This window comes from Prevotella herbatica (assembly GCF_017347605.1).
Lineage (GTDB): Bacteria > Bacteroidota > Bacteroidia > Bacteroidales > Bacteroidaceae > Prevotella > Prevotella herbatica.
Genome location: NZ_AP024484.1, coordinates 288358 through 346028 on the forward strand (window position 1 = coordinate 288358; position 57671 = coordinate 346028).

Genomic DNA, 57671 nt, shown 5'->3' on the forward strand with positions numbered 1-57671 from the left:
TTTAATGCAAAACAATGTATCAAGACTTACAAGACTGTTAAGACAGATTCTTGAAATAAGAAAATCACAAGCAGGACAACTAAAATTGCTGGTAAGCAAGAATGATATTGCGGCATTCATAAGAGACATCTGTGAAAGTATTAGACCTATGTCTTCAATTCACCACAATAATATGATTGTGGATATTCCACAAAATGAGATATTCGCATGGTTTGATACTGATAAAATAGACAAGATTCTATTTAATCTGCTTTCCAACGCTTTTAAATACAATCGCGAGGGAGGAAACGTAACTGTTGCACTAGAAGTAACAGACGGAAAGGCTATATTGAGAGTTACTGATGAAGGAATAGGTATTTCACCAGATAAACTCAAACACCTTTATACACGATTCTTGGATGGAGACTATCGCAAGATGAAGACTCTTGGTACAGGTATTGGACTATCACTAACCCATGATTTGGTCAAACTGCATCATGGCAATATCAGCTGCCAAAGCAAATCAGGAATAGGAACGACTTTCACAATAAACATTCCTATAAGAAAAGAAGACTATAGTGAAAATGAAATATGCATTGAAAAAGAAAATATAGAAAAGGCGCAGACAAAATATAATCACGAAAGTGAAGTGAAGCTGATAGAGACTCAGCACACTAGAGAACTACAACCTGGAGACGGATATAAGATTCTGTTGGTTGAAGACAATGAACAACTGCTGAATATAATGAAGCGTCTACTTGGCAGAAAATATCATGTAGCAACAGCTAAAAACGGAGTACAAGCTCTTAACATTATTAATAAGGAGGAACTTGACGTTGTTGTTACCGACGTGATGATGCCTGTTATGGACGGAATAGAACTTACAAAGAAAATAAAGGGCAGCAAAGACTTCGCACAGCTACCTGTTATAATGCTTACAGCAAAGACCAGTGATACTGACGAGAATATGGGATATGAAACAGGAGCAGACGACTATATCACAAAACCTTTCAAACTCGAGAATCTCCAATTGCGCATAGACAACATTATTGCCAACAGGATGAGGATACGTGAAAGATTTAGACAACAAACGGAAATAAATCGAATTGATGACATGCACTACAGTAATCCCGACAAAACATTCGTGGAAAAGGCTATGCAATGTGTGAGTCAACATATCACAGACACAGAATATGACAGAGAGGCTTTTGCTAGTGACATGATGATGAGTTCTTCTACCCTATACAATAAACTAAGAGCTTTGACAGGACAAGGTATTATTGAATTTATAAACAGCATACGACTTAAAGAGGCTTGCAATATAATTAAAAGACAACCAGATATACAAATCAATGACATCGCAATGAAGGTTGGATTTAATACACCAAAGTATTTCTCAAAATGCTTTAAGAAAGAATTTGGAATGTCACCGAAAGAATATGCACAAAAGAAATGAATACTTTTTTATAAAAAATAGAATAATCGTCTGCACTTTAGCAGACAGAGGTTTATATAGAGTTATTATGTTAAGCTGTATCACGAAATCTATGACTTGTTATAGCTATAAATATGTCTAATATAAATGATTCTTTCAACGGTGAAAACAATGAAAATAAAATTTCATTTTAATTTTGCATTGTATTAGGTTTACTATATCTTTGCAAAATGATAGATACACGTCTTAATGTATTCCTAAGTGTGGCTCGTAACCTAAGTTTCACGAAAGCATCACAGGAACTGTTCATAAGTCAACCAGCTATAAGTAAGCACATCAAAGAACTGGAGTGTGAATACAATACTTGCCTTTTTGAACGTATGGGTACACGCATACAACTCACGAAAGCTGGAAAGATTCTTCTAGACAATGCTGAAATAATAATTCAGCAATACAAGAAGATGAACTTTGACATGAACAATATCCAGAAAAAATATGGTGGAAGCCTAAGAGTTGGCGCAAGTACCACTATCGCTCAATATTTGCTACCTGAAATGCTGGCTAAATTCATGCAAAAATATCCAGACATAAATATAAACACGATCTCTGACAACTCTAGAAATATAGAGCAAATGCTTAAAGACGGACGTATCGACGTGGGTATGGTAGAAGGCATCAGTAGATTGCCTGAACTAAAATACACCAACATAATGAAAGATGAACTTGTTGCTATTGTTCGCAAAGGTAACAAAATGTCTGAACTAGATGAGATTGACCTTAATACCTTCAAAGATACTCCTATCGTTATTCGTGAACATGGTTCAGGATCACTGCAAGTGATAGAAAATTATTTGCACCAAAACAATTTGCGACTTTCTGATCTTAATATCGTCATGAGTTTTGGAACTACTGAAGGTATTAAGCATTTTGTAGAACATACTGAAACAATGGGAATAATATCTATAATGGCGGTTAGTCATGAACTACTAGAAAATAGATTCAAAATAATAGAACTTAAAGGACTGAAGATGATGCGTGACTTCGCTTATGTTGAAAAGCGAGGAGAAAGTATTGGACTGCAAAAAATATTCAAGCACTTCATAACCGATAGTTATAAGGCATAGTTATAATATATAAACACTCAACGACTTTTTTACTTATCTTTGCATGCGATAAAAACAAATAAAGATAAGTATTATGAAATTATCAGAACAACGCAGCAGCATGCTACACGGAGTACTTCTTATGACTCTTTTCGCATGCGCAGCTTTTTACATCGGTGGCACAGACACAGCTAAGGCTATATCTTTCTCACCAATGATCGTGGGTATCATCCTAGGTATGCTTTATGCAAACAGTCTACGCAACAACCTTCCTGAAACATGGACACCTGGTATTGCATTCTGTTCCAAAAGGATTTTGAGACTTGGAATAATAATGTATGGATTCAAACTTACATTCCAAGATATAACTGCGGTTGGACTCCCAGCTATCTGCATTGACGCAATAATAGTTACCGTAACTATATGCGGAGGAGTATTAATCGGACGATTATTGAAAATGGATCGTGGAATAGCATTGCTCACTTCGGCTGGTAGCGCAATTTGTGGAGCTGCTGCTATACTTGGCATTGAATCGGCTATAAAAGTAAAACCTTATAAGACAGCTGTTGCTGTGTCAACAGTGGTTATATTCGGAACAATATCCATGTTTCTCTACCCTATCCTATTTCGCAGCGGTATATTTGATTTGACTCCAGATCAGATGGGAATAATGACTGGTGCTACAATTCATGAAGTAGCACATGTTGTTGGTGCGGGAAACGCAATGGGCACAACGATATCAAATTCAGCGATTATTGTGAAGATGATACGCGTAATGATGCTTGTTCCTGTGTTGTTGGTGATTAGCTGGAATGTTGCCCGTGAAGCTCGTCGTAATCCTGAAAGTGATGAATTTGGACGTGGAAAGATAAAGATTCCATGGTTTGCAATCTTGTTTCTCTTAGTGATATGTTTCAACAGTTTAGGACTACTTTCAGAATCAATTGTAACATTCCTAAACAATATAGACACATTTTTGCTGACTATTGCAATGACTGCACTTGGAGCGGAAACTAGTATCGATAAATTCAGAAAAGCAGGATTTAAACCATTCCTACTTGCCTCAATATTATATTGCTGGCTAATAGTTGGAGGTTACTGTTTATCTAAATATCTTGTCCCGATGCTTATGTAAACATTGAAACATACGGACATGAAAAAAGGCTGCATATCTGCTTAAACAGACATGTAGCCTTTAATTATTCTCTCTCTTAATCTTATTCTTTTTTTACTTGTTCAAACCACGATTGTTCATTGTGGTGTTGAGAAGAAGAAGATACTTGCGATACTGATTTGTATTCAGAATGTAGTGCATGTACTTAAGATTCTTCTCGATGGCCTTGTCAACCATAGGCTTGCGCTCATCTTTAGAAGCGTTAGCTGCATTCATCATTTCCACACAGAATGTTTTGTGTACATCCTCAACGCTTTCTAGCTGATCCATTGAAAGTCCTAGAGCATCTGCAAGTTTACCATAGTTTACTGTCATGTCATAAACTGCTACTGTGTTTGTTGCCTTTGCATCTTCACCTTCTGCGAATGCGATTGTTGTCATACTCATAAGAGCAACGAATGTCAAAATAATCTTTTTCATAATCTTTTTACCTTTCATCTTTTTGAACCTCTTTTATTACCTATTATCCTGAGGCTCTGTTATACATCTGTTATTATCCTAAATGTCTTTATCTCTGTAAGACATTGCAAAGATATGATGTTTTTATTTATCTCGCAAGCATTTTATCACACTGTTTGCGCAAACAGCAACATTTCTTGACCTAAATCAAAGAATTAGCTTTCATTTCTATAGTAATTTGCCGTTTTGTAGCGAAAAGTATAATAATACATACCTTTATATATAGAAATTGAGGATAAACCTACACGATTTATCCTCAACAAGTATAATATTTGGTCAACAAGCTTTTGTTACCTATATATGTATTGTCTTATTAATAAGGTAATTATCTAAAATTACCATGGCTGCCATAGCCTCGACAATAGGTACTGCTCTTGGAAGCACACATGGATCATGCCGCCCACGAGCTGTTATTGTTGTGGATTCACCATTGATATCCACTGTATTTTGTTTCATTAACAGAGTTGCTACTGGTTTGAAAGCGACACGGAAATATATATCCTGTCCATTGCTTATTCCCCCCTGAACACCTCCGCTATGATTTGATTTCATTGTTATAGTTCCATCAGAACTTGTAAAAACATCGTTCTGTTGGCTGCCACGAGCAGCCACTCCATGGAATCCCTCGCCATACTCAAATCCTTTTACAGCGTTTATTCCCAACATTGCAGATCCCAACTGGGCATGCAACTTACTAAACTCTGGCTCACCTAACCCTACAGGGCATCCCTTAATTACGCATGCGATGACTCCACCAATAGTGTCTCCATCAGCCTTTACGTCAGAAATAAGTTTTTCCATTTGTTTAGCCTTATCTGAATCAGGACAACGCACGATGTTATCCTCAATAGCATTAAGGTCATACTTGGTATAATCTCTATCCAATTCAATAGTTCCGACTTGCGATGTATATGCCTTGATATCAATATTCAATTTACGCAAAGCTAATTTGGCCAAGGCACCCCCGACACAACGTGCTATAGTTATACGCGCAGAAGAACGTCCTCCTCCACGATGATCTCTTATGCCATACTTGCTGAAGTATCCAAAATCAGCATGTGATGGACGAAAAAGACCACGCATGTTGTTATAATCGTTAGAATGCTGATTAGTATTATAAACAGCAAATCCTATTGGCGTACCTGTAGACTTACCCTCAAAGACTCCACTAAAAATCTCGACCTTATCAGGTTCATTTCTACTTGTTGTAATTTTACTCTGTCCAGGACGTCTGCGATTGAGTTCATTCTGTATGAAGTCTAAATCAATATCAACGCCAGCAGGCATACCATCAACCACGCCTCCGACAGCCATTCCATGACTTTCGCCAAACGTAGTAAGAGTAAATATATTGCCGAAACTATTTCTCATAATGGTTAGTTTTAAAAAACAGAAAAGGCGCTCCATAAAAAATGAAGCGCTCTTTATTATTTATTTAATGACAACCACAACAGCCGCCATCTTTCTTATCATCTCCACAACCACCTTCACAATCGCCTTCGCAACCATTACAGCCACCACAGCCATCGTTTCCATTGACCATGTTCATATATTGTCCTATTTCATCATTTGTAGCATCACGATTCTCTTTTATACTGCCGACAAACTTTAGAGCCTTTCCTGCCAAAGGATGATTAAGGTCAACCTTAACCTTATCGTCCGTAATTTCAAGAATATGTCCATTGAAACGATTTCCGTCTTCATTCTGCAAAGGAACGACAGCGTCTACCACAATATGTTCTGAATCAAACTTTCCGTTGATAGAAAATATCTGCTTGTCCAAGTCCAGCACATGCTCTTCGATATGTTCACCATAAGCCTGATCTGGAGTGAGCATAAGCTCAAAATCTTCACCACTTTTTAAATTAACTACAGCCTCTTCAAATGCAGGAAGAGTGAAACCGAAGCCACTTAGGAAATCGAAAGGACGATCTTCGCTAGTCTGCTCAATCAGTTCCTGCTTGCCATCAGTCACGTCATACAACATATATGAAACGGCGATGTACTTGTTTTGGTTATTGTCCATTATTACCTTATTATATAATTTAACTTGTGCAAAGATAATATTTTTAATTGAAAAACCCGATAAGCATCAATATTATTAATCTTTAATTGCACCAATAATCTCGTTTATACTCTTGCAGCCATGTGAGTCTAGCCACTCATTTATACCATTTATTACATTAATGGTTACAGTAGGATCTACGAAGTTGGATGTACCTATTTCTATAGCTGTAGCACCACACATCAAAAATTCTATTGCGTCGCTGGTGTTGCTGATACCACCAAGCCCAACTACGGGTATGTTTACTGCATGAGCAACATCGTAAACCATTCTTAGTGCAACAGGCTTAACAGCAGGACCACTTAATCCACCTGTACGTATGCTAAGCATTGGTTCACGCTTTTCTATATCCACAGCCATTCCCATAAGCGTATTTATCAAGGAAACGGCATCTGCGCCCTCTTCCTCACAGGTGCGGGCGATTGATGTTATGTCTGTGACATTTGGCGATAGCTTTACAATAAGAGTTTTATGATATGCTTTGCGAACTGCCTTGACTACGCTAGCAGCACCATCACAAGTTACACCGAAAGACATTCCTCCATGCTTTACATTTGGACAACTGATATTCAATTCTATAGCTGGGATACTATCTAGGGCATCAATGCGTGCGGCACATTCAGCATAAGATTCAGGATCATTTCCACTTACATTAACTATCATATTCGTATTTATATCCTTAATCTGAGGATATATATGGTCACAAAAATAGTCTACTCCCTTATTCTGCAATCCAACACAATTAAGCATTCCACTAGCGGTTTCTGCCATACGAGGATAATCATTTCCTTCACGCGCATGTAGCGTTGTACCTTTTACTATAATTCCACCCAGTTCATCCAAAGGAACTAAATCAGCAAATTCAATTCCATAACCAAAAGTTCCCGAAGCAGTCATTACAGGATTCTTCAATACAAGGTCATTTATCTTTACATTTAGATCTGCCATAATAGTTTCTTAATATTTAACACTGGACCTTCTTGACATACACATACATGCCCTTCAGTAGTCTTCTCTACACAACACAAACAAGCACCAACACCACATGCCATATTATTTTCAAGTGAAGCCTCACAATCAATGCCATTTGACATCGCATATCTTGCAACACTTACCATCATAGGTTTAGGACCACAAGTACTTATTCGAGAAAACTTTTCATTCTGCAATATTGAATGATTAGTCACAAATCCTTGTTCACCAAGACTTCCATCCTCAGTTGTAACAAAGACACGACCAATCTTTTCAAAATATTCCAATTCAAGCAAATCAGACTTACTTCTTGCTCCCAACAAGAAAGTTGGCTGACCACCCATTCTTCGTATTTCGCAGCCAAAATGTAACAAAGGAGCAATACCAACGCCACCTCCAACAAGCAAAATCTTCTCGCTTTTGTCAACAGGCATAGTAAATCCATTGCCCAAAGGGAAAAGGCAATTTAACTTATCACCAGCATGAAGTTTTCCTAATTGGCGAGTTCCGTCACCAATCATGGCAACAAGCAGCCATAATTCGTTAAGATTATAATCAACTAAGTTTATTGAAATGGGACGGCGAAGATATGTTGACGGCGAATTGTCAACACGAACTTCCACAAATTGTCCCGGTGCCATCTCTGGTAAAGTCTCTTCAGAAGTAAGCTTAATAAGAACATGCTTAGCACTCAGAGCCTCTACAGATTTAACAGTAAGGTCTAGAACGTATTTTTTCATCTTTGCTTTTTGCAATAATGTTTATGCAAAGGTAGTGCAAGCTGAACACAATACAAAATAAAAAAGGTTTTTTTAAATTTTATTGTTTAGGTGCAAACTATATAATAATCGAAAGTAGTGCAAAGCCTAATACGGAATAAAATAGGCTGGCATTAATTAGCCAATGCAACTTATATTATCTGATACAATAAAAGTTGCATTCACCATAGCTATCTAACCTTTTTGAGGAACGAAAGTCTCCCATGTCTTATCATCGTAGAACACTCTTATCTCTGATATCTTTCGCTGTGGTTTGTCAATTATTTTAACTTCAGTTTTAGTCTTATTTATTGGTGTACTATTTACACTCTGCATATTTGGTTGTTCAAAAAGAGATAGAGTAGGACCATTTTGTTGTGAGTCGAAATCAATAATACCATCTTGAGATGGTAAAGACTCATTATTGTCAATAACATCAGATGTCGAAACTTGGTCCATATACATAGGTCCAGTACCTGATAAAAGCCATTCCAAAGATAATGAAGGGATCTTATTTTTTATAGCCTCAACAATCGTGAGGGTAGGTTTGGTTCTACCATTAAAAATACTACTCAGTGAAGCAGGTGACATTTGAATGAACTGAGCGAAGGTCTGCTGAGTCATGTGTTGACTCTCCATGATCATCTTTATTCTATCTTTCATAAGTGTGTATTTATAGAAAAGGGCTAGTTTATGCCTTTTTTCGTTGACTTTACAAAAGTAAAACAAAAAATCGAAACAAACAACATTTGTATAGTATATTTAACATACTAAATGTTAGGTTTTGATTTTAAAACTTCACAAATGAAAATATAAAAACGCAAAAGCCTATAGTTTAGGATTACAAATGCAAATTTAGAGTCGTAAAGTGCCACAAAGCCTTTCTTTAGAAGAAAAAGCTAACTAATTAGTTCTAATATAGTTAATTGTTGATTGTAAAGCGCTGAAAGAGCATATATTCACTTCTGATTTTTAAAATAGTGATATATTAGGATATTTACAAGGGTTATTTTATATATAATGCTGATTTACAGTAAGTTATGAGTTGTATATCAGTAAGGTATATTTATTCGTATAGAATTTAGAACCTAAACATTTACATTTGCATACCTAAACATAGTAATGTGCAAACGTATATCATATAGTAAATTTTGATTCATAAATACAAATACAATTTACTATTATTAATTATCAAAACGTAAACTTTAAAAAAGTAAACCGTAACTAATGTTAATGCTAAATTATCAGAAAGCAAAACAACTAAAAAACAGCAAAATTTTGATTATCTGAACGAGCGCCCGAATATTTAAAAATACGCGAATTTTGAAGGGGGTAAAATCAAGTTAAACGGCTTGTTTATAATGGTTTAGGTACAAAAAAAGTGCCCCTGAAGGGCACTCAATCTAGCTCAAAATTAGCAAAAAATAGACTATTTTTAGTGCAAAATGAAGAAAATAAGCTCTTTCATCAGGTCTCCTGCACTAGTATTAGGGTTATCTAACCCTTTACTTTTGGCATCTATTTCTCTTATCTTAGAAATTATCTGCATCGTTTTCATTCCAGAGTAATTTCTCATACCTGCGACATAGTCTTTGGCGGCCCATCCATTTCTTAATTCCAAGTATTCTGCAACAGCATTTTCGTTCATCTTATTTGGAGAATAATATGCTATCATCAAATTTTCGAAATATGAAAAGAGCAACGGGAGAATTGAGAAGAGTGAACCAGCTTTAGGATTACTGTCAAAATATTTTATTATCTGATTTGCCTTGAAAACATCTCTTCTTACAATCGCATTTCTAAGTTCAAAAGTATTAAACTCTTTACTAACTCCAATTTCTTTTTCAACAACATCTGCTGTTACTCTCCTATCAGAATCTGAAAGTGATATTAGAACTTTGTCTAACTCTGAAGTTAATCTGTTAAGATCTGCTCCAACATGTTCAGCAATTACCTGAGCTGTTTTTGAATCAATTGTAGCGCTATTTTTTTTCAAATATGATTCTATGAAACCAGGAAGTTCACGATCATATAATTTCTTACTTTCAAAAACAACGGCTCCCCCTTCAAGTGCTGCCGGAATAATTTTCTTTCTTTTGTCAATACTGCCATTTTTGTGACAGAATACTAAGATGGTTGATTTTGCGGGATTTTTGAAATACTTTTCTAAAGGTTCTGTATTCTTCAAATTCTGCGACTCTTTAACAATCAACACTCTATATTCAGACATCATCGGAAAACCTTTTGCCGAATCGACAATTTGGGCAGCACTTATATCTGCACCAAACACAATACTTTGATTGAAATCTTTTTCCTCTGGCTTAAGTACATTTTCAGCAATAAATTCAGAAATCTTATCAATGTAATATGATTCTTCTCCCATTAATATATAAATAGGTGAAAACTTACGCGCATTAAGATCACGCATAACCGTTTCATATGACACTCCTGTATTTTTTCTTTCAGGCATCTTTCTATTTAAATTATTTTGTTTATCTTTGCAAAAATAGCAAAATGATTCCATTAAACCTACCAGATTACGAAATAAAGTTATCGGGAACTCCAGATAAGCCTGCGATTTTCGATGTTCTCCGTCGAAAATATGTTTCGCTTACTCCTGAAGAATGGGTTCGCCAACATTTTATACACTTCATGATTGAGCATAAAGGTTATCCCCTTAGCTTACTAGCAAACGAAGTAAACCTAAAAGTTGGTGAGAAAAAACTCAGAGCCGATAGCGTATTATACTCAACAGAGTTGAAACCTAGGATTATTATAGAATATAAGGCACCCAACATAAGCATAACCCAAAAGGTATTTGACCAAATTACAGTATACAATATGTTGCTCCACGTAGACTATCTTATAGTCACTAACGGACTACAACACTATTGCTGCAAAATGGATTATGCAAGTAAAAAATATTTATTTTTAAAGGATATCCCTGACTATAAAAATATCTGACAAAAATCAATTAAAAGATACGCTATAGAAGGAATTATATTCGCTTTATTAATACCATTTAAGGAACCACTTTAGGTTCAGCATTTGTGTTTTTCATGAAAGATAAAATGCCTTCAACAATGAAGAAGATGTTACTTGAATTTGCATCAGGTGTTATGATAGCCGCTTCTATATGAGCAGAATCTTAGAAATTATTAGTGGAATACTTTTAATACTTATATCATCTTTTATGCCTCCTATACGACCATATTTATTAAGCTTTACAACAGGTGATATAATTTATGTGGTTCTTAATAATAAAATCCAGAAGCATCAGAAGATCCGCACAGCAATATGCCAACAATCGGTTTTACCATCATGATGATTCTGGATGCAATATTAATCTAATAGCTTTATTAAAAAATCAAGCAGTGCATTGCTTAATTACAATCTAGTTGGATTATAATCAAGCAATACAACTTCCCCATTCTTCAAAGAGGCTTTGACATCAATAATACGCTGGTTACTGCTTCCACGAAATATCAAGTCTGTATCTCTCAATTTCTGCACAAAAGGTCCATCAACCAAAACGTCTATTTTTTCAAGCAAAGACTTCTGGGCATGATTTTTAATTAAGGTTTCAAACTTAAAACCCGTAAAGCACCATATTGTCTTTGATGTTTCAATACGTATTACATCGGCAAGCTCAGCAAATCCTACAGGCTGAAACATAGGATCACCGCCAGAAAACGTAACATTAGCAAACGGATCTTCTTTTATAACATCCATTATTTCTTTTGTTGTCATCATCTTACCGTTGTTGACATCCCATGACTGAGGATTATGGCAACCAACACAAGCGTTAGGGCAACCAGCACAATAAATTGATGTACGAAAACCTGGCCCGTCAACCATTGTGTCATGAACAATATCCAATATACTAATCATAATCGAAAAAATCCCTCCTCTTATTGAGGAGGGATGCTATAAAGAAAATTATTTGTTTGAATTTACATGTGTTACTCGATCGTTAAGTTCAGCCAACTTGGCATGATTCCAACGATCTGTTGTACCAACAAGATAACCTGTAATTCTTTGCAGCTTATCAATATTAGTACTCCCACACTTAGGGCATACTTCAAGTTCTGAATCTGCATTTTCATAGCCACAATCCATACAACGGTTACGATTATGGTTTACACTGCCATATCCCATATCATACTTATCCATCATATCTACCACACTAGATATTACATCTGGATTATGTGTTGCATCACCGTCTATTTCTACATAGAAGATGTGCCCACCACGTGTAAGATTATGATAAGGAGCCTCTATCTGAGCCTTATGCATTGCAGAACATTTATAATATACAGGTACATGGTTTGAGTTAGTATAGTATTCACGATCTGTTATACCATCAATTACACCAAATTCCTTTCTATCATATTTTGTAAAACGACCAGAAAGACCTTCTGCCGGAGTTGCGAGAATACTGTAATTATGCTGATAATGTTCTGAGTAATCATTCGCGCTATCACGCATGAAAGTAATAATCTTAACTCCTAAGTCCTGAGCCTCATCACTTTCGCCATGATGCTTACCTACAAGAGCTTTCAGACACTCAGCCAAACCAATAAATCCGATACCCAGCGTACCTTGATTTATTACCTTTTCTATTGTATCATCAGGATTCAACTTATCACAATCTATCCAAAGTTTTGTCATCAGCAAAGGGAATTGCTTAACAAAAGCTGTCTTCTGAAACTGAAAACGCTCATCAAGCTGCTTCGCAGTAATATCAAGGATATTTTTCAACTTATCAAAGAATACCTTTATACGCTCATTCTTATCCTCAATACCCATGCATTCTATTGCCAACTTCACGATATTAACAGTAGTGAAACTCAAGTTGCCGCGAGCAATACTAGTCTTAGGTCCGAAGCGGTTTTCAAACACACGTGTACGACATCCCATAGTTGCAATTTCCCATTTATAACGTTCAGGATCATCTGCATTCCACTTATCATTCTGATTAAACGTTGCATCTAAATTCAGAAAATTAGGGAAGAAACGACGTGCGGTAACCTTGCAAGCCAATTTATAAATATCATAATTTCTATCTTCTGGCAGATAGTTTACGCCACGTTTCTTCTTCCAGATCTGTATTGGGAATATAGCTGTCTCGCCATTACCTACTCCCTCGTAAGTAGACTTCAGCAATTCGCGCATTACACAACGACCTTCAGCAGACGTATCTGTTCCATAATTTATTGAAGAAAATACAACCTGATTTCCACCACGGCTGTGAATAGTATTCATATTATGGATAAAAGCTTCCATAGCCTGATGCACACGATTCACAGTTTTATTGATTGCATGCTGGCACAAACGCTCATCCCCCTCAAGACCATCAAGAGTCTTTTCAATGTAATCTTCTACGTCCTTATTATACAATATGGACAAATCTTTGCCAGTAAGTTTTTCTAGATTCTTAACTTCCTCTATAAATGAAGATCTAACATAAGGAGCTAGATAAAAATCAAAAGCAGGAATAGCCTGTCCACCATGCATTTCATTCTGGCATGTTTCAAGAGATATACAAGCAAGTACGGCTGCTGTCTCAATACGCTTTGCGGGACGCGAAGAACCATGACCAGCAACAAATCCATGTTCAAGTATATTATCCAAAGGATGCTGAACACAAGTAAGACTCTTTGTCGGGTAATAATCTTTATCATGAATATGTATGTAATTATGCTTCACGGCATCTCTTACATCCTCAGACAACAAATAATCATCAACAAATGGTTTTGTTGTTTCCGAAGCGAACTTCATCATCATTCCTGCTGGGGTATCCGCATTCATGTTAGCATTTTCACGCGTCACCTCATTATTCTTTATGTTGACAATTTCCATAAAGACATCACGCGTCTTCGCCTTTCTTGCAATACTGCGCTGATTTCGATAAGCGATGTATCTCTGAGCTACATCTTTACGCGCACTCTTCATTAGTTCCATTTCCACAGAATCCTGTATATTCTCAACAGTCATCTGGTCCTTTCCCTTAAAAGAAATGTGATCAGTGATTTTCTGTATTAGTTCATCGTCTTCACCCTTTTCGGTATGAAGCATTGCTTTGCGGATTGCGGCCATAATCTTTTGCTCATTAAAGCCTACGACCCTTCCATCTCTTTTTACTACTGTCTGTATCATTATTAACAAGTGATTAAATCATTTAAAATTCTTCCACAAAGATAGTGTTTATATCATTAAGTTATTCTTTTTTGATAACTTTTTACGAGTTAATAAAAGTTAAGTATATGATAATCAGTTATTTATAAATATTTTTTGGAAACTTCACCAGAATTACAGTTATTACAAATTTTCTTTTATGATAATTTTCATAACTATTTAACATGTAACTATTTACGTTTTTGCACCAACCATTTAACTATTTTTGTGATATCAATGGTAACATTTGTTACCAGTATATCGAAATAATAGTATTACCTTTGCACGCAAAATATATAAGATTAATTAATATTAAATTTAACCCACGCTATTATGAGAACTGAATGGAGAGGTTTTAAAGGTAACAAATGGAAATCTGAAGTTGACGTACGAGATTTTATTCAGAACAACTACACAAGCTATGATGGTGACGAGAATTTTCTTGCTAAGCCAACAAAAGCAACAGAAGAACTCTGGGGCATACTCAAAAATCTACAAAAAGAAGAAAGGGCCAAAGGGGGCGTTCTTGATATGGAAACAGAAATTGTTTCAAGTCTTACCGCTTATGGACCTGGTTACATTGGAGAAAATACTAAAGAATTAGAAAAAATAGTTGGTTTACAAACTGACAAGCCATTAAAGCGCGCATTTATGCCTTATGGAGGTATAAAGATGGCAGAACAAGCCTGCACAACTTATGGATACCAACCAGCAGATAAGCTTCACGAAATATTCACTAAATACGCAAAAACTCACAACGACGGAGTTTTCGACGCTTATACAAACGAAATGAAGGTGGTACGCCACAACCATATCCTAACAGGTCTTCCAGACACATACGGACGTGGTCGTATAGTAGGTGATTATCGTCGCGTAGCACTTTATGGTATTGATTTTCTTATTCAGGAAAAGAAAAATGACCTAGAGAACATGGGCGACCGCGAAATGATCGACGATGTCATTCGTCTTCGCGAAGAAGTTTCGATGCAGATTAAGGCTCTCAAGGGACTTAAGGAAATGGCTGCCAGCTATGGTTTCGACATTTCTATACCAGCAGCAAATGCACGTGAAGCTGTACAGTGGTTGTATTTTGGTTATCTAGGAGCTATAAAGACTCAGAACGGAGCAGCAATGTCTGTTGGTAGAGTTTCTACATTCCTTGATATCTATATGACTCGTGACATTAACGAAGGCAATCTTACTGAAGATGATGCACAAGAACTTATCGACCATTTGGTAATGAAATTCAGAATGGTTAAGTTTGCACGTATCCCTTCATACAACCAATTATTTAGTGGCGACCCAGTTTGGGCTACTCTAGAGGTTGGTGGTATAGGTCAGGACGGTCGTTCTATGGTTACAAAGAATGATTTCCGCTTCTTGCATACTCTTGAGAATATGGGTCCTTCACCAGAACCAAACCTCACCGTATTGTATAGTAAGCGCCTTCCTGATGGATTCAAGAAGTATGCCGCAATGATATCTGTCGCTACTAGTTCTATACAATATGAGAACGATGACATCATGCGTCCTATTTGGGGTGATGACTATTCTATATGCTGTTGCGTAAGTGCAACACAGACTGGTAAAGAAATGCAGCTCTTCGGAGCACGTGCAAATCTTGCTAAAGCACTTCTTTATGCTATTAACGGTGGTGTAGATGCCAAGTCACATGAGCAATGTGGACCAGCATTCCGCCCTATCACTGGCGACGAAGTTACATACGAAGAGTTTGAGCCTCGCTTTGATGCGATGATGGAATGGTTGGCTAGCGTATATGTAAAGACTCTGAATCTAATTCACTACATGCACGACAAGTACTTCTACGAAGCAGAAGAAATGGCTCTTATCGATACAGATGTACGACGTACATTTGCTACAGGTATAGCAGGCTTCAGCCATGTTGTTGATTCTATCTGTGCTATCAAGTACGCTAAAGTTAATATCGTTCGTGACGAGACTGGATTCCCTGTCGAATTTAAAACTATCGGCGACTTCCCACGTTATGGTAACGATGATGAGCGTGCAGACGACATCGCTGTATGGTTGCTCAAGACATTCATGAACAAGATCAAGAAATGTCACACATATCGTAATTCAGAACCTACAACAAGTATCCTTACCATTACTTCAAATGTAGTATATGGTAAATACACTGGTGCTATGCCTGACGGTCGTGCTGCTGGTACACCACTTGCCCCAGGTGCAAATCCTTCATACGGAGCTGAGAAAAACGGTTTATTGGCATCATTAAACTCTGTTGCAAAACTTCCTTATGAATATGCCCTTGACGGTATTTCAAATACACAAACAATAAATCCTGGTGCTCTAGGACATGATGATGAAGAACGTGCCAACACATTGGTTAATGTTATGGATGGCTACTTCAACCAGGGTGCACATCATCTTAATGTCAACGTATTCGGTGTTGATAAACTGAAAGATGCCATGGAGCATCCTGAAAAAGAAGAATATCAGAACTTCACAATTCGTGTCAGCGGATATGCAGTTAAGTTTATTGACCTTACGCGCGAACAGCAATTGGATGTTATCGCACGTCAAGCTCACGAGACTCTTTAAATATGACAAAAGCAAACGTTCACTCTATAGAATCCTTCGGCTCGGTTGACGGGCCGGGGATTCGTTTTATTATCTTTTTGCAGGGATGTCCTATGAGATGCCTGTTCTGCCACAATCCTGATACTTGGGAAATTGGTAAGGGACAGGAATACTCTGCTGACGAACTTCTAGACAAGGCTGAAAGATATAAGTCATATTGGGGTGACGAGGGAGGCATTACAGTAAGTGGCGGAGAAGCATTACTTCAAATAGACTTTCTAATTGAACTTTTCAGCAAAGCCAAACAAAGAGGTATCAACACATGCCTTGACACGTCTGCACAGCCTTTCACAAGAAATGAGCCATATTTCAGCAAGTTTGAGAAGCTGATGAAATACACTGATACGATATTACTTGACATCAAGCACATCAACGACAGCGAGCACCGTAAACTAACTCATCACGGCAACGCCAATATCCTTGACTGCGCTAAATATCTTAGTGATACTGGCAAAAAAGTATGGATTCGCCATGTACTCATTCCTGGAATAACTGACAACAAAGAATATCTGATGCAGTTAAATTCCTTTATCAAGACGTTGAAGAACGTTGAACGTGTTGAGATTCTGCCCTATCATACTCTCGGAACTTTTAAATACGAAAAATTAAACATTGCATACCCATTGAAAGGCGTTGAATCTCCTTCTAAAAAAAGTATAGACAAAGCCAACGCTATTCTGATGAAAGGACTAGAACTATAGTATATGAAGTATTTGTTGATTTCAGACATTCATGGTTCGCTTCCAGCATTAAAGGAAGCTTTGAAACTATTCGATTCACAGCATTGCGATATGATATGCATAATGGGCGATATATTAAATTATGGTCCAAGAAACGAAATACCCGAAGGAATAGACCCGAAAGGCATTGCTGAATGTCTTAATTCTATGGCAGACAAGATTATCGCAGTAAGGGGCAATTGTGATTCAGAAGTAGATCAGATGCTACTCGATTTCCCAATAATGAGCGACTATGCTATGATTGTTGACGAAGGTCATAAATTATTTCTCACACACGGACACATATACAATAAGGAAAACTTACCGAAAGGTAATTTTGACGCTATTATATATGGTCACACACATTTATGGGAACTTTGCAAGATTAGTAGCACTACGATTTGTAATACAGGTTCTGTCACATTCCCCAAAGGTGGCAACCCTCCTACTCTTGCCATATATGAAAATGGAACAATAAAAATATTCCATCTAAATGGCAAGCTTATCAAACAGTTTGCGATCTAAATGGAATATCTAAATTAGCATCAAAGGATAATTATTTACAATTATTATCCTTTTAGAGCTATATTATAATTGTAATATTTTGAATTTCCGGTAATATCCTTTATCACTTTTATAAAAGGAGGAAAATTAACACTTTCCTGTTCAGCAATACCTTTGGTTTCAAGAATCATCAAATTCTTCACAGGCTTGAAATAATTATCAAGCTCAAAATACTGTCCCTTCCAAATGAAACTCTTTCTCACCTTACTTATTGTGCTTCTGTAAGGATCTGCCTGCTGTAACAGTGACACATAAAGGTTATTATTGATAGGACGTTCAGTCTCTAGCTTTTCTGTGTCAGAGATTCGCCTTTTTGTTGTATGCACATAAACATACTTACCCTGCCATCCACGACGGCGCAAACGAACTTCGCATCCAGGTTCAGCAACCAGATAAGTCTGTGTAATCTCACTTTCTATAACACCAGGTATTTCACCAGTCAATTCCACAATATACTTTCTTTCTTCAACAATAGGCTGAGGAATGCCAAGCACATTTGAAATTTCATTCAGCACACGGTGCAGCTTGTTATTGAAATCCTCATGGTTGTTTATCACGCGCAAATGCGGATGTCCTGTCCATGCGTTAATAACCTTTTTATCAAGCTCACGAGCTAACGTAAGCCCTTCTGTGCGCTGTTTGTTATTAGTGGTCGTATAATACTTCTCTGCTCCATCAGCGGCTGAGACCAAATGCAATACCGCATCATAGCGATGATCTCTCAACATACTGGTACTCGTGCCAACAGAAGCGGTTATTTTCTCCCATGTTTCTGGTTTCATATAGGCAGAAATATCCATAGCCCCGCGATCACAAATAATCATGGATGGTTCCGTGCACTGTTCTGCAATAAGCTGGAATTTATCTTCTAGCTCAAGCTGAACTTCCAGAGTAGCTTTTTCGCCCTCGTAAAAGAAATCTTTATTATCCGTAAGATAGTCCATTCCTGACTGACTGAACATTGTAGGCACCTCAGGAATAGTGAATACCTTATATCCTAAACTTGAGAAATGCTCTATAACCTTCACCAGTGCGGTGGTCTTGCCAGCGCAAGGTCCACCTGTAAGAACTATTTTCTTAATATCTTTCATACTTGTTTTATTGAGTACAATTGAGCAAGCAAAGTTACTCTAAAAATCTCGATTACACAAAATTTTTTATGCTGTTTTGCGTTGGTGGCTTTTCACTGCGAGTTCTCTCAATAATTCAGGATGATTTCTGATATATTGCATTTTATATTGACGTGGAGTCATTCCGCGCAAGCGATAAAAAGCCACATAAAAGCTCTGACGATTTGAAAATCCTACCATTTCACTGATATCCTCTACTCTCATTTTTGCATATCTTCGGTCTGTTAGCATTGTCATTGACTCATTAATACGATAATAATTCACCAATTCGCAATAGCTCATATAGAAACGTTCAGCGCATACCGCAGAAATATATCTTACGTTAGTACCTAAATCCTCAGCCAATTTCTTTGCGCTATAATCTTTGTCCTTATACTTTTCCTCAAGGATAATTTTCACACGAATTTTCTCCTGTAATTCATCTTTCACACTAGGATTCATAAAACTACGATAATTTGCTCTTTTCTCCGACTTTTCCTTAATATTGTATTTCGCCATCTCACTTTATATATATATACATTCAAATTGTTATTCTGACATCAACTGCGACTATTCCAGTCACTAAATAAATTTAAAAGCGATGCAAAATTACTAAAAGATTGTCAGACAAAGAAAGATTAAAGACACTATTATTGAAAAAAAACAAAAAAATAGTAAGCCATTATACTCACATACTAATATGCAGCACAAACAGTCTAAAAACCTGTCATGATGATATACAAAAAGAAGCTACGGCATCTCTCGAAAAGCCCATAAACATTAGGCATAACGAAACGTAGTTTGCAGGATTTAGCTACGTCAACTTGTGTCGTTTAATGATGGAATATATTCTACGAGTAAATTTGTCAAAGAACCGTTAGCTGTATCTGAGGAACTGGGGATGTGAAGATAGATACAGTAAACGAGAACAGAATTTTCAAACTTATTTAAATGTTCTGCCGAATTCCACTGAATTCTCGGCAAAGATACTTCAAGATTTTTATTCATGCAATGAAATCACATTTGGGCTGTTAGCCAAAGTTTTTATTACTGGTGCTACACACTATAAATACGCGCACGCACACTCTGGATTTTTCTGAAAAACAAGCGTCAAAGTGTCTATCATTTGAGGATCAACTTGTTAGAACTATTTTTGAGTAGAATTAAGTATCGGTTGTTTGTCGGTAAAATTTAGGTGATAATTTTTATCGTATAGAATTGCCCTTTACAAAGTATCGCGATGCGTTTTACGATGTTTTACGGTGCGTTTTACGAAGGAATGCATTGCGCTTTACGAAGCATTAGGAGGTAAAACTTCGCAAAACGCAATGCGTTTCTATATGGAACTAGTTGCGTTTCTATATAGAAACGCATTCAAAACTCGATATTTTACCATCATACCACCGTCACCTTATATCAATCAAATTGGTCGATAAAATATTGATATTCATTAAGTTGACACGTCGACACTTATATTTTCAAAACTTCTAAGTGCGCGCGTGTATGTACGTACATTATATATACAGAAATAGATAACGTAGCTCATCGAAGCTAAATTGACCTAGCTACGTATTATCAAGCCCTCTGTTTATAGGTTTTGCGAGACTGCCATAGCTCCGTAGCTAAAAAACGCCCAAAAACGCAAAGAAGACAGCCTAAATGTACAAAATTCAAATCGTCAGAGAGAGATCCTAGTTTTAAACTTTTATTTTATAATACATCACATTAAATATTAATCATTTTAAGTAGACACTTTATGATAAATTATATTATAAATATCTTGTCGTTTCAAAAAAGTTATATAACTTTGTCATTTAACAAATAAACAAATACATATATGGCACTATTAGATAATTTAAAATGGAGATATGCAACTAAGGCATATGACTCTACAAAGAAAGTAGATCAAACGGATATCAACAAAATCATAGAAGCTGCACGTCTAGCTCCTACCTCTTCAGGTTTGCAGCAATTTAGAGTAATTGATATTAGCGATCAGGAACTGAAAGAAAAAATAGTTCCCATTGCTATGGATCAACACAATATAGCTCAATGCTCTCATCTTTTGGTTTTTGTTGCCTGGGATAAGTACACTGAAGAAAGGATAGATAATATTTACAATTATATCACAGACCAAAGAGGATTGCCAAGAGGTAGATTTAATTCTTATACCAATAAACTCAAAGCTCTATATCTTAAACAGACTCCTGAAGAGAATTTTGCACACACAGCCAGACAGGCTTACATTGGCTTAGGAATAGCTTTAGCACAGGCAGCTGAATTGAAAGTAGACAGCACTCCGATGGAAGGTTTTGACAATGATGCTTTAGATGAACTCTTGGATTTAAGATCAAAAGGACTAAGAAGTGTTGTATTAATGGCTATTGGCTATAGAGATACCGCAAATGATTGGCTGGCAAGCATGAAGAAAGTCAGAGTACCAAAAGAGAATTTTGATATAGAATGTAAGTAGATTCTTTTTAATATATTTCAAGCATTGTGGTTATTGTAATAAAACAGTGTCACAAATATATTTCTCTTTGATGAGATACATTATTATAGGGATGCGCCATTTCAAGGCACATCCCTATAATCTTTATATCCAATCAATACTTATACAACTGTATTACGAAATGAAATCTGCGAGTATTTATATCAGTTAATTATGATTTCATTAAATTTAAAAGCTACATTCATGTGCGCCTCAATCTTACGATCTCGCACAAATCTCCAATAGCATCTTGAAGGAATAATCAGTGTATCCTTTTATAAATCTGCCCCCACATCCTTGATAGATTAATGTATTATTTGTATTGTAATTGGCAAGAACAGTTAGTATACCTATTTTAAATCGAAAAACTGTTAAAAACATCTAATTATGTAATGATTTTAAATAAGGTATGTGTTTTATATATATCTTTGACTGAAATAGTTTCACTCGAGGCAATAATATGAGTTGCCAGATGCGATGACGGTCAATTTCAAAATTGTTAATAACAATAATATAAATAAATTAGGAGGAATTTTATGTTGAATAAAGAAATTGAAAAAGCTCTTAATGAGCAAGTCAATGTAGAGATGTGGTCAGCTTATTTATACCTATCTATGGCTGCTTATTGTCATTCCATTCGCTACACTGGTATGGGTAGTTGGTTTGAAGTCCAGTTTAAGGAAGAACAGGACCATGCTAAAATTTTGTTCAATTATATTATCCGTCGTGATGGTAGAGTAGAACTAGAAGGTTTGGATGCTGTTCCTAAAGAATGGAAATCTGTACATGAACTCTTTGAGAGTACTTTAAAACACGAGCAGGATATTACAGCTAAAATCAATAATCTCGTATCTTTAGCGAAGGCTAATAATGATTATGCTACAGAAAGCCTTCTACAATGGTTCATTGACGAGCAAGTAGAAGAAGAAGACAATGCACGTGATATTATTGACAAACTGGATATGATTAAAGATAATGGTTTCGGTATTTATATGCTTGATAAAGAACTTGCTACAAGAACCTACACACTAGCTGCTCCATTAGCAAACTCCGTCTTATAGAAATATAAAGCGCTTTTGAAAAATTCAATGATACTTTTCTTTTATTCCAATAAAAGAAGTTAAACAAAATACTAGGTCTTGATTCTAAAAAGAAATGAGGCTTAGCATTTTTTTTTTGTAATACACATTGTGTAATTGATGTTTTCTCTTTTTCGTTGCAACTTTAACTGATGAAATCATCAACATAAAGTCAATTATAAACGCCATAAAAACAAAAAAAGCTAAGTAGTAAAACTACTTAGCTTTCTGGGTGGGCGGTGGGGTTCGAACCCACGACATTCAGAACCACAATCTGACGCTCTAACCAACTGAACTACGTCCACCATTTTAAAAGTACTTCGCTATTGTTGTTTAGCGGGTGCAAAGGTAAGAGAAAAAAATGTTACTGCCAAATTTTTCTCTTACTTTTTTATAAAATTTATTTAGCAGGTCCAACAGGTGCTTTCGGAGCTACAGGAGTCTGCGCACCAGCAGGTGCTGCCTGCTGGCTTGCACCAAAGCCTTGTGTATTTGTTGGATTTGTTGTCTGATTTTGAGTTGCGCTGTTTTCCATAACGCTTTGCTCTGTTGTTGCTTGTGGTGCTACATAAGCGCATGCTACACTAAGTACAACCATTGCAATGGCCAAAGCCCATGTCGCTTTTTCTACAACATCTGTAGTTTTGCGGACACCCATAATGGCATTAGAAGATGAAAAGTTTGATGCCAAACCACCACCTTTAGATTCTTGGATAAGTACTACAAGCACCATGAATATAGCTGCAAGTACTATCAAACTTACGAATAATGTGTAAATCATTTCCTTATTTTTTATTTTTATTATTTATTATCAATTTCTCTAAGAAACGTATTTGGTCTGCAAAGTAAGCATTTTTTTTTGGAATATTCAAATTTAAACGCTTAATTATTTCCAAAGCCTTTTCGTAACGACCTTGTTTTATATAAATTCTTGCTAATGTTTCTGTGAAAAAGCATTCATCGCTATCCCTGTCCTCGTCCTGTTTTTCTGCTTCTTTCTGAGTTGTATTATCAGAAGTTGGCAAGTCATATGTCTGATAACCTTCAGATAGGTTTGTCTCTTCCTTCAGATTAAAACCTCCGTCTTCAATGAAACTATTGATGAGGTCAGTAGTTCTGTCACCATTTGAACAGTCTGCAGCAATAGTCTTTACGTCATTTTCAGCAACAGTTTCCTGTTTATTATCTTCATCTTCTATCTCAAGAAGATATGAAACATAATCAATGGCTGCGTCAGCGAGTGTAGGCTTTCTCTTTTCCTTTGGACTTTCAGAATCTGAATTTTTTGGAATCGAACCCAAGAAGCTATCTATGAGAGTAGTCGTGCGATCACCATTATCTTTCTCGTCTTCTTTTGCTTTAGCCTCAAACCTTTGCTCATTCCTATATTTATAATGTGCAGCCTCAATCATATTGAAAATCACACGGCGGTCACTGATACATATTGCAGTACGTCTCAACTCTTCGTCAAAAGACGGATCATGCAGTATATACAGATTTTGTAATAATAGGATGCGTGCAGTCTGATAGTATGGATGGAGCGCAATAAGACTTCGGAGATCGTAAAGGGTCTCCTTGTCCATATATTCCGGATGTTGTATAAGGCGTTTTAGGTCCATAGATTACCAATTGGCTACTGTTGCATTAAATATCTGATCTGAAAGGTCTTTCACCATTTGAGTTACAAGTTCTTCCTGAACAGAGTTAAGATTTTTTGTTGTTTCGTATGTTGATGTAGCAGTAAACTGCTTTTCAAAATCATTACTATGATTTGCATTATTAGTAAATCTCACGTTTACAGTCATAGATAATTCCGTCTGTGCAGAGTAACCTTGACTAGATACGGATTTGTTTCTTTGGGCGTATTGTGTTATCTCACCTTCTATCTTCATATCACCGTTACGCTTTACTTGAGCAAGATGAGTGTGATTAGCAAATTCGTCTTTTAACGTATTGTTGAACAGTGGTGCCATTGGTCCCCATACATAACTTGAGCGTATAGGGAAATCAGAAATCTGTATTGTTTTAGTCTTTGTGTAGTCTATACTTGCACCGTTAAATTTGTAGCTGATGCTGCATGACGACAATAGCATTACAACAATGCAGAAAGATAGCAACATAGTTATGTGCCATCTTGCAGATACCATATTCTTCAATTTACTATATATAATATTTCTTTTCATTTCTTTCAGCGAATTCACTGTTCCTAATGAGGTTTACAAGTTCGGAATATTATTCCTTCTCAAGTCCGTATTGTTTTATTCTTCTATAAAGTGTGCGATCAGAAATACCTAATTCCTGAGCAGCTTTCTTTCTGTTGCCACCATTACGTTCCAAAGCCTTTTCTACCATTTGGCGTCCAAGATCATTTAGATTGAGGCTTGCTGTATCATTAATTTCTTCAGCAATAGCATCATAGGCGGCAGAAGCACTTTCCAAATTAGGATTCAATATAGAGTATTGTTGTGCATCATCTGGTGCCACTATAGGCTGTCGTTCTGCAGCTACAGGGAATTGTCTTCCTTGGAAGCTTTGAGCACCCGATAAAGCACGCTCTTCATCCAACTGCTTACGCAGACTATTCATATCGCGTCTCAGGTCACTTACGTTTCCACGTAGTTCGTATAGTATCTTATATAGAATCTCACGTTCTGTCTCGTAAGAATGCTCACCAGGCTTGTTTATTGTAGCGAGTTGTGTGCTTTCTGCATCCTGAGGAATAAACTGCAATAGCTGCTCTGCGCTTATCTCACGCTGTTCACTCAATACAGACATCTGCTCTGTGATATTCTTCAGTTGGCGTACGTTTCCCGGCCACTTGTATTTAAGCAATATCTCTTTTGCGTCATCGTCAAGTGTGATCTTAGGCAAATGATATTTGTCTGCCATCTGCATAGCAAAAAGGCGGAAAAGTAGTATGATATCATTACCACGGTCACGCAATGGCGGAACCTGTATTGGAATAGTGTTCAAACGATAGTATAAGTCTTCACGGAAGCGACCTTCACTGATAGCTTTCTGCATATTAACATTAGTAGCAGCAACTATGCGCACATCAGTCTTTATAATCTTTTGTCCGCCTACACGAATATACTCACCTGTTTCGAGCACACGCAACAAGCGTGCCTGTGTTGCAAGTGGCAACTCTCCCACTTCATCAAGAAATATAGTACCCTTATTGGCGGTTCCGAAATAACCGTCACTTTCACCTATAGCACCAGTAAAAGATCCTTTCTCGTGTCCGAATAGTTCGCTGTCAATAGTACCTTCAGGTATAGAACCACAGTTGATCGCGAAATATTTTTCTCTTCGGCGTGGAGAATTGTCGTGGATGACGTGTGGAATGATTTCTTTTCCTACACCACTTTCTCCTACAATGAGCACAGAAAGGTCTGTAGGTGACACCTGAAGGGCGACATCTAAAGCTCTGTTAAGTGCATCACAGTTACCTACGATGTTATAGCGCTGTTTTATTTTTTGCAGTTCTGATGTATTCATATAGATGACAAAATTACATAATATATTCTTAAATACTGCAATTTTGGCAGATTTTTATGAGTCTTTAGGCTTTGTATTATCCAATTTTATCATTAATAGTCCTATACCCGTCCAAATGAGCTCACGCAAGCGTACTAACAAGGCTACGAAGATACCCGCACTTGCAGATATACCAAGTCCTGTTGTTGCCATAAGGAATCCTCCCTCACGTCCCCCCAATTGAAGAGGGATAAAAAACAGAAGATTAGCAAACAAACTTGTAAAAGCTAATATGAGGATACATTGCAAATAACTTACATCAGGTATTAGCACAAGAAGAATAAAATACACCTCTAATGCTGAGAGCACCCTACATGCGAGTTCCAATAATACTGCCGAAACAAAGACCTTTGGATTCTGTTTGTGTAGCGATGCTATTTGCAGATCTATAGTATCGAGTTGTTCCTTATGACTTTCTACAAATTTCTCAGCCCATTTCTTCATAAATGGTATGTGCCGCATAAAATTAACCATACGGTTTGCAAGTCCCTTACGGTAACCAGACATAAAGAACCAAATTCCCAAAAGACAAAGAACACCTATAAGAACTAAAAGCATAGCCATAAAGAGTGTTACACTTTGCGTTAAGACAAATAGGAATATTGAAAGAAACCAAAACCAAAGATGGCTAAATATATGCGTCATCGCATACAATATCACAGATGAAGAAGCTCTCTCTGCTCCAATCTTTGGAGCAAGTGTCATTATTCGATAAGGCTCTCCGCCCATTAGTCCTCCTGGAGTTGCGTAATTTAATGCAAATCCAGAAAGTGTAATTTTATATAGCCAACTAAACCTTATATGTTTATGTTCAGGTTTAGTTTCCTGTGAATTTATTATAATATACCATGCTGACGTGTTGAACAAATAAAGAAACAACCACAGAGCAAGAACAGCTATAAACCAATATCCGGCATGACGCAGTCCATTCCACACTTGGTGGAAATCAAGCTGCGTAACCATTATCAAGAGAACGACAAAACCGAATATAAAAAATATGTTTTGATATTTCTTTTTCATCTGTTTTCTCTTTTCTTTGGAATTGAAAATCTTATTTTATCTCCATCATCATGCTTCTCATGATAAAGCTTCTGAAGCGGATTGTGCATAGGATCATCATAATTCGCACGATTGCGGAATATGTCTATAGCAGTATATATTGAGTTACGGAAAGCAGCCTCGTCAGCTACACCTTTTCCCGCAATGTCAAATTCTGTTCCACAGTCTGGAGTTACAGATACGATCTTTAGTCCTGCATCAAACTTCACAATGCCATCAGTAGATATTGCCTTAAAAGCAGGAATACCCTGATCATAATACATCGCTATAACTCCATCGAAATCTCCATAATATCCATTCCCGAAGAATGTCTCTGAAGAATAAGGACCAAAAGTCTGTATACCAGCTTCTGCAAGCTCGTCTATAGCTGGAATTAAAATTTCATTTTCCTCTTTGCTTAGTTGTCCTGGATTAAGAGATAATATTGCTACACGAGGAGAAGACACATTGAAGTCTCTGCATATTGACTTGAATAGCTTTGTGGCTTTTTCCTTAATAAAATCCTTACTTAAAGATTCAGGCACATCCTTGATAGATACGCCTTCTGTGGCTACAACCATTCGCATCGTGTCATTGAGATATACAGACATTGACTTTTCGCCATCTCCCAAGCATGTCTCAATATATTTGCTTATACCATGGAATTTATAGCCCTCAACATTAATATTGGTATTGTCTACAGGACAGTTTACTAGGACATCGTATGCTCCGTCACGGAAATCCGTCATCGCACGGTCTAGAGCCTTGATAGCAGCAAGACCACTTTCTTCTGTTGGAGTGCCGAGTTCAACCTTGATGTCATCATCATAACATGTCAACAAGTTTACTCGTCCGTCAACAGCTTCGCTGGCATCATTAATGATACTGAAATTAGCTTGAATATCAAGCGCTTTTCTATGATAAGCTGCTATTTTTGGAGAACCGTATATAATTGGAGTGCATAGTTCCAATATTTCCGGCTCTGCAAAGGTTTTAAAAATAAGCTCATATCCGATACCATTGGTATCTCCATGTGTAATAGCCACACGATTTTTTTTATTTTCCATTTTTTTGTTATTTAAAGAACCCAATATAGTCTTCAACTCATTGAGTAGATTTGTCTTATCGTTGATTTAAGGATCCAATATGGAATACTCGCATAGTTATTCCTATTCTTCATTTATTGTATTTCCGTTCTTTTTTGAGGTAGACAACAGACCACAAGCGGCAAATATGTCTTGGCCACGACTGGCACGTATTGTTGTAAACAATCCATGGTTAGTGAGATAATCACGGAATTCTTCCATTTTCTTCTCTTCTGCGCTATGCAACGGGATGTTTGGAATCTTGTGGAATCTAATCAAGTTTATACGGCAGTTAAGTCCCTTCAGCAACTTAACAATTTCACGTGCGTGAGTTGTTGAGTCATTAACACCACCAAAAACGATATACTCAAAAGATAAACGGCGCTGATGACTGAAATCGTAGTTCTTTAAAAGTTCTACTATTTCCTCAATACCCATACCCTTTTGGGCAGGCATCAATTCAGCACGTTGTTCTGGAATAGCAGTATGCAGACTTATAGCCAAATGACATTCGCTTTCCTCTATAAATCTCTGCAACTTGTTTTTCACACCAACACTGCTTACTGTGATTCTCTTTGGACTCCAAGCCCAACCATAATCAGCAGTAAGTATTTCGGTAGCACGCAGCACGTTATCAAGATTATCCATAGGCTCTCCTTGTCCCATGAATACAATATTTGTGAGTTTGTCAGACTCTGGTAGTGAATAAATCTGATTAAGTATATCTTTTACGTCAAGATTGCCTTCAAATCCCTGTTTACCTGTCTGACAGAACATACAGTTCATTTTGCAGCCTACCTGTGACGAGACGCATAATGTAGCTCTGTCATTATCAGGAATGTACACTGACTCAACAAATTTTCCATTATCAGTAGGAAAAAGATATTTTATAGTTCCATCTTTAGAGTGCTGTGCATCAGTAGGTTCAGCACATCCAATAGTATATTTTTCTTCGAGTTTTATACGGTTACCTTTAGATATATTTGTCATCTCGTCAATAGACTTTACATGATGCTCATATATCCATTTTGCCATTTGCCCACCAGTAAAGGCAGGCATACCAAGTTCTTTCGCGACAGCCTTAAGTTCTGTTAAGGTCAAGCCTAGAAGTGATCTCTTTAAAGAATTCATAGTGCAAAGATAGTGTAAACGACTGGAAAAGCAAAATAAAACAAAGTTTTTATTTATTATTCAGATGGCAACCTATCTATCCAAAGATAGACGTTTTTTAAAAAAAACTTATTGAAACAGACCATAAATGTAATATAATTGTTATCTTTGTGGTCAAAATTAATATCATTTATGAGAGGAAAAATAGATTGCTTCCTGCCTTGTGAAGACATAAAAAACATAGATAAAACGCTATCTGTGCTTAGGCAAAGCAAGACCGTACAACATATTAACTTATTGGTTGACAGTAGCTTCAGATTAAACAATGCTCCAGAAGATTGCGCTCTTATCGCAATCGACAATATCGTTTCAACAAAGACTATTTTGGATATTGAGGAGAATACGGATACTGATTATGTAATGCTATATCTAAAAACCACTCCTGTATCTTTCGGACCGTTTGCATTAGACCGAATGTTGCATGTAGCAGCTGATACAGATGCAGCTATGGTTTATAGCGATTATTATTCTGTTGTTGATGGAAAGACCGAGAAACATCCTGTTATTGATTATCAGATTGGTAGCGTGAGAGATGATTTTGATTTCGGTTCTATGCTACTCGTCAAAGCAGACTTATTACATGAATACGCAAACAGTATTTCAGGAAATGAGAAGGCTTACTACAAGTATGCCGGACTTTATGATTTCAGACTGTTTCTGAGTCGTAAAGGAGATCTGTTCCATATCAATGAATTCCTATATACCGAATTAGAACTTGATACACGAAAAAGCGGAGAGAAGCAATTTGATTACGTCAATCCGCGCAATCGTGAGGTACAGATTGAAATGGAAAAGGCTGTAACGGCACATCTTACGGCAATAGGCTCTTTAATTGATACTAATTATTACAGGAAACCCGATTTTAATGAACAGGAATTTGAATTCGAGGCTTCTGTGATTATTCCTGTATTCAACCGTGAAAAAACTATTGCAGATGCTGTAAATAGCGCTTTGGAACAGAAAACCAGTTTCAAGTATAACGTAATTGTTGTAAATAACCATAGCACTGACCGTACCGGAGAGATTCTTGATAGTTTGAAAAATGACAAACTTATAGTCATCGAACCTGACAGAGACGATCTAGGAATAGGTGGATGCTGGAATATGGCAATTAATGATTACAGATGCGGAAAGTTTGCTGTACAGTTGGATAGTGATGATTTATATTCGTCTACTAGCACATTACAGTTGATTATTGAAGCCTTCCACAAGCAGAAAGCTGCGATGATTATTGGTGCTTACCGCATGTGTGACTTTGATTTGAATACACTTCCTCCAGGAATGATTGACCACCGTGAATGGACAGAAGATAACGGATGCAACAATGCGTTAAGAATAAACGGACTAGGTGCACCTAGAGCATTTTTCACTCCTTTAGTAAGACAGATTCAGTTCCCTAACACCAGTTATGGTGAGGACTATGCACTTGGTTTGGCTTTCAGTCGCAGATATCGTATCGGAAGGATATATGATGAACTATATCTATGTCGCCGATGGGGAGGAAACAGTGATGCTGCATTGAGTATTGAAAAGATTAATGCAAACAATTTATATAAAGACCGTTTGCGCACGATGGAAATCAAGGCGCGACAGCAAATGCTTGCAGGAAAGACGGATATCATTGTCGACAGCAGTTTGCAGCGTTTCTTCAGTCGTCAGTTGGAAGTATGGAATGAAGTAAGTACCCGTTATCGCGATCTGCATAATGTACAGCTCAAGCAGATTGGTGACATGAAGGTTCAGTTCAACCCTGCTAGAATTGTAAGTACAGGAGCCAAGATTGATTCAAAGACCTTGGAAAAGCGACCATGCTTTCTTTGTGATTCCAATCGCCCTAAAGAGCAGATGGCTAAGAGCATTGACGATAAGTTCGCATTGCTAGTAAACCCATTCCCTATCCTGCCTACTCATTTCACTATACCTGCAAAGAGACATCAATTGCAGAGCATCAAGAAAAACTATGGTGAAATTTATAAGATATTATCTAGATTTGATGACATCATTGTGTTCTACAATGGTCCTAAATGTGGTGCAAGTGCACCTGACCATCTGCATTTTCAGGCAGGAACAAGCGGCATCATACCGTTGCAGACTGAATGGCAAAGATTGAGCCGAAATATGGAAAAAGTAGTTTCTCTCAATGATGATGAAGGCATATACATTCTGACTGATTTCGTTGTACCGGCAATTGTTATCAAAAGCCGCAACTGTGAAAACGACAGCAACCTGTTCAGACGTGTATATAATGCAATGCCATTGCATGAGGGAGACACTGAGCCAATGATGAATATCATCAGTTGGATAAGTGGCGACGATCATATATCTGTAGTCATACCAAGAGAAAAGCATCGTCCTGATTGCTATTCTATCGAAGGATATGGACAAATGCTTATCAGTCCAGGTGCACTTGATATGGCTGGCTTGCTCATCACTCCACGAGAAGAGGATTTCGTTAAGATTGATGCTCAAAAGGCTTCTGATATCTTGAAGGAATGCGGAGCAAGCGAACAAACGATGAAGGTTATCAAAGATAATCTCAACGTTAGGATGGCAGAAAGCAAGCATGTTGATTATTATCCAAAACAGCCTGACGTAGCAGTAGGAATCGTTAGCGGAGAAAAGATAAAGTTCAAACTCAACAAACCTTATCTGGCTAAGGGTGAAGCTGTAGAGGGCGATCAGGAAGTAGAATTCTCTGAAGGGGGAATCCTATGGAATGGCAATCAATACAGTCAACTGGTTTTCAGTCCACAAAGTCAGGAAGCGTCTTTCTCACTTTTTGATGTTACAATAGGTGTAAACTTCCATTGGGAGCGCAAGGAAACACAGACATTCCTTGGTTCGCTGAAACTCGTTGTAGAAGCAGATAAGATATGCGCTATCAATGAATTGCCTGTAGAAAAGTATTTGGAGAGCGTTATTTCAAGTGAAATGAGTGCTACTTCAAGTCTTGAATTACTAAAGGCTCATGCTGTTATTTCCCGTAGTTGGCTTTTAGCTCAGATGAGAAAACGTATGGAACTTAACGAAGGCGGAAACAACTTCTTCTCTTTCATCAAGAAGGATGATGAACTTATCCGTTGGTATGACCGTGAAGACCATACTATATTCGATGTATGTGCTGATGACCATTGCCAGCGTTATCAAGGTATAACGAAGGAAACAAGTAAGCATGTTGCCGAAGCTATACGCCAGACTAAGGGACAGATTCTTGCCAGCGACGGAGAGATTTGCGATGCCCGCTTTTCTAAATGCTGTGGTGGAGAGACTGAAGAGTTTCAGTATTGCTGGGAAAATATAAAGAAACCTTATCTGTTAGCCGTTAGAGACGATAGTTCTGAAACTTCTCCTGATGATTTGACCGTAGAGGCAAATGCTGTGAAATGGATACGTTCTAATCCTGAAAGTTTCTGTAACACCACCGACAAAAAAATCTTGTCACAGGTGCTTCAAGACTATGATTTGGAGACGGCAGACTTCTATCGTTGGAAAGTTAGCTTCACGCAGCAAGAAATATCTGCACTTATCGAGGACAAGATGAAACTAGGATTGGGCAAGATTATTGATCTTATTCCTTTGGAACGTGGCAAAAGCGGACGTATATCTAAGTTGAAAATTGTTGGTGAAAACAGAACTTTCACTATCGGAAAAGAACTTGAGATACGTCGTACATTAAGCGAAAGTCATTTATACAGTTCTGCTTTTGTTGTAGATAAATATGACACTGACGAAAACGGAGTTCCACAGCGCATAGAACTTATTGGTGCTGGTTGGGGACACGGTGTAGGCTTATGCCAGATTGGTGCAGCTGTAATGGGCGAAAAAGGTTATGATTATAATGACATTCTGCTGCATTATTATAAAGGTGCAGAGATTGAAAAACTATATAAATAGAAAATGAAAGAAAGAAATCCTTGGGCCTGGGTGCCGACACTTTATTTTGCTGAAGGCTTGCCATATATCGCTGTAACGGTATTGGCAATCGAGATATATATGCAACTTGGACTTAGCGACGCAGAGATCACATTCTATACGTCGTGGCTTTACTTGCCATGGGTAATAAAACCATTCTGGAGTCCATTCCTTGATTTATGCAAAACTAAACGTTGGTGGATAACTACAATGCAGTTGCTTTTAGGAGCAGCCTTTGCTGGTGTGGCGTTTACGATTCAGGCAGACTGGTGGTTGCAGGGCAGTATTTGCTTCTTCTGGATGTTAGCATTTTCAAGCGCTACGCATGATGTTGCGGCAGACGGTTTCTATATGATGGGACTTGACCAGCACGAACAGGCATTCTTTGTAGGCATACGAAGCACATTCTATCGATTATCAATGATAGTTGGTAAGGGCGTACTTATCATGTTGGCAGGAGTGTTACAGGTGATGTTCCGCTATCAGATCAAGTTTTCTTGGAGTCTGATATTCTATGGACTCACAGGCTTGTTCATCGCTTTCTATCTATATCATAACTTTATATTGCCACATCCAAAGGAAGATGTAAACCATGAGGAAAAGCAAGATGCTAAAGTCATATTTCATGAATTCCTTATGACTTTCGCTACTTTCTTCAAGAAGAAACAGATATTTACCGCTATTGCGTTTATGTTGCTGTTCCGTCTTCCAGAGGCTCTTCTCACCCCTATTTCGCAGTTGTTCCTGCAAGCACAGTCTAGCAAGGGTGGTCTGGGATTATCACCACAGGAATTTGGTTTGGTTAATGGAACTGTAGGAGTAATAGGACTTCTAGCTGGTGGCATCATCGGCGGAATGCTTGTCAGCAAAGACGGACTGAAGAAATGGTTGTGGCCAATGACATTTGCTATCACGATTCCTAATGTAGCTTACGTATATCTTGCTTATGTGATGCCCGACAGCTTGATAGCAATTAATACATGTGTATTCTTTGAAAACTTCGGTTATGGATTCGGATTCAGCGCTTATATGCTGTTCATGATATATTTCAGTCAGGGAGAACATAAGACATCTCATTATGCACTTTGTACTGGATTCATGGCGCTTTCTATGTTGATTCCAGGACTCTTTGCTGGAGCGCTTGCACAGTTTGTTGGCTACAGAATGTTCTTTGTCATCGTGATGTTGAGCTGCTTGTTGCCATTCGTTGTGGCATCCTTCCTTAAAGTTGATTCTGAATTTGGACGTAGAGAAGAATAGAATATCAATCTTTCTATCCTTAACATATATAACAAAGAGGTTTATTAATCAATAAACCTCTTTGTTATTTCATTATACTCATCAATTCTCCTGTCACGTAAGAATGGCCACCAACGGCGTACCTGCTCACTATGTTCCATATCTATAACAAGAAGTTGGGTGCCTTCTTCGTTATTGCTTGCACGGTATAACATCTCACCTTGTGGACCAGCCACAAAACTGCTTCCCCAGAACTCAATACCGTTTGTCTGTTTACTTGGATCCAGCTCATATCCCACACGATTTACTGCAACTACAGGCAGCCCATTTGCTACAGCATGTCCGCGCATAACCGTTATCCACGCTTCTCGCTGTCGTTCCTGCTCCTCTTTGGCGTCGCTGCTTTCATATCCTATCGCTGTTGGATATATCAGTATTTCTGCTCCGCTAAGTGCCATTAGGCGAGCTGCTTCTGGATACCATTGATCCCAACAAACCAATACGCCTAATTTGCCAACGCTTGTTTGTATTGGGTGAAAGCCAAGATCACCTGGAGTGAAATAAAACTTTTCGTAATAAGCAGGGTCATCCGGAATATGCATCTTACGGTATTTACCTGCTATCGTTCCGTCTTTCTCTATTACTACGGCTGTATTGTGATACAGTCCAGGAGCACGTTTCTCAAACAGAGAGGTTACGATGACAACATTGTTATCTTTTGCCAATTTACCATAGAAATCAGTAGATGGTCCCGGTATAGATTCTGCTAAATCAAAGTTATTGACATCCTCAACTTGACAGAAGTATAGTGAATTATGAAGTTCCTGAAGCACAATAAGTTGTGCTCCTTCATGAGCAAGACTCTCTATGTTTTTAGAAAGTCTGCGCATGTTATCATTTGTGTCAGCAATATTGTGCTGTTGTATAATGCCTATTTTAAGTTCTCTCATATTCTGTATATTATAAACTCTTTGTTTTCAGTGTTCCTTCTGGATATTGCATTGTAAGACAATGTAGCGATCCATGTTGCTTGATTACGACAGAAGCATCTATCCCCACGATATTGTGATTAGGAAATGCGCGTTGCAATACTTCCATAGCGATATTGTCTTTTATCGGTTGCGAGTATGTGGGGCATATTACGCTCTTGTTTGTAATCACGAAATTGGCATAAGTAGCCGGCAATCGTTCCCCTTCATCATATATTGCGTCTGGCATTGGCAGACGTAACAAGTTGTATGGTTGTCCATCTAATGTCTTTAACTGGCGAAGTTGTTCTCCAAGTGAGTTGAAATTATTATATTGTTCATCACGCTCGTCGTCACATCCATTATAAACAATTGTATCGTTTGGAGCCAGACGCACGATGGTGTCTATATGTCCATCGGTATCATCACCTATCAACTGTCCGTAATCAAGCCAAACGATTCTTTTTGCGTGCAGACTCTTCAATAATCGCTCTTCTATTTCTTCACGTGTAAGAGGTTGATTGCGATGTTCAGCCATCAAACAGAATGTCGTTGCAAATATACTGCCTTTGCCGTCACTTTCTATGCTTCCACCTTCAAGCACGAAATCTGTATCACATTCATAACCTGAGTTGAAAGCACCTACATTGTTTAGTTGACTTGTGATGTTATTGTCTTTAGTCCATTCAAACTTATCTCCCCAACCGTTAAATTTAAAGTCAAGGATACATGTTTCTTTATCATCTGCAACCAATGTAAGCGGAGCATGATCACGTGCCCATGTATCATTGGAGTCTATATCATAAAATATTACGTTGTTCAGTTGTGCTGCTGTCAGTTCTTTAGAAAGTTGCTTTCTCACAGTTTCAATCTCCGGAGTTACCACAGCAAGCAATTCTTCATTAGTAATGACTTTCGCCATATTTACGAATACTTTTGTAATATCCTCAAGATATGGTTTCCAGTCAGTGTTGGCATGAGGCCATGTAAGCTGTATTCCGCTTTGAGGTTCCCATTCTGCAGGAAGTCTGAAATTGTTAATGCAATTTTTATTGTTTGCCATATATGATGGTTAGCTTTGTTTTTACCTTTATTAATTGTGCAAATATAGCTATTTTATTTCTAATTGTTTACAGATTAGAATAAAAATAATTATCTTTGCATAAGATATACTGCATTCGGCAGAACAGTCAAGCGAGCTTGATAAATCTGCCATCATTTGCATTATTATAAATGTATAAACACCGTAATTGACTGGTAATGCTTGAAATAAAAAATGGAATATTAAATGGCGTGGAATACCCTGCTACATTGGCTGATATCAATTTTTCGGTTAATGAAGGTGAGCTGTTTTGCATTTATGGAACGCAAGATGATTATGTCACGGCTCTCATTCGCTCAATGCTTGGATTACAGCCCTTGAAATCAGGCTTTATCACTATCGACGGTGATGTTATTGACACATCTTCTGCTGCCTACTTCCGCAACATGTTTTCTTATGTTCCGCATGATTTGGATATGCCTTGGGATAAGATTACGGATGTACTGACATCTCCATTCGAGAAAAAGAATAAGATCACGAAGAAGATGCTGAAAGCAGAATTAGATAGTTTTGGCATTGATGCAGCGTTGCTTGACTCTGATTACAGTAAGCTTCAGAAGCATATCGCACAGCTAATTCTTATTATCGTGGCTGTATTGAGTGATAGACCTTATCTGATAATTGACAAACTATATAGCGAGATTCCAGCAAATCTCTTGATGCCTTATTTAAAGGACTATGCCACCGAAAAGCATTCTGTAGTCATCGTCAGTGATGATGAAGACGTAAAGAGAATGTGCGACAAATCGCTGATATTAGATATAAACGTATAAAAAAAATAAAAGTTATGAACGTATCTTTCCTTGGAATATGTATTGTGATATTATTACTTTGCATTCCGGCTTATATTATATTTACCTACAAGTTAAACCTGCTCAACAAGTTTGCGATGTCAGTAGTGAAGATGTTTGCATATATGGTATTAACCGGTGTTTTTCTATATTACATTTCCTTATGGAATAGCGTCCTCATCAACGTTCTCTGGATGATGCTTATGGCTGTTATTGCTGCCATTATTTCCGTCAGCAAGGCGCGACTAAGCATGAACAAATTGTTTTTTCCATCTTTCGTAGGAGCCTTGTCGGTGATTCTCGTGATGGGACTAGCCATCTTATTCGCCGTTTTCTCGTTTAAGAATATGTTCGATGCCCGATACATGATTCCTGTCGCTGGCTTTTTAGCTGGTTCTATGATAGAGAGTAATTCCAAGTCGCTTGAAACTTACTACTCAGGATTAAAGAATCATAATGCAATATATTATTATCTTTTAGGCAACGGAGCTACACACGGTCAGGCTGTAAACTATTTCGTGAAGCGTGCTTTAGAAAAGAACATGATTCCTATGTTGGGTAAGATGGCTTATATATTGTTAGGTGTTACCCCAATGATCTTGTGGAGTATGATATTGTCAGGAACAGGTGTTGTTGATGCCGTATTCATGCAGATACTGATGCTCTCGGCAATGCTTGCCGCAGCACCAGTATCATTGTTGATAACATTGGCTGTCGCTCGTGCTTATTCTTTCGATGCTTATGGCCAACTGAAGAATATGGATAAAATTGCTTGATGTATATCAAAACCCGATATTGACATGTGTCAAGTTGATTGATTCAAGTCAAAAATAACGCTTTTTGAAACTAATTTGCGCCCTTATCATTGTTTGCTAATGATAAGGGCGTTAACTTTGCACTTGTAAAAAGGATAAAATTACAGAGTAATAAAAAGATAAAGATATTAGCTTTTTTAAGGTAGAAAGATTTATAAAGGATAACAATTATGAAAAAGATGACAAAGGTTGTGGTATTAATAAAGAGTACCGTAAATAGAGAGAAGGTTGTTCACTATATGGTTAATGTACTCAACTCATACAACTACGGAAGAGTGAACTTGTCTTAGATAATATTTAGGCTTCATAGCAAACGGGATATATTTCTTAATGGAATGTGTCCCGTTTACGGTTTATTATTCACTGTATGACAACATCTATAATGTAAAAGATGTTAAACAAACAACACCTACACCACTATAATATAGAAATTTAACTATCTTTGCAATCTAATTTTATGCAACGCATGAAAATAAAGGAAGTAATTGGTGCCCTTGAACAATTCGCGCCTCTGCCTCTGCAAGCTGATTTTGATAATGCTGGCTTGCAGATTGGATTAACAGAAGTGGAAGTCTCAGGGGCTTTATTGTGTCTTGACGTGACCCCTAAAATCGTCGACGAAGCTGTTGCCTGTGGCTGCAATCTGATTGTTTCACATCATCCGCTGATATTCCATAAGTTGGCTCATATCACTGATGAAGATGAAGTTCAGCTAACTATACGCAAGGCTATCGAAAATCATGTCACAGTGGTGTCTATGCATACAAACATGGACAGTGCACAGGGAGGTGTGAATCATAAGATCGCCGAGAAACTGGGATTGCATGATTTGCGTTTCTTTGGTAAGCAGAATACTGTTGACGGTGTCCAGGGCGGTGATGGAGTTATCGGTGAACTGAATGAACCAATTGCTGCCGATGATCTGATAATAATGTTGAAACGAAACTTTGACGTGGAATGTGTCATGGCAAACGAGTTATTGAGACGTCCTATTTCAAAGATAGCAATATGTGGTGGTGCTGGCTCGTTTATGCTAGATGATGCAATAACTGCTGGTGCTGACGCCTTTATCACTGGAGAAATGCACTATCATGAGTATTTCGGCAGAGACCAACAGATACAGATTGCAGTGATTGGACATTATCAGAGTGAGCAGTATACAAACGAAATTTTCAAATCAATAATAGAGGATAAGTGTCCTGGTGTAGAGTGCAAACTCACAAAGATAAACACGAATCCAATAATTTATCTATAACAATTATGGCAAAGAAAGATCCTACAGACTTGTCAGTTGAAGAGAAGTTGAAAACTCTTTATCAACTGCAAACTACATTGAGTAGCATTGATGACAAAAAGGCTCTTCGCGGTGAACTTCCACTTGAGGTTCAAGACTTGGAGGATGAAATCGAAGGTCTGAATATCCGTATCGAGAAAATCCAGAATGAGATTTCAGAGTTCCAGAATGCAGTAACTCAGAAGAAGCACGATATTACTGATGCTCAGATTAGTGTTGATCGTTACAAGACCCAGCTTGAGGATGTTAAGAATAATCGTGAATATGATACTCTTACAAAGGAAATAGAGTTCCAGACTTTGGAAATCGAACTTTGTACAAAGAAGATCAAAGAAGCTGCGATTAAGATTGAAGAATGCAATCAAGATCTGGCAAAGGCTCAGGAAACAATGGCTGACCGTCAGGCTGATCATGATGAAAAGAGAAATGAACTTGACGAGATCATGCAGGAAACTCGTGAGGAAGAGGAAAAGCTGAAGGAAAAGGCTAAGGAATTAGAAACAAAGATTGAGCCTCGTTTGCTTACAAGTTTCAAGCGTATTCGCAAGAATGCCCGTAACGGTTTGGGTATCGTTTACGTTCAGCGTGATGCTTGTGGTGGTTGTTTCAACAAGATTCCACCTCAGCGCCAACTAGATATCAAGATTCACAAAAAGATTATCGTTTGTGAGTATTGCGGTAGAATCATGATTGATCCAGAACTTGCTGGTGTAAAGACTGACAAGCCTGCTGATGAGAAGCCAAAGCGCGCTAAACGCACAATTCGTAAGACTACTAAGAAGGTAGAAGAAGAAAAAACAGAAGAAGAAGCATAATTCTTATTTCTATAAAGAATAATATTAGGGCAGTGTACGCAAGTCGTACACTGCCCTACTCGTTTTATAATCATTGATCATGAGAACTATTTAAATAGCGTTATTTGGTTTTGTTCCATACTACAAAATTAGTGATATAAATTCACTTATTCCCAAAATATGCAAAAAAATCAATGCATCATATTGATCTAACAAAAAAAACATTTCACACAGTAAAGCTGTACGTATTCCTTCCAACTACAAAAATAACAAGACCACTCTCCCACTAATTACCCTAATTGTCTTTTCTCTGCGGGAATCTGCGTTATCTGCGAGAGAACATGTAGTTTAGGCTATTACAGTTCGTCTGCGGGAAAACATGTTATTCAATCTGCGAGGAACCTAAAAACATAAAAGGGATGTGCACTTCATTCATAGCACATCCCTCTGTTGTTATCCTGCAATCCATACCGTGCAGCTAAGTAGCGCTGTGAGCGCTGCGATTAACCATATTAAGTTGGAATTTCTATATAACTTTATCAAAAGTTAGCACACAATCCTCCACAAATTAAGTTCTTTGCGATAGTAAAATTATGAAACCAATTGAGTCATGAGCATCTAAAATATTTTTTTATTTTTAATTTTCTGATGCCGTTTCCTACATGATTTCACCAAACGCATTGTTATCCAATACGTTAGCTAATGTATATAAGTCCGTTCTTATACATTTTAGGGAGTGATTAGGGCCTAATCACTCTGTTGTCCTACATGCTTTGCAGAGTAATAAGGCCCTTATTACTCAAAGGCGCACCGAAATTGGTGATTTTATTCTCGCTGCGCTTCATGCATTTTGACTATAATAGGAATTAATTATAAACATTTGAAGTTATAAATTCTGAAACACTATACACATTTTTAAGCTGTTACTGATAATCAGTATAGTTGCATGAAATCCTTTACTGAAAAGATTGGCACATCAAAATGCTATATAAATCTGTTTATTTTAAAATTTTATTTACAAATAGATATAAATTTTCTAGCTTTATAATTCGAAAGAAAGGCATTACTGTGATTTGCTTTACTGCCAGAGACACGGCTTAATGGTGGGAGGAAAAAAACGATTCTGGTATTATGCATTGATCAAATCCCATCGTTTTAGGTACAAATACGTGCTAATAATGTAGAAACCATGTAGGAAAGATGTAGGAAAAGGCACTAATATACATGGGTTAATATACTGATTAGTAATTATTTAAGTCAAAAATGTAGGTAGTGTAGGTTATTTTTCTTTTTTTCTGGAATCTTTTTCTATTTAGGGGGTAGTATTCTCCATAAATATCCCTTTATTTTAAGTCATTTCACACTTACTCTATTAAAAACTAATCTTTTAATTACATTGATTTTATTGACGTTTTTTCCTTATATTTTTATTTCTTCCATGAATATAGGCTGCGCTCGGCATAGCTCAAGCTAGCTTGGCTCTGTTCTCACTTGCAAGATATTTCCGCGAGAAACGCGTGAACGGCCGTTATTGTAGTTCTTTATATTCATCAACATAGTTTTTTACATGTATGAACGGCCATTTCTCTCGCAGATTACGCAGATAATCGCAGACAAACCCCAAAAACTACACTAACCACTAACTGTCTTTCTCTGCGAAATAATGCAGCCTGCTGCATTCCTCTGCATTATCTGCGCTATCAGGTGTAGGCAAGTAATCCATGCTATTGCTGTTTGTCTGCGTGAATCTGCGAGATCTGCGGGAGAATCGGCCGTTCACATATACAAAGAACAAGCAATAAAACAAAAAGAAAAAAATAAAAGGAAAAAAAACAATCGGCGAGCTCTTTTAAAAAAAGAGCCCCCACACTCGCGTGTGAAGGCTCTCCAATACATCCCCACTGGGCTTGTACTCTTCTTAGACTAAATAGCCTTAGAAGAATATGAATAGAACTAACTATTCATTAATTATTTATAGTGATAATTATTTAGACGTCCTTCGGTTCTCACGAACCTACTCTTCACATGAACTAGCCATGAGGGACATCGTAGAATTGAGTTATATCTTATTTGTCATATTATGCAGTTTTCTGCATATTTGCAAGTTATTCTGCGGTATCACCCGCTACTCTACACTTAACCTGAACAGCATTACCAACATGCGATATCGGTCTTCAAGTTGTGTTATTATAGGCCGTTTATTGTAACTGCTGTTTGCTCTGTATATCAATGACAACATATCCAAATTGATATTCACCATCATTTCGCCTATTGTGTAACGATAGAAACGTGGGAATGATTTAACTCTCTCTACTACCATCCCAAGCATTCTGTATATTGCCTTATATATTGGGAGTTCTTAAATGGATTTCTTTTATGTGCCGACCGCTTTAAGGCGGTATTTAACTCATTCTTCATTTTCTAAAAATTCTAAAATGATAAATAGATTAATATGCTAGGACAGCCCGAACATAACTGCCATAACTACTAGTTTTACTAATTCCATAGTGCAAATGAATAAATGAACTACTAAAATTTACGTGCACTGGATCATTAGCATCTGTTTCCGAAGCAGACCAAAAATAATAGGCACCAGATTGAGGAATAATTCGATCTCCACCAGAATTTAACAGTTTCGTATTCAAATTATCAAAATACGTACCTGACAAACCTGCTATTAGATAATTATCAATACTCAATGTACTTGTTCTAAGACCTTTTATTATTGTTAATTGACTTGCACTCCATGTACCAAGATTTTCAATTATATCCCACAATTCACCTGCACTAAGAAGATACCATCCTGTATTTATAAATGGTGATGTCTTAGTTCTAACAGTTCCATCATTATATGTATAGCAATAATACCATGCATAATTGCTACTTGTATTTACATATGATGGATTATAGTTTAAAACATCATAACCACTACTAACATCATCAAAGCATGTCTTAAAGTTTGTAGCATAAAGATGACCGGTACTTGTATGATCGGTATATGGTGAATTGTTTACACTTGACCAAAGGCAAATATTTCCGCCATTGGCATTCTTCAAAGCCAATACCCTGCCATGACGGCAACCTGCATCATATTGCGCCTGGGTAATCTCGCTCGAATAGATTATACCAACTGTTTTACCAGCCTGAAATGTTGTTCCATTTGTACCATCACTGTAAAGGTAGTTCCCTATAGGAGCATCACCAAGATACATATTATTTCTGCCACTAACAATTGTTGCCTTGTAGGTAACTCTGGCATCTCCACTGCCACCTCCTGTGCCAAGTGTGATACCGCACTGATAATTAAGGTTGCGGTATACATTAAAGTTTGTAAGGTCTGTCGTTGTGGGTGAAGAATTTGTTACACCACCTAAGTATATACGGTATGTTGACGTCCAGCTGTTGCTTTTGGCATACACCAACAGGTAGCTGGCGCTTGCTGATGATGATGTGGGGGCATTGACACTGTTTCTGGATTTCTCGTCTGTGACACTACTGTTGCTGCCGCACAGATTCTCATATACATAATAAGTCTTGGACAAGGATGTCGTCTGGCTCAAACCGCTCACGGCGGTAAAGTTACCATAGCTGCTTGCTCCTGCTGGAGGACCAGCAACATTAGAGGTTGATGCAGGAACATGACTGCCTGTGATATAGCTGCTAAGGGGAACGTTGCAGAGCTGATAGCCCGTGATCGTCACGCCGCTTACAGGAGTTATCGTGAAGCTCACCTTACCGCACTGATGATATAGAGGGATGGCAAACTGATTGGTGCCAGGATCTATTGTCGGTACATCAATATGACCTATCATCATTGCCCCTGTACTACCAGCTGTACTACCGTTGTTCTCTAAATCTGCAGGGCTGCCTATCGTTGTGTACATTGCATTCAGCTTATCTATTGTATTCACACCTGCAAAATAGCTTGATGAGCCTGTATTGGCGATGGCGTAGATTTTACAGTTGCTGGCTGAACGTGTGGTTACAGGGACTGAAACTGAACCTGCTGCCACTGAAGGCTGATACGTGCTGCCAATCAGAGAACCACTTGCATCGAAGATCATTACAGTGATATCGCTCACGATATTCTCATTGGCTGAAGTAATGGCACGTGTCTGGTTGCCGTCACTGATGCAGAAAGTCAGCTTCACTGTTGTTGTGTCTCCGCTATTCTGTGAAGTCGAGGAGAATTCCTCGCCTGCACAGGATGCAAGAATTAGACATAGGGACAGTAGAAATGCTGGGACTGAAAGGGAATATATAGTGTGATATCTGTTCATTTTGCTTATTAACTTAACTATGATGAATGTAGATGATTACAAACATACTTTCATATCTAGTAGAAGATGGTGCCGCTGTTTACATCGCTCCACGGCATCACATTAATATTGACACCCATCTTTCCCACATCAACAACGATTGCTTTGTCGTCTTCGGGTGAAAGGGTTATAGGATCTCCGGAGGAGTCCGTAGTACGCTTGAATATCGGGTTGTCGTTTTTGTAAAGGGTGAAGGTAACCTTCTCACCATTAGCCGTGGGAAGGGCATTGATAATATCCGTAGAGAACACCCCATTGCTGTCGAAGCCTCCATGAGGTTCATAGACCACGCTGTCACCCTTGATACTGCCGTCGAAGGCTAGGGCACTGCGGAAGCCTTCTATCTTTACAGTGTAGTTACCCTCTCCCATCTGGCTGAGAAGGTTGCGGATCACGATATGGATGCGCACGTTCTTGTTCTCCATCGTTAGAGTAGCAAAGCTGGAGTCGCGCAGTGCATCGCCGGGACTGTAGCTGAAATCTCCGTAGCAGATATAGCTCATCGGAGTGACCTCAGTGATGGTGCCTGCAGATCCGCTCACAGATCGGGAGGCACCAGAGTTGCGGAGTCTTGCACAGACACTGCTCAAAGAATCTCCCAAGACAGGAGGAACGAGCTGAACGCTGTCACCACTACCTAATCCCACTGCCACAAGTCGCATTGTCTGGCGGTTGTCGAAGCAGAGATAGTAGCGACCGTCGGGTTCCCTGGATACCTCATGGGAGTAGCGACCGTCTATAAACATATAGGCATGCACGCTACCTGCCACAGAATCAGGCAGTACTTCGCCTGACCTCGTGGCAAGGCGAACGCCCACGTTGTACTGCACACGAAGGCTCTCGTCGTCGTTGATGCAGCTACTTACAAGGGGCGGAAGCATAGCCAGAAGGATGCAGGTGATAAGTATATGCCTAATTTTCATTGAGCTTTAGTTTTATTGTTGCTATTTGATTACTGTTATTCGTATTACTGCTATTCAGAATATACAGTTATTAGTTGAACACATTACTCTGATTAGCGGGTGTAAAAGACTGCACTGTGATGTTTGCCGTTGCGTTCTCAGGGTCTATAGGAACAGTAGGATCAGAAGAACCCTTGCCCTGAATAGTCACGTCGATGATATAGTTCTTGTTTGGATAGATCTGCTTTGCAGTGCCACCGTCAGGTATAGTACCGACTGATGAGTTATAGTTGATGTTGACAGGATAGTAGACTGGAACTTTATTAGCACCTGTACCGTCAGGATCGAAATCACCTCTGATAACAAGGCGGGTTGAGGTTGCTGCACTACTAGGCATGCTATAAAGATAGAGAATATTAGTCACTGACGGGGATACGATTCCCCAGTTATAAGTGCTACCTGTATTCACGCCGCTCAGCGTAGGATTCACTGGAGTGAAGCCTATAGGTGAAGCTGTGCCAAGATACGACTTGAGGTTTAAAGAAACTCCTGATTCTCCTTGCTGAGGGGTTCCCACGGTGGCAAAGGTAGAGTAGCTTGTCATATTAGCGGCGTCTACAGGATAAAAGTCAAGCTTATCAGGAACATTTGACAGGAAAACAGCAGTAGGTTTGAACGTTGCAGCCGAGTAGGCACCAGTGGCACTGAAGTTCACGCTGAGTGATCTGAGGGTAATCTTTGATACCATGTGATATACGTCTACAGAGGCTGAAAAGGTTGGTGATGATCCAGCAATGGTGCTGATACCAAACATGGGAAGATTGTTATTGACAACAATTGTGGCAGAAGGATTTCCGCCTGCAAGGGCATCGTCAATACCAAGCGTTTTGCTCTCAAAGTCTGCCATATCCTTGGCACCAGTAAAGGTTCCAGCTGGAGCATTCACTGCAACAAGGACCTTATCACCTTCAGCAAGCTGACTTGTCGTGATAGAAGGAGCTGTAGGATCTGAGGCATCCTGTATAGTCTTGACCGGATATTTACCATTTGTGTCAAGGTTCTTGTCAAAGATACCTATCGTGACGCGGTTGATTTTATTCTCAGCATCCGTACCAGGATCTGTATAGGCTGCCGCACGAGTGTCGGCAGGTTTCAGATTTATCTTCAGGGTCTGAGTACCCGTTGAAGGCTTCTCTGTGCTCAGGTTTTCATCACCTGCGCATGATGTTAATAAGCCCTGCATGGCAATGGTTGCCAATGCGAAGAAGGCTAGTATTGCTGGTTTTGTTCTCATAACTATAAATCAATTTAATTATTAATATTCTTTTTATTACTTTTATTTCTTATATTCCTTTTCATTCCTTTATTTTATTTCATCTTCATCAGTTCGCTCAAAGCTTTGTCTGCCTGAGTAACTCCGGCTGCCTTTGCCATCTTCAGGTAAACCTCTGCCTTATCGCGGTTGCCCTCGCTAAGATAAAGGAGTCCCATATTGCAGTAGGCTCTTGAATCGGTTTCCCAACGCTTAAGATACTTATGCGCAAGGGTTGCGTCGTTGCGTGTCAGAGCAACACCGGCAGCGTTGATGTTTGCCTCTGGATTATCTGGGAAGAGACGCGCTGTGAGGTCCACGATGTCGTTGTATTCGCGAGAGCCTTTCTTATAGAATCCAGCTGTGGCATAGAGTTCACCCAGTGTCATCGTGGCTGGGTTTGAACCGAGATGCTGCATAGCAGAGTTACTGTCAAATCCATCGTGACGGAAGGTCAGTGTATATTTGATGCGGTAGACTTTTGGAAAGATGAACTTCACCATATACTCATAAGGCATGCCATGACCGATGTTCTGGATTTCACGCTCACGACCGTTGACTACGTCAATGCTCTTGATGATGTCTACAACGGCTTCGCGAAGGTTCATGCCGCTACCTGCTACCAGCGAAGAGATGCTGTCCCAGTCTTCAGCAAGCCAGCCTACAGTGAGGTCGTTGCGGTTGGTGAGCTTCTGCCTCATCAGGTATTTCTTCAAATCAAGGGAACGTTCCATAGCCTCACTCTCGTTGCGGCGGTAGTTGCCGATAGGAGCACCGAAGCCGTTGATGCGAAGACCTACGAGGCTTGTTCCGTAACGCTGGAGCTCACTTTTCACGTCAGTGGCGATGGTATTGAACACGGTGCGGTTGAATCTGCTGCCACTAAGTTTGGCGAGTGACTTGTTGCCGAAAATCTGGATTTCACCGCTGCGATGGAACTTGTCAATATCTGAGCCCTGAGGCTGAAGGAACTGAACATAGTCCATCAGGTTATAATAATGCACATTGGGATCGGGATTATCGTTGCTCATGTCGTGGAGGTAGATGTTCTTCAGCACAAGGTCCTCGTAAACGTGTCCGCGATGACCGGTGCAGTTAAGCTCCTCGCTCTCTACATACATGCGGCAGTCCTGCATCCAGTCCTTATAAGGAACTGTGGTGTCGTAGATGAAGTAGCGCTTGGCAGCATGGCTGTCCTTGACAACGATGGGCATGTTGCGGCGATTATCGGAAAGGACTTCTGTGCGATGAGCATCGCGCTCACGCTCACGACCATTGATGACCACTGAGGAAAGCACGGAAACCGCACTGTCTGTCTTAAGGACAGGAGTGAAGACGAGCGACTCACAGCTTCCCACGACACTGCTGTCATAGCTTACCTTCATGCGTACACGGAGAAGGTCACCCTGACGGGTGAAGTTCTCGGAGTTGACGTAGATCTGTCCGCCGTAGACAGTCTGGGCGGATGCTGCGGATACCGTTCCGCTGAAGGCAAGAAGAAAGAATGCAGATTGTAATAATTTCATTTCTCTATAAATATTATTTCATTGTTATTATCTTATTATTATCACTTGATGATATATACCAGTGATACGGAAAGGGAGACAGGACCGACATAGTCCCTACCCTTTGTATATTCAAGGTAGCCATAGGTTCCCTCACGGTAATGGCGGTAGCGCAGATGAAGGTAGCCCGCAGACAGAGAGGTATCTATGCCCCAGTGAGGAGAGAGTATTCGATGGAAACCGAAGGTGAGTCCGGCACCGTTGAAGTTGCCTTCAGCACGGTGATTGGTAAGGCGGAACACAGGTATGCGGTTTAGGTTGAAACCTCCATGAATACCAAAGAGTCCGATGTAAGGACCACGGAAGGACTTGCGGAACCAATGACGGGCTTCGTACTGGACTGACCAGTTCTTCCATTTACGGTCACTACCGTAGGATATCGGGCAGTAGGTAGAAGAAACGCTCAGGGTAAGGGTACTGTCAAGGCGGACCTCAGTACCCAGGGATGGGATGCATAATGCGTCATAGAGCAGATTGGATTTCAGCGCTACATGCTGCGCATGAAGGCGCAAGGATGGCATAGATACCAATAAAAGCAAAAATGACTTTAATATAATATCACTCATCCTACATTTCGTACTATGAAATTTTAATTTACTCATCCAATTATCTCTTCTATAATTACACGTTCCGTTACTTTACAAGTAACAGAAAGGAACTGAAGACTTTTAGGGTATAAAACTGCACGAAGAGGGCTGGCACGCGTAAATGTTGTTACGTGTGACAGGAGGATATAGATGAGAAAATATTTAAAATATGTTCAAATATGAATATGTTTTGAATGTCTGTGTCCTCATTAATATGTTTTTCCGCGGTTTTTGGTTAATTAATGCAAAATTATATGTAACTCAATAAATTAATCACTACATTTGCCAAATAATATTTATAGCTGTTACTTGTAAAGTAACGGCTGTTTTTATTTGTACCTGAGAGTCTGTGTTATGGGCGTAATCGCCTGTCAAAAAAGACTATTCAATACTTCATTTATTTTCCACGCACCTGCATACTTTTCTGTTGGCAAGCCCTATCTCTTTGGCATTGAAGCCCTTGAGATATATCTGCGTGGTCTTGATGTCGGCATGACCGAGAGCGGAACTGATCACCTCCACAGGAACATGACAGTACAGAGCTGTGGTAGCCCAAGAATGGCGGATGGTGTAGGAAGACACATGAGCCTTGATACCAAGCTTACTGGCAAGACGCGAAAGACTGGCGTTGAACTTGCGAAGCAATGACTGGTAATGGCGATAGCCCTCCTCGGTATTCATGTCAGAAGGGCATACTGCCGCTTTCTCTATAAGAGCAACTGTTTCTTTATTGACAGGAATACTGACACAGACTCCGGTCTTACGGCGGCTGTAGTTCAGAGATCCGTCCTTGACAGAGTCAGCGCCGACATGCTGAAAATCAACGAAGGGAATACCACAGAGACAATACATCAGCCTGGCTATCTGCTGGGCACGGATAAGGGCTGGACTGCTTACCTTGCCAAAAAAGAGTTTATTCAGGTCAACAGGCGACATCGCCTTCTTATGGCTTTTGTCAATGCCCGTAAAAACATCATGAAACAGGTTATAGACATGTTTGGCAAGCCCTGCATACACAGCTTTGTTATATAAGGCACGGAGCATGCGCATATAAGTGGACTGAGTATTGGGGGAATAATGCCGCTCTATAAGATACCTTTTAAACAGATGGAGTGAATTACGGTTTATCTCACTGAAACGGATAACATCGTGACCGAGACATTTACAAAATGAGCGCAGTGAAATGTCATAAAGGTGCGCGGTTGCAAAACGACCCTCTTGACGAAGGTCATAAATACAGGTTTGGGTAAAAGATGAGAATGTTACTGACATAATAATTAAAATAATATTTAAAAAGTGAATTACAAATTTACAAATCAAAGACCAATAAAAAGAACCCACAATCTCATTTTAAATTTAATAACAGACGAATCACTGTTATTTAAGTACAGATTATATATGTCAGTCAAAATAATAGACAAAGGGGGTTCCTTGCAGTTCCCCACTAATACTCTTTACTGTATATATTTGCAGTATCTGCTAAAACAGATGCATATTCCCGCAGATTTCTTTCTCTTTGTATGTAGCTATACTATCTGTAAAACGGCCTATTCTCCCGCAGATCTCACAGATTTACGCAGATAAATGCAAACAGCATGAACTACATTGTCTCTCGCAGATAAAGCAGAGGAATGCAGCAGGCTGCATTATTTCGCAGAGAAAGACAGTTTGCAGTTAGTTTTGTTTTGGGGTTTGTCTGCGTAATCTGCGGGAGATACAGCCGTTTACGTTGACACAACAAATCCGCTGGGAAATACTACGAAAAAGAAACTCTAAGGGAATCAAAAAGAGCCCCACACTCACGTGTGAAGGCTCTCAAAGACATTCCCCGCTGGGATGTACACTTCTTAGACTAAAATAGGTTATCAAATCATGTGGTATCAAATTTATATTTTCTACCAACATGTAGCATTTACATAAAATGCTTAGTGAAAAATCAATAAATTATTAAATAGAGATATCAATAACTAAAAAGCGAGAACAGGCCGAACATAGAAATAAGTGAGGTTCTTAACTGCAGAGGAAATATTGACATTAGACTTGTAGAAGAAAACTACCATAGCGTAGCTCATATCATACTCAGACGCAGACCAATACGCATAGTCTGAAAATGCGTTACCACCAGCTGCTGTTAGCGCATTGTTGATATTGGCTGTTGCTGTAGAACCGAGATAAAGATCATCATTTGAGGAACCCGAATACTGCTTACCGCTAAGATCAACCTTACCTAGGTTGGCGCAAACATCCCACCATTGACCGATACTTGGAAGATACCAACCACTATTGGTGAACTTGGATACATCCACATTGTAATTATTAGCAGCCTGCCATGCTGGAAACTGGTCGTTACTTTTATTATATCCTTTGGTAAATGTGCCGGTATAGCCAGTGTTAATATCGGTAAAATATTGATAAAACTTAGTAACTTTGTTAAGACCGGCATCGTTATAAAGAGGTTCCCAAGAAGTAGTTCCGACTATTGCATCTTTCAATGCTAATGCATATCCATGTGTGTAGCCTGCATTATATTCTGTAGGGCTTAACTGATCGGAGAATACTATACCCACAATTGTCTTACCAACGGTAGTTGTTCCTGTTGTTCCATCATCATAAAGATAATCACCGATATTTGCATCACCAATATATACATTACCACGTGCAGTTTCTGTGAGACAAGCAGAAGCGCCATTGTATTTATATATCTTATATTTAGATGCAGCAGGAGCTGTGCCACTTATTTTCCAGCCCTTAAGCTTGGTTATGTCGCTGATAGTATTCAGATTTTTACCTGTAATAGAAAGAGGCTTAGATGGATTAACCAAAAAGCGGTATTTACCTGCAGCTATATTTAATGGATTGTTAGCTGTATCAAACATAAAACGGTATGTATCTAATCTACTATATGTATAGTGAGCTTGATGAAGGTCCATTTCAATCATTGACATCTGATGAGACATTGTGAAGGAACTGCTACCTGTAGAAACATCAACTGTAGCCATTGAAACCATCAAGTCCTGAGCTGTGTAGTTGGTTTGTGTGCTTTGGTCAGCTGCAGGAGTCCAACCACTTATCAATGGGGCAAAGAATGCCTCGGCTGTTGTTTGTGTTGCATCATATTTATCGCTTGCAAGGTTTGCCTGATAAGGATAGTAAGCGAAATACTTTGCACCATCATAATAGGGTAAGATAGCTGTATTATCGCTGTTTAGCCAAGAAGTGCCGTCATAGGTGTATTTAGCATTGGTTAATGCCAAAGTTCCGTCTGACTTAACAGCGAATATGCCAATAGCATCACCACTACTGAATGTGGTTCCTGTGACATCATCTGTGGCACGTGTCTTTGCACCGTTGTTATCTACGGAAGCAAACATACCATCAGATACATTTATCTTCATACTCTTAGCAGTGGCGCTGCTTTCGCCTGTCAGAGTATCGTCTGAAGAGCAACCGCTTAGCGTCATTAATAATGCACAAGCTAATAGAACTGCATTTAATAATCTACTTTTCATTACTTTGTTTTTTGTAGTGATACTTTAATCATATTAATTACCTTGCAGAACTATTAGTTATCCTCAATCGTTCCGTCTCCAGGTTCTGGTTCCCATGGATTGGTTTGCATAGCATTTACATTGCTACTTGCAATTGGTTGCTGAACATCTGCTTCAATAACGAGGATTGAAGGACGCTGATACTCTTTTCTTTCTGTTTTCATTTGCATTTAATTGAATTATTTATATACTAAATCAAATCATTTATGTCACATTAAAATCGGGACACGTGTGATAAATTATTAATAGTTAAAAAGCCAAGACGGACCTAATAGTATAAGTCCCACTGTACTTACGGGTGTGAGACACGTCGATGTAAGTATTGATAAAGCCAATGATCACAGCATTGAGACCATTATACTCAGAAGCAGAACAATAGTAGTCATTAACCAGTGCTGTACCTCCAGCCGAGGTTATAGCATTGTTGACATTGGTTCTTACTGTTGAACCACTATAAATGTAGCCACCTACAGAACTGGAACTTTGCTGACTAGATAGATCAACCTTACCAAGATTGGCACTTACATCCCACAATTGGCCTATACTTGGAAGATACCAGCCACTGTTAGTGAAATGAGAAACGTCAACATTATAATTATTGGCTACCTGCCATACAGGATAGTCGCCGTTACTTTTATTATATCCTTTGGTAAATGTTCCATAATAACCAGAGTTAATATCATTATAAGAATTTTCTAAAGTGGTAACTTTGGTCAGACCAGCATCAGTTATTGGTCCCCAAGTAGGTCCTGAAGCACTGGCATCTTTTAGGGCAAGAGCATAACCATGAGTATAGCCTGCATTATATTCCGCAGAGTTTATCTCATTGGAGAACACAACACCAACTATAGTCTTACCACTGGTGGTTGTTCCTGTGGTACCGTCATCATAAAGGTAGTCACCAATATTGGCATCACCAAAACAAAAATCTCGTTTTGTTTCAGAAAGAAAAGCAGAAGCACCTTTGTATGTATATACTTTATATTTAGCGGAAGCAGGAGTTGTTCCACTTATTTTCCAACCTTTAGTCTTTGATGCATCAGTACTGCTATACTGATTTTTGCCCGTAACAGAAAGTGCTACCGAAGGATTGACCAACAAGCGATATTTACCAGCAGCAACATTAAATGGCTTGCTAGCTGCGTCAAACGTAAAGCGGTAGGTATCAGATCCGCCGTATGTGTAGTGATATTGAGGGAAATCCATTTCTACCATTGACATCTGATGAGACATAACGAATGAACTGCTACCTGTAGAAGCATCAACTGTAGCCATTGAAACCATCAGGTCCTGAGCTGTGTATTTATCTTGCGTGCTTTGGTCGGCTGCAGGAGTCCAACCACTTATCAATGAAGCAAAGAATATATTGGCTGTTAAATTACTGAAAGTTACGCTTGCGAAATATTTACCATCCATGCTTGCCTGATAAGGATAGTAAGCAAAATACTTTGCACCATTAATATAGGGCAAACGTTCCGTACTGTTAACATTTAGCCATTTAGATGTTCCATCATAGATATATTTGGCATTTGTCAGTACAATGGTTCCATCAGACTTAACAACGAATATGCCTATTGCGTCACCATTACTGAATGTGGTTCCTGTGACATTCTCTATGGCACGTGTCTTTGCACCGTTGTTATCTACTGAAGAAAACATACCATCAGATACATTTATCTTCATACTCTTAGCAGCGGTGCTGCTATCGCCTGTCAGAGTCTCGTCTGAAGAGCAACCGCTTAGCGTCATCAATAATGCGCAGGCTAATAGCCCCGCATTTAATAATTTACTTTTCATTACTTTGCTTTTTGTAGTGATACTTTAATCATATTAATTACCTTGCAGAACTATTAATTATCATCAATAGTTCCGTCTCCAGGTTCAGGTTCCCATGGATTAGTTTGCATAGCATTTACATTGCTACTTGCAATTGGTTGCTGAACATCTGCTTCAATAACAAGGATTGAAGGACGCTGATACTCTTTTCTTTCTGTTTTCATTTGCATTTAATTGAATTATTTTTAAAATCATATCTTTTATGTCACATTAAAATCGGGACACGTGTAAGAAATTATTAAAAAGCAAGAACTGCACGCGCATCATAACCACCAAACACCTTATTCATGTTGTTCAAACATACGTATGAACTACCAAAATAAATTGTTACAGCATCAGTAGTATTGTATTCTGACGCAGTCCAATAATAATAATTTGAAGTCAATCCTGTACCTCCAGCCGATGTTAATGCATTGTTGATATTAGTCAGTAGAGCATAGCCATTATAGAGATTACCTGTACTCGAAATACTAATCTGCATGCTAGCCAAGTCTACTTTGCCTAAATTGGCACAAACATCCCACCATTGACCCATACTTGGGGAATACCAGCCGCTATTAGTAAACTTGGATATGTCAACATCATAATTATTGGCTGACTGCCATGCAGGATAGCTGCTATTACTTTTATTATATCCTTTGGTAAATGTTCCGTAATAGCCCGTGGTGATATCGTTATAATAACCACTAAATGTGGAAACTTGGGGAAGACCAGTATCACCAGTGTTAGGTCCCCAGGAAGTAGTTGCCGATATTGCATCTTGCAATGCCAAAGCATAACCATGTGTGTAGCCAGCATTATATTCAGCGGAACTTAACTGATTTGAGAAAACTATTCCTACTATTGTCTTGCCAAAGGTGCTTGTTCCTGTGGTGCCATCATCATAAAGGTAATCACCGATGTTTGCATCACCAATAAATACATTCTGGCGGGAAGTTTGAATAAGACTTGCAGAGGAATTTTTATATTTAAATACCTTATATTTTGCAGCACTAGGAGCTGTTCCACTTATTTTCCACCCCTTAGCCTTTGTTACGTCTGTACTATTATACTGGTTGTTACCTGTAATGGAAAGTGCAGCAGAGGGATTAACCAATAAGCGATATTTGCCAGCAGCTATATTAAGTGGATTGCTAGTTGCATCAAATGTAAAGCGGTAGGTATTTGCTCCGTTATATGTATAATGAACTTGATTAAAATCCATTTCTATCATTGACATCTGATGAGACATTGTGAAAGAACTGCTACCTGTAGAAACATCAACCGTTGCCATTGAAACCATCAAGTCCTGAGCTGTATATTTAGCGTGTGTGCCTTGATCTGTGGCGGGAGTCCAACTACTTATCAATGAAGCAAAGAAAGTCTCGGCTGTTGTTTGTGTTGCATCATACTTAGTGCTTGCTAGGCTCTCCTGATATGGATAGTAAGCGAAATACTTTGCACCATCATAATAGGGTAATTTATCCGTATTATCGCTGTTTAGCCAATAAGTGCCATCATAAGTATATTTAGCATTGGTCAATGCTAATGTTCCATCAGCCTTAACAGCGAATATGCCGATTGCGTCACCACTGCTGAATATGGTAGCTGTGCCGTCATCATTGGCACGTGTCTTTGCACTGTTGTCGTCTACTGAAGTAAACATACCATCAGATACATTTATCTTCATACTCTTAACGGGTGTATTGCCATCGCCTGCTAGAGTATCGTCTGACGAGCAACCACTCAACGTTATTAATAATGCACAACTAAATAGTCCTGCATTTAATAATTTACTTTTCATTAATTTATTTTTTATCGTGATATGTTAATTAAACTTATTGCTATATAGAACAATTTATTATTCTATATCGTTCCATCTCGAGAGTCTGGCTCCGATGGATTGGTTTGCAATGCATTTAAATTGCTACTTTGCAATTGATTGCTGTACTTCTGCTTCAATAATGAGGATTGAAGGACGTTGATATTCTTTTTTTTCATTTGCATTTAATTGAATTATTTGCTTCTAAGCATATTATTTATTCACTAAATAGCATACTTATTTGATGCAAAATTCCTTTCTATTACTTTGTAAGTAACAGAAAGGAATTGAAGATAAAATGGACGAATAATTGAAAAATAATAGTACACCAACGGAATAACAGCTTCCTTTGGAAATCAATATGCAGATTATATTATCTTTAAAATGTGTTTAAATCTAAATGCATTTTGACCAAATATGTCCTAATAGTTTGTTTTTTTCTTGATAATTAGTTAATAAAAGCAAATTAGTATATGAATTTATAAAATAATGACTATATTTGTCCCATAATAAACTATGTCTGTTACTTACAAAGTAACGGATATTTTTTATTATTTCGTTTAATGTTTGTTTTTATTTCTACACTCAATTTTCTTTGAGGCTGCTTATTTCACAGATAAACATTTGCAAACTTTTTTATTTGCTATTCCAATTTCCCTTGCATCAAAACCCTTCAGATATATTTGTGTTGTTCTGATATCAGAATGACCAAGAGCGGAGCTGATTACCTCAACTGGCACATGATGACGAAGAGCATTCGTAGCCCACGAATGGCGGAAGGTATAAGAAGAAACGTGAATCGTTATGTTCAAAGCCTTAGCTAAGCGCTTAAGTCCTGCATTGAACTTGCGCAGTAGTGATTGATAACTTTTATAACCTGTCTCTGTGCTAAGATCGAAGCTTGGCACACAAAGTTGTGTGATTAGTTTGCAAATTTCTTTATTAACAGGAATATTGACACTAGTACCTGTTTTGTGACGATTATATTTCAAAACACCATCAACAACAGAATTAACGTCTAAATGCTGCAAATCAACAAACGGCATGCCGCAAAGTTTATACATGGCGTTTGCCACTAATTGAACCTTCTTCAAAATAGGGCTTTCCACTTCGCCAGTAAGAAACTCTCGTAACTTTGGTTCATCAAGTGCCTTCTTATGATTTCTGTCAATGCCTGTGAACACATCATGAAATAGATTGAACACATATTTGGCAAGGCCAGCCATAACCGCCTTGTTGTATATGGCACGAAGCATGCGCATATATGTGGAAACAGTGTTGTAAGAATGGGAAGTACGGATAAGGTATTTCTCATAAAGCTTTAAAGCTTGGGGGGTTATGTCACTGAACATA

At 38.4% G+C, this 57671-nt stretch carries 48 protein-coding genes, 1 tRNA gene and 1 pseudogene (2 of these 50 only partly in view); 16 read left to right on the top strand and 34 right to left on the bottom strand.

The features are described 5' to 3' along the window. From prwr041_RS01195 to prwr041_RS01205, 3 genes are all read left to right on the top strand, one after another. Nucleotides 1-1435 carry the 3' end of a hybrid sensor histidine kinase/response regulator transcription factor gene (locus prwr041_RS01195; protein WP_207154513.1) on the top strand. The gene continues 2630 nt to the left of window position 1, outside the view, so the window shows 1435 of its 4065 coding nt (coding positions 2631-4065); the start codon falls outside the window, past its left edge; its stop codon occupies nt 1433-1435. A 209-nt stretch (nt 1436-1644) separates the two neighbouring features. After that, nucleotides 1645-2538, top strand: coding sequence for a LysR family transcriptional regulator (locus prwr041_RS01200; protein WP_207154514.1), 894 nt, complete (start codon nt 1645-1647; stop codon nt 2536-2538). A gap of 73 nt (nt 2539-2611) precedes the next feature. Continuing rightward, a complete protein-coding gene (locus prwr041_RS01205; protein WP_207154515.1) occupies nt 2612-3652 on the top strand; it encodes a YeiH family protein in 1041 nt (346 codons plus the stop codon). 93 nt (nt 3653-3745) lie between these two features. On the opposite strand, the gene prwr041_RS01210 is transcribed toward prwr041_RS01205, so the two are convergent. From prwr041_RS01210 to holA, 7 genes are all read right to left on the bottom strand, one after another. Continuing rightward, nucleotides 3746-4129, bottom strand: a complete 384-nt coding sequence (locus prwr041_RS01210; protein ID WP_018462588.1) for a hypothetical protein — start codon at nt 4127-4129, stop codon at nt 3746-3748. A gap of 315 nt (nt 4130-4444) precedes the next feature. Continuing rightward, complete coding sequence (aroC, locus tag prwr041_RS01215; RefSeq protein WP_207154516.1) at nt 4445-5521, bottom strand: chorismate synthase; 1077 nt, start codon at nt 5519-5521, stop codon at nt 4445-4447. A gap of 64 nt (nt 5522-5585) precedes the next feature. Continuing rightward, nucleotides 5586-6176, bottom strand: coding sequence for an FKBP-type peptidyl-prolyl cis-trans isomerase (locus prwr041_RS01220; protein ID WP_207154517.1), 591 nt, complete (start codon nt 6174-6176; stop codon nt 5586-5588). Between the two features lie 75 nt (nt 6177-6251). Continuing rightward, a complete protein-coding gene (locus prwr041_RS01225) occupies nt 6252-7163 on the bottom strand; it encodes a dihydroorotate dehydrogenase (RefSeq protein ID WP_207154518.1) in 912 nt (303 codons plus the stop codon). Continuing rightward, nucleotides 7151-7927, bottom strand: coding sequence for a dihydroorotate dehydrogenase electron transfer subunit (locus prwr041_RS01230; RefSeq protein ID WP_207154519.1), 777 nt, complete (start codon nt 7925-7927; stop codon nt 7151-7153). The genes prwr041_RS01225 and prwr041_RS01230 overlap by 13 nt, the downstream gene beginning before the upstream one ends. 213 nt (nt 7928-8140) lie before the next feature. Beyond that, nucleotides 8141-8608 (bottom strand): helix-turn-helix domain-containing protein, encoded by a 468-nt coding sequence (locus prwr041_RS01235; protein WP_207154520.1) that lies wholly within the window; start codon nt 8606-8608, stop codon nt 8141-8143. A gap of 772 nt (nt 8609-9380) precedes the next feature. Next, nucleotides 9381-10415: a DNA polymerase III subunit delta gene (holA, locus tag prwr041_RS01240; RefSeq protein WP_207154521.1), complete on the bottom strand. Its 1035-nt coding sequence runs from the start codon at nt 10413-10415 to the stop codon at nt 9381-9383. A gap of 44 nt (nt 10416-10459) precedes the next feature. On the opposite strand from holA, the gene prwr041_RS01245 reads away from it, so the two are divergent. Then, the gene (locus tag prwr041_RS01245) at nt 10460-10909 is read left to right on the top strand and encodes a type I restriction enzyme HsdR N-terminal domain-containing protein (protein WP_207154522.1); all 450 of its coding nucleotides are present in this window, start codon (nt 10460-10462) and stop codon (nt 10907-10909) included. Nucleotides 10910-10933: 24 nt separating this feature from the next. Beyond that, nucleotides 10934-11082, top strand: a pseudogene (locus prwr041_RS13755) (ZIP family metal transporter); the annotation flags it as partial. A gap of 250 nt (nt 11083-11332) precedes the next feature. On the opposite strand, the gene nrdG reads toward prwr041_RS13755, so the two are convergent. Together nrdG and prwr041_RS01255 are read right to left on the bottom strand one after the other, a co-directional pair. Further along, entirely contained in the window at nt 11333-11836 is a 504-nt protein-coding gene (gene nrdG, locus prwr041_RS01250; RefSeq protein ID WP_207154523.1) for an anaerobic ribonucleoside-triphosphate reductase activating protein, read from the bottom strand. Nucleotides 11837-11884: 48 nt separating this feature from the next. Beyond that, nucleotides 11885-14104, bottom strand: coding sequence for an anaerobic ribonucleoside triphosphate reductase (locus tag prwr041_RS01255; RefSeq protein ID WP_207154524.1), 2220 nt, complete (start codon nt 14102-14104; stop codon nt 11885-11887). A gap of 351 nt (nt 14105-14455) precedes the next feature. Between prwr041_RS01255 and pflB the strand changes: the two genes are divergently transcribed. Genes pflB through yfcE form a run of 3 tightly spaced genes read left to right on the top strand, consistent with a single transcriptional unit; the run spans nt 14456 to nt 17985 of the window. Continuing rightward, a complete protein-coding gene (gene pflB, locus prwr041_RS01260) occupies nt 14456-16702 on the top strand; it encodes a formate C-acetyltransferase (RefSeq protein WP_207154525.1) in 2247 nt (748 codons plus the stop codon). Nucleotides 16703-16704: 2 nt separating this feature from the next. After that, the gene (gene pflA / locus prwr041_RS01265; RefSeq protein WP_207154526.1) at nt 16705-17442 is read left to right on the top strand and encodes a pyruvate formate-lyase-activating protein; all 738 of its coding nucleotides are present in this window, start codon (nt 16705-16707) and stop codon (nt 17440-17442) included. 3 nt (nt 17443-17445) lie between these two features. After that, a complete protein-coding gene (gene yfcE / locus prwr041_RS01270) occupies nt 17446-17985 on the top strand; it encodes a phosphodiesterase (RefSeq protein ID WP_207154527.1) in 540 nt (179 codons plus the stop codon). Between the two features lie 44 nt (nt 17986-18029). Here the strand turns inward: yfcE and prwr041_RS01275 are convergent, their stop codons facing one another. Both prwr041_RS01275 and prwr041_RS01280 read right to left on the bottom strand, forming a co-directional pair. Then, nucleotides 18030-19115 (bottom strand): AAA family ATPase, encoded by a 1086-nt coding sequence (locus tag prwr041_RS01275; RefSeq protein ID WP_207154528.1) that lies wholly within the window; start codon nt 19113-19115, stop codon nt 18030-18032. A gap of 66 nt (nt 19116-19181) precedes the next feature. Beyond that, entirely contained in the window at nt 19182-19652 is a 471-nt protein-coding gene (locus prwr041_RS01280) for a helix-turn-helix domain-containing protein (RefSeq protein ID WP_207154529.1), read from the bottom strand. A 1318-nt stretch (nt 19653-20970) separates the two neighbouring features. Between prwr041_RS01280 and prwr041_RS01285 the strand changes: the two genes are divergently transcribed. Both prwr041_RS01285 and prwr041_RS01290 read left to right on the top strand, forming a co-directional pair. Beyond that, on the top strand, nt 20971-21606 hold the full coding sequence (locus prwr041_RS01285) for an NAD(P)H-dependent oxidoreductase (protein WP_207154530.1): 636 nt from the start codon (nt 20971-20973) through the stop codon (nt 21604-21606). Between the two features lie 554 nt (nt 21607-22160). Then, entirely contained in the window at nt 22161-22685 is a 525-nt protein-coding gene (locus tag prwr041_RS01290) for a ferritin (protein ID WP_207154531.1), read from the top strand. A gap of 249 nt (nt 22686-22934) precedes the next feature. On the opposite strand, the gene prwr041_RS01295 is transcribed toward prwr041_RS01290, so the two are convergent. From prwr041_RS01295 to rlmN, 8 genes are all read right to left on the bottom strand, one after another. Then, a tRNA-His gene (locus prwr041_RS01295) sits at nt 22935-23008 on the bottom strand. Between the two features lie 95 nt (nt 23009-23103). After that, the gene (gene secG / locus prwr041_RS01300) at nt 23104-23484 is read right to left on the bottom strand and encodes a preprotein translocase subunit SecG (protein WP_207154532.1); all 381 of its coding nucleotides are present in this window, start codon (nt 23482-23484) and stop codon (nt 23104-23106) included. A gap of 4 nt (nt 23485-23488) precedes the next feature. Then, nucleotides 23489-24322 (bottom strand): tetratricopeptide repeat protein, encoded by an 834-nt coding sequence (locus prwr041_RS01305; protein WP_207154533.1) that lies wholly within the window; start codon nt 24320-24322, stop codon nt 23489-23491. Nucleotides 24323-24325: 3 nt separating this feature from the next. After that, a complete protein-coding gene (locus prwr041_RS01310) occupies nt 24326-24850 on the bottom strand; it encodes an LptE family protein (protein WP_207155546.1) in 525 nt (174 codons plus the stop codon). Between the two features lie 85 nt (nt 24851-24935). Then, a complete protein-coding gene (locus prwr041_RS01315) occupies nt 24936-26201 on the bottom strand; it encodes a sigma-54 interaction domain-containing protein (protein ID WP_207154534.1) in 1266 nt (421 codons plus the stop codon). Between the two features lie 54 nt (nt 26202-26255). Then, nucleotides 26256-27260, bottom strand: a complete 1005-nt coding sequence (locus prwr041_RS01320; RefSeq protein WP_207154535.1) for a lysylphosphatidylglycerol synthase transmembrane domain-containing protein — start codon at nt 27258-27260, stop codon at nt 26256-26258. Further along, nucleotides 27257-28345, bottom strand: coding sequence for a PdxA family dehydrogenase (locus prwr041_RS01325; protein ID WP_207154536.1), 1089 nt, complete (start codon nt 28343-28345; stop codon nt 27257-27259). The genes prwr041_RS01320 and prwr041_RS01325 overlap by 4 nt, the downstream gene beginning before the upstream one ends. A gap of 102 nt (nt 28346-28447) precedes the next feature. Continuing rightward, entirely contained in the window at nt 28448-29494 is a 1047-nt protein-coding gene (gene rlmN, locus prwr041_RS01330) for a 23S rRNA (adenine(2503)-C(2))-methyltransferase RlmN (RefSeq protein WP_207154537.1), read from the bottom strand. Between the two features lie 171 nt (nt 29495-29665). On the opposite strand from rlmN, the gene prwr041_RS01335 reads away from it, so the two are divergent. Continuing rightward, nucleotides 29666-33427 carry a DUF4922 domain-containing protein gene (locus prwr041_RS01335; RefSeq protein ID WP_207154538.1) on the top strand — a complete coding sequence of 1254 codons (3762 nt, stop codon included), beginning with the start codon at nt 29666-29668 and terminating at the stop codon, nt 33425-33427. 3 nt (nt 33428-33430) lie between these two features. Next, nucleotides 33431-34705, top strand: coding sequence for an MFS transporter (locus tag prwr041_RS01340; protein ID WP_207154539.1), 1275 nt, complete (start codon nt 33431-33433; stop codon nt 34703-34705). Between the two features lie 44 nt (nt 34706-34749). Here prwr041_RS01340 and prwr041_RS01345 read toward each other — a convergent pair whose 3' ends face one another. Both prwr041_RS01345 and prwr041_RS01350 read right to left on the bottom strand, forming a co-directional pair. Continuing rightward, entirely contained in the window at nt 34750-35634 is an 885-nt protein-coding gene (locus prwr041_RS01345; RefSeq protein ID WP_207154540.1) for a carbon-nitrogen hydrolase, read from the bottom strand. 10 nt (nt 35635-35644) lie between these two features. Continuing rightward, nucleotides 35645-36715 carry an agmatine deiminase family protein gene (locus prwr041_RS01350; RefSeq protein WP_207154541.1) on the bottom strand — a complete coding sequence of 357 codons (1071 nt, stop codon included), beginning with the start codon at nt 36713-36715 and terminating at the stop codon, nt 35645-35647. A 197-nt stretch (nt 36716-36912) separates the two neighbouring features. On the opposite strand from prwr041_RS01350, the gene prwr041_RS01355 reads away from it, so the two are divergent. The 4 genes from prwr041_RS01355 (at nt 36913) to prwr041_RS01370 (ending at nt 40469) form a co-directional block, all read left to right on the top strand. Further along, nucleotides 36913-37527 (top strand): ATP-binding cassette domain-containing protein, encoded by a 615-nt coding sequence (locus tag prwr041_RS01355; protein ID WP_207154542.1) that lies wholly within the window; start codon nt 36913-36915, stop codon nt 37525-37527. 14 nt (nt 37528-37541) lie between these two features. Then, nucleotides 37542-38321, top strand: coding sequence for an ABC transporter permease (locus tag prwr041_RS01360; protein WP_207154543.1), 780 nt, complete (start codon nt 37542-37544; stop codon nt 38319-38321). Nucleotides 38322-38826: 505 nt separating this feature from the next. Then, entirely contained in the window at nt 38827-39615 is a 789-nt protein-coding gene (locus prwr041_RS01365; protein WP_207154544.1) for a Nif3-like dinuclear metal center hexameric protein, read from the top strand. 5 nt (nt 39616-39620) lie between these two features. Continuing rightward, nucleotides 39621-40469, top strand: coding sequence for a zinc ribbon domain-containing protein (locus prwr041_RS01370; RefSeq protein WP_207154545.1), 849 nt, complete (start codon nt 39621-39623; stop codon nt 40467-40469). A 2104-nt stretch (nt 40470-42573) separates the two neighbouring features. Here prwr041_RS01370 and prwr041_RS01375 read toward each other — a convergent pair. The 13 genes from prwr041_RS01375 to prwr041_RS01435 all read right to left on the bottom strand — a co-directional run. Beyond that, a complete protein-coding gene (locus prwr041_RS01375; RefSeq protein ID WP_207154546.1) occupies nt 42574-42768 on the bottom strand; it encodes a four helix bundle protein in 195 nt (64 codons plus the stop codon). 127 nt (nt 42769-42895) lie between these two features. Next, on the bottom strand, nt 42896-44728 hold the full coding sequence (locus prwr041_RS01380; protein WP_207154547.1) for a DUF4906 domain-containing protein: 1833 nt from the start codon (nt 44726-44728) through the stop codon (nt 42896-42898). A gap of 56 nt (nt 44729-44784) precedes the next feature. Beyond that, nucleotides 44785-45690, bottom strand: a complete 906-nt coding sequence (locus prwr041_RS01385) for a FimB/Mfa2 family fimbrial subunit (protein ID WP_237072273.1) — start codon at nt 45688-45690, stop codon at nt 44785-44787. Between the two features lie 70 nt (nt 45691-45760). After that, nucleotides 45761-46963 (bottom strand): fimbrial protein, encoded by a 1203-nt coding sequence (locus prwr041_RS01390; protein WP_207154548.1) that lies wholly within the window; start codon nt 46961-46963, stop codon nt 45761-45763. A 74-nt stretch (nt 46964-47037) separates the two neighbouring features. After that, nucleotides 47038-48507, bottom strand: coding sequence for a tetratricopeptide repeat protein (locus tag prwr041_RS01395; RefSeq protein ID WP_207154549.1), 1470 nt, complete (start codon nt 48505-48507; stop codon nt 47038-47040). Between the two features lie 41 nt (nt 48508-48548). Continuing rightward, the gene (locus prwr041_RS01400; protein ID WP_207154550.1) at nt 48549-49148 is read right to left on the bottom strand and encodes a DUF3575 domain-containing protein; all 600 of its coding nucleotides are present in this window, start codon (nt 49146-49148) and stop codon (nt 48549-48551) included. Between the two features lie 378 nt (nt 49149-49526). After that, a complete protein-coding gene (locus tag prwr041_RS01405) occupies nt 49527-50405 on the bottom strand; it encodes a tyrosine-type recombinase/integrase (RefSeq protein ID WP_207154551.1) in 879 nt (292 codons plus the stop codon). 695 nt (nt 50406-51100) lie between these two features. Beyond that, the gene (locus prwr041_RS01410) at nt 51101-52642 is read right to left on the bottom strand and encodes a fimbrillin family protein (protein WP_237072274.1); all 1542 of its coding nucleotides are present in this window, start codon (nt 52640-52642) and stop codon (nt 51101-51103) included. A gap of 53 nt (nt 52643-52695) precedes the next feature. Continuing rightward, nucleotides 52696-52845 (bottom strand): hypothetical protein, encoded by a 150-nt coding sequence (locus tag prwr041_RS01415; protein WP_207155707.1) that lies wholly within the window; start codon nt 52843-52845, stop codon nt 52696-52698. An 85-nt stretch (nt 52846-52930) separates the two neighbouring features. Then, the gene (locus prwr041_RS01420) at nt 52931-54478 is read right to left on the bottom strand and encodes a fimbrillin family protein (RefSeq protein WP_237072275.1); all 1548 of its coding nucleotides are present in this window, start codon (nt 54476-54478) and stop codon (nt 52931-52933) included. A gap of 53 nt (nt 54479-54531) precedes the next feature. After that, nucleotides 54532-54681: a hypothetical protein gene (locus prwr041_RS01425; protein ID WP_207155708.1), complete on the bottom strand. Its 150-nt coding sequence runs from the start codon at nt 54679-54681 to the stop codon at nt 54532-54534. 74 nt (nt 54682-54755) lie between these two features. After that, the gene (locus prwr041_RS01430) at nt 54756-56300 is read right to left on the bottom strand and encodes a fimbrillin family protein (protein WP_237072276.1); all 1545 of its coding nucleotides are present in this window, start codon (nt 56298-56300) and stop codon (nt 54756-54758) included. Between the two features lie 623 nt (nt 56301-56923). Beyond that, nucleotides 56924-57671 carry the 3' portion of a tyrosine-type recombinase/integrase gene (locus prwr041_RS01435; protein WP_207154552.1) on the bottom strand. 131 nt of this gene lie beyond the right edge of the window, so the window shows 748 of its 879 coding nt (coding positions 132-879); its start codon lies off the right edge, out of view — the gene reads right to left on this strand; its stop codon occupies nt 56924-56926.

Excerpts from the sequence above, each read along its gene's own strand:
- prwr041_RS01325 (WP_207154536.1), bottom strand. The coding sequence starts at position 28,345 with ATGGAAAATAAAAAAAATCGTGTGGCTATTACACATGGAGATACCAAT.
- prwr041_RS01235 (WP_207154520.1), bottom strand. The coding sequence starts at position 8,608 with ATGAAAGATAGAATAAAGATGATCATGGAGAGTCAACACATGACTCAG.
- prwr041_RS01345 (WP_207154540.1), bottom strand. The coding sequence starts at position 35,634 with ATGAGAGAACTTAAAATAGGCATTATACAACAGCACAATATTGCTGAC.
- prwr041_RS01385 (WP_237072273.1), bottom strand. The coding sequence starts at position 45,690 with ATGAAAATTAGGCATATACTTATCACCTGCATCCTTCTGGCTATGCTT.
- prwr041_RS01365 (WP_207154544.1), top strand. The coding sequence starts at position 38,827 with ATGAAAATAAAGGAAGTAATTGGTGCCCTTGAACAATTCGCGCCTCTG.
- prwr041_RS01395 (WP_207154549.1), bottom strand. The coding sequence starts at position 48,507 with ATGAAATTATTACAATCTGCATTCTTTCTTCTTGCCTTCAGCGGAACG.
- prwr041_RS01350 (WP_207154541.1), bottom strand. The coding sequence starts at position 36,715 with ATGGCAAACAATAAAAATTGCATTAACAATTTCAGACTTCCTGCAGAA.
- rlmN (WP_207154537.1), bottom strand. The coding sequence starts at position 29,494 with ATGAATTCTTTAAAGAGATCACTTCTAGGCTTGACCTTAACAGAACTT.
- yfcE (WP_207154527.1), top strand. The coding sequence starts at position 17,446 with ATGAAGTATTTGTTGATTTCAGACATTCATGGTTCGCTTCCAGCATTA.
- prwr041_RS01320 (WP_207154535.1), bottom strand. The coding sequence starts at position 27,260 with ATGAAAAAGAAATATCAAAACATATTTTTTATATTCGGTTTTGTCGTT.
- prwr041_RS01425 (WP_207155708.1), bottom strand. The coding sequence starts at position 54,681 with ATGAAAACAGAAAGAAAAGAGTATCAGCGTCCTTCAATCCTTGTTATT.
- prwr041_RS01245 (WP_207154522.1), top strand. The coding sequence starts at position 10,460 with ATGATTCCATTAAACCTACCAGATTACGAAATAAAGTTATCGGGAACT.
- prwr041_RS01415 (WP_207155707.1), bottom strand. The coding sequence starts at position 52,845 with ATGAAAACAGAAAGAAAAGAGTATCAGCGTCCTTCAATCCTCGTTATT.
- prwr041_RS01225 (WP_207154518.1), bottom strand. The coding sequence starts at position 7,163 with ATGGCAGATCTAAATGTAAAGATAAATGACCTTGTATTGAAGAATCCT.
- prwr041_RS01355 (WP_207154542.1), top strand. The coding sequence starts at position 36,913 with ATGCTTGAAATAAAAAATGGAATATTAAATGGCGTGGAATACCCTGCT.
- prwr041_RS01420 (WP_237072275.1), bottom strand. The coding sequence starts at position 54,478 with ATGAAAAGTAAATTATTAAATGCGGGGCTATTAGCCTGCGCATTATTG.
- prwr041_RS01200 (WP_207154514.1), top strand. The coding sequence starts at position 1,645 with ATGATAGATACACGTCTTAATGTATTCCTAAGTGTGGCTCGTAACCTA.
- prwr041_RS01255 (WP_207154524.1), bottom strand. The coding sequence starts at position 14,104 with ATGATACAGACAGTAGTAAAAAGAGATGGAAGGGTCGTAGGCTTTAAT.
- prwr041_RS01275 (WP_207154528.1), bottom strand. The coding sequence starts at position 19,115 with ATGAAAGATATTAAGAAAATAGTTCTTACAGGTGGACCTTGCGCTGGC.
- pflA (WP_207154526.1), top strand. The coding sequence starts at position 16,705 with ATGACAAAAGCAAACGTTCACTCTATAGAATCCTTCGGCTCGGTTGAC.
- prwr041_RS01360 (WP_207154543.1), top strand. The coding sequence starts at position 37,542 with ATGAACGTATCTTTCCTTGGAATATGTATTGTGATATTATTACTTTGC.
- prwr041_RS01375 (WP_207154546.1), bottom strand. The coding sequence starts at position 42,768 with ATGGTAGTAGAGAGAGTTAAATCATTCCCACGTTTCTATCGTTACACA.
- aroC (WP_207154516.1), bottom strand. The coding sequence starts at position 5,521 with ATGAGAAATAGTTTCGGCAATATATTTACTCTTACTACGTTTGGCGAA.
- prwr041_RS01315 (WP_207154534.1), bottom strand. The coding sequence starts at position 26,201 with ATGAATACATCAGAACTGCAAAAAATAAAACAGCGCTATAACATCGTA.
- prwr041_RS01210 (WP_018462588.1), bottom strand. The coding sequence starts at position 4,129 with ATGAAAGGTAAAAAGATTATGAAAAAGATTATTTTGACATTCGTTGCT.
- nrdG (WP_207154523.1), bottom strand. The coding sequence starts at position 11,836 with ATGATTAGTATATTGGATATTGTTCATGACACAATGGTTGACGGGCCA.
- prwr041_RS01280 (WP_207154529.1), bottom strand. The coding sequence starts at position 19,652 with ATGGCGAAATACAATATTAAGGAAAAGTCGGAGAAAAGAGCAAATTAT.
- prwr041_RS01310 (WP_207155546.1), bottom strand. The coding sequence starts at position 24,850 with ATGGTATCTGCAAGATGGCACATAACTATGTTGCTATCTTTCTGCATT.
- prwr041_RS01335 (WP_207154538.1), top strand. The coding sequence starts at position 29,666 with ATGAGAGGAAAAATAGATTGCTTCCTGCCTTGTGAAGACATAAAAAAC.
- prwr041_RS01230 (WP_207154519.1), bottom strand. The coding sequence starts at position 7,927 with ATGAAAAAATACGTTCTAGACCTTACTGTTAAATCTGTAGAGGCTCTG.
- prwr041_RS01380 (WP_207154547.1), bottom strand. The coding sequence starts at position 44,728 with ATGAACAGATATCACACTATATATTCCCTTTCAGTCCCAGCATTTCTA.
- pflB (WP_207154525.1), top strand. The coding sequence starts at position 14,456 with ATGAGAACTGAATGGAGAGGTTTTAAAGGTAACAAATGGAAATCTGAA.
- prwr041_RS01390 (WP_207154548.1), bottom strand. The coding sequence starts at position 46,963 with ATGAGAACAAAACCAGCAATACTAGCCTTCTTCGCATTGGCAACCATT.
- secG (WP_207154532.1), bottom strand. The coding sequence starts at position 23,484 with ATGATTTACACATTATTCGTAAGTTTGATAGTACTTGCAGCTATATTC.
- prwr041_RS01405 (WP_207154551.1), bottom strand. The coding sequence starts at position 50,405 with ATGTCAGTAACATTCTCATCTTTTACCCAAACCTGTATTTATGACCTT.
- prwr041_RS01220 (WP_207154517.1), bottom strand. The coding sequence starts at position 6,176 with ATGGACAATAACCAAAACAAGTACATCGCCGTTTCATATATGTTGTAT.
- prwr041_RS01410 (WP_237072274.1), bottom strand. The coding sequence starts at position 52,642 with ATGAAAAGTAGATTATTAAATGCAGTTCTATTAGCTTGTGCATTATTA.
- prwr041_RS01305 (WP_207154533.1), bottom strand. The coding sequence starts at position 24,322 with ATGGACCTAAAACGCCTTATACAACATCCGGAATATATGGACAAGGAG.
- prwr041_RS01290 (WP_207154531.1), top strand. The coding sequence starts at position 22,161 with ATGTTGAATAAAGAAATTGAAAAAGCTCTTAATGAGCAAGTCAATGTA.
- prwr041_RS01430 (WP_237072276.1), bottom strand. The coding sequence starts at position 56,300 with ATGAAAAGTAAATTATTAAATGCAGGACTATTTAGTTGTGCATTATTA.
- holA (WP_207154521.1), bottom strand. The coding sequence starts at position 10,415 with ATGCCTGAAAGAAAAAATACAGGAGTGTCATATGAAACGGTTATGCGT.
- prwr041_RS01340 (WP_207154539.1), top strand. The coding sequence starts at position 33,431 with ATGAAAGAAAGAAATCCTTGGGCCTGGGTGCCGACACTTTATTTTGCT.
- prwr041_RS01205 (WP_207154515.1), top strand. The coding sequence starts at position 2,612 with ATGAAATTATCAGAACAACGCAGCAGCATGCTACACGGAGTACTTCTT.
- prwr041_RS01370 (WP_207154545.1), top strand. The coding sequence starts at position 39,621 with ATGGCAAAGAAAGATCCTACAGACTTGTCAGTTGAAGAGAAGTTGAAA.
- prwr041_RS01400 (WP_207154550.1), bottom strand. The coding sequence starts at position 49,148 with ATGAGTAAATTAAAATTTCATAGTACGAAATGTAGGATGAGTGATATT.
- prwr041_RS01285 (WP_207154530.1), top strand. The coding sequence starts at position 20,971 with ATGGCACTATTAGATAATTTAAAATGGAGATATGCAACTAAGGCATAT.